The sequence below is a fragment of the Dyadobacter sp. CY356 genome, assembly GCF_021440195.1.
Taxonomy (GTDB): domain Bacteria; phylum Bacteroidota; class Bacteroidia; order Cytophagales; family Spirosomataceae; genus Dyadobacter.
Genome location: NZ_JAJTSZ010000010.1, coordinates 230,686 through 284,274 on the forward strand (window position 1 = coordinate 230,686; position 53,589 = coordinate 284,274).

Below are 53,589 nucleotides of genomic sequence, written 5' to 3' on the forward strand. Positions count from 1 at the left end.
TAATTACCTAAAAATTAGAATTTTAGATAGTTTATCTCAAATATAAAGCAGTCAAAATATAAATCTAAATTAAATAATGGCCAAGGTTGTCGCAACTATCGGAACCGAATTGTATAAAACAGAAATTAAAACAGCAACGCACAGTCTTATTGCTGATGAACCCGTTTCTGCCGGTGGATTGGATCTTGGATTTTCACCGGAAGAATTACTGGCTTCCGCGTTGGCAGCCTGCACTTGTGGAACGCTGCGTATGTATGCTAACCGGAAGGGCTGGTCTGAACTTACAGAAATCAATGTAGCGGTTGATTTTTCGAGAGATGTTCAGGCTAATGTTTCACAGATGAACCGGAAAATTGAATTGGTCGGAGATTTAAATGAAGAGCAGAAAACAAGATTATTGGCCATAGCCAATAAATGTCCGATCCATAACGCGCTGACGCATACGATCACAATCGATACAACACTAAGCTGATTATTTGTTGGAAATCATAAAACCTTCTATCTTACTATGTCAAAATAATTCCTTCAAATTATTACAAAATAAAAGTGCTGATAATGTTTAGTTTACTCGTTTAATCTTCATAAATTAATCGGTCTGATTTAGAGTTGATGCTGATATTACATCATTTTCTGTCAGGTTCTGTTTTAAATTTATCACCTTATCGTTTCAATTAAACTTCCTGTAATCATGAAGAAAATCTCCCTTGTTCTATTATTATCTGTTTTTTCGATGGCCGGTTTTGCTCAGACCGTTTGGAAATCTGACAAAGCGCACTCTCAGCTGAAATTTGACATTACCCATAATGGCGTTTCTACCGTTTCAGGTGCTTTCACCGATTTTGATGCAACCATTAAAGCTTCAAAGCCGGATTTTAGCGATGCGTCATTTGAATTATCGGCTAAAACTGCCTCCATAAATACGGGTGTCGACAGAAGAAATGAGCATTTGAAATCGCCTGATTTTTTTGATGCAACTGCCAATCCTGAACTGACTTTCAAAAGTACCGGCGTTAAGAAAACCGGAACGGATAAATACCAGCTTACAGGAGATTTGACGATGCACGGTGTTACAAAGCCGGTTACACTGGAACTATGGTATCGCGGGACAATCACAAATCCGATGAATAAAAAGGCTGTGGCAGGATTCCGGGCTACTGGTTCGATTAAACGTGCTGATTTTGGTATAGGGCCAAAATTTGCTCCGCCGATGTTAAGTGAAGAGGTAACTATTACCGCAGACGGTGAATTTGGTCAATAAGTATTAAAATCAGATATTCCTGACGACTCAGTTTTGCATAGCTTCAAAAAGATAGCGCATTGATTTCATGCTTTCGAAATCAATGCGCTATCTTTTTTGTGGCAGTTCGCTTATTAATCCGTCGCAAAATCTACTTTCTTTTTTTGAAAACTATAAATCAGATAAAACAAAGCTGGCAGGATAAATATACTTCCGATCAACAATGCCATGGCAAGTGCCTCAATTGTCTTTTCATGACCACTATGTTCGATCAATGAAAGATATCCGCCGTTTTTCAGAATAACAATGTTTGGATAATGACGATAGGTAGTTGTTAACAGAATCATGGTAACCTGAAATCCAGCCAGAATACGCAGGATATTTGCCTGTCCTTTATACATCAGATACCAAAGAAGAGCCAGCGATAAGGTGGCAGCGGAAATCGCAATGATTCCGACAACATTACCAAACACCCAGTCAATCAGCGGAATTCCTTCAATCAAGGATGATACAAATACAAGCGAACCACAGATCACCGCTGCAATGTTGAAGGCCTTTGCTTTTTTGATAAAACGAAGGCGGTCATGGTCATTATCTGTTTCTCCTATCAGAAAAACTGCGGCCAGAAATCCGCAAATGGCTACGGTAAATAATCCAACCGAAACTGAAAACCAGTGCAGCCAGCTGAAAATGTAGGCGTCTAAAAAATTATCCGCTTTCAGATCAATATGTCCTGAAACGGCGCTTCCGGCAATAATGCCAAGGAAAAACGGAGTTACAAAACTTGAATAAGCAAAAATCGGATTATAGATATTCTGCATATCGTCTTGCACGGCATCATAATGCCTGAATGTAAATGCAGTCCCGCGGGCGATAATTCCTAAAAGCATAATCGTTAAAGGAATATGCAAATAGACGGACATGGTACTGTAAATGACCGGAAAACCTACAAATAAAATTACGATCGCAATGATCAGCCACATATGATTAGCCTCCCAAATGGGCCCGATTGCTTCATAAAGCGTTTTACGGGTCTGCATTTTGTTGGCCTTCGAAGTAAATAACTCAATAATTCCTGCCCCAAAATCTGCCCCGCCCAGGAGCAGATAGAGCAGGATAGAAGTCCAGAGATAAATGATGACTACGTATAACATGGCGTTAATGATAGAATGATAGAATTTTGGTATGATAGAATGTTGGAGGATCTATCTATTTTTGTGCTTTTTCGGGTAGGTCGTAGAGCTTGGGTACCATTTTGATCTGCCGGTATAACATAAAAATAACAATGGCTGCCAGCGAAAAATACATGAGCGTGAACATATAAAAAGAGTAACCGATTCCTGGCATAGGCGTGACTGCATCAGCTGTCCGCATGACATTGTAAATAATCCAGGGCTGCCGGCCAACTTCTGTGACCGTCCAGCCAGCTTCCACAGCTATAAAGCCCAGCGGTGTGGCAGCCACAAAAAGTTTAAGTAGCCAGTCGCTCTGAAGCCAGTTTTTCTTTTTCCAGAGTGCAAGGAAATATAAAAAAGAAATTGCCATCATAGCCATTCCCAAACCGACCATAATCTGGAATGCATAATGCGTGATAGGAACCGGTGGCTGATCTTTTTCAGGAAACTTATCAAGCCCTGTCACTTCTGAACTAAAATCTCCATGCGCCATAAAACTCAGCAGGCCAGGGATTTTAATACCATAATCTACTTTTTTATTTTCGGGATCCGGTATTCCGCCAATGACCAGTCCGGCAGATTTCTCTGTGAAAAAATGAGCTTCCATGGCTGCGAGTTTAGCGGGTTGTCTTTTCGCGACATCCTTTGCAGAAATATCACCGCTTAATGGTTGAAGTACCGCAGCCACGCAGCCAAATATTGCGGCAATTGTGAATGATTTGGTATGAAAATAAACATTTTGTCTCCTGATAATCATCAGCGCATGAACACCGGCAACCGCAAAACCGGTGGCAGCAAAAGCGGCAAGTGACATATGCAGCGATTGTGAAAACCAGGCTTTATTAAACATGGCTTTAATCGGATCAACGTTGATATACTGCCCGTCCACAAAATCAAAACCGGCCGGACTATTCATCCAGGCATTGGCAGCGACAACCAGAATTCCGGAGGCCAGTCCACTCACGCCGACAATGACACCTGTAAACCAGTGAAACCATTTATTGAACCGGTCCCAGCCATATAAAAAGAAACCCAGTGCAATGGCTTCAATGAAAAAAGCAGTTCCTTCCAGGGAGAAAGGCATACCGAAAATGGGGCCTGCATGTTCCATGAATTTCGGCCAGAGCAATCCAAGTTCAAAAGATAAAACTGTACCCGAAACTGCACCTGTCGCAAAGAAAATAGCCACGCCCTTACTCCACGCTTTTGTTACATTTTTATAAACAATTTTATCGGTCCTAAGGTAGTAATAATGTGCCACAGCCATAAAAAACGGCATCACCATACCAATGCAGGAAAATATGATGTGAAAGCCCAGAGAAAGGGCCATTTGAGATCTTGCAGCCAGGAAATTATCCATAGGTGAGTTGCAATTAGGTATGTAAAACTGAGTTAAAGCCAGGGTGGAATTGAAAAATTAATCTTTGTAATTTTATATTTTCTTTTAAAATAAAATTACAAAATTCTCACTTCCCGGAATCGCCCCAAAGCTACTCAACTATGATCAGAAGAACCATCTTATTTGATAAAAAAACACACAAATTAATATAACTTTTGCAGTAAGAACACAGGTTAACTTCTTTTAAAATGTATCAGTTGTGCGGATTTGCTGATCTGGGAAAAGTAAAATAAATCCTGAATTGAAATTGTCTTGTTGATGCTGCGTTTTTATATTATTTTTCTTCTCTTTGCTACAACATGGTCTGCCTATGGACAGGTTGATAAACTGTTTGTTGCTACAAATGGGAAAGATAATAATCCCGGAACTTTCGAAAAACCTTTCAAAACCTTGAAGAAAGCAATGTCGGTCAGTGAAAGCTTTTCGGGCAAACAGGTTAGTATTCAAATGAGGAATGGCACATATTACTTACCTGAAACGATCATCATAAGCAACGCAGATAAGCGGCCGGAAAAGCTTGAAATTACAGCTTATGGTAAAGAAATGGTTGTAATTAGCGCTGGCAGGAAAATTAAGACAGACTGGCAATTATTCAAAAACGGAATATACAGAACTGCTGTTTCACCTGAAATTGCATTTGATATATTATATGTAAACGGCATTCTGCAAACCATGGCAAGATATCCGAATGCAGACACAACTGCCGGAATTTTTAATGGTTCTGCTGAGGATGCTGCTTATTATGTTCGGGTATTGAGCTGGGGAAACCCCTTTGGTGGCTATTTACATGCTTTGGATGAGCAGAAAAAAGGAAGTTTGCATTACAGAATTACCGGCGTGGACGATACCGATAATGTGGAACTGGACGGCGGATGGCAATACAATAAGCCACTACATCCTGATAAAGCCATACGTTTTGTTGAGAATATTTTTGCAGAACTTGATGCACCAGGGGAGTGGTATTTTGACAGGACATTCCATTTTCTATACTTCTATCCGAGAAAGAAAACGGATTTGTCAAAGGCAGTTGTGGAAGTTTCTAATTTGAAAAACAGTATAGAACTTCAAGGTTCAGCCGCAAACCCAGTGAGAAATATAATGCTCAAAAATCTGCATTTCAGGCACAATGAAAGATCTTTTATGGAGAGCAACGAAACTGTTTCCGGTAGCGACTGGAATGTTTACAAAGGTGGCGCTGTACTCTTCAACGGCACCGAAAATTGCAGGATTGAAAATTGCAGTTTTAGTGATCTCGGAGGAAATGCAATGACATTATCCGGTTATAACAAAAATGACACGATTAAGAATTGTTTTGTGGATCATGTGGGCGCCAGTGCCATTTCTTTACTTGGAAATGGTAATACGAAAAATGACGTTTCCAGTCAGGTTTCAATTAGCGACAACACAATTCATCACACAGGAGAAATTGAAAAACAAGGAAGCGCAATTCATATTTCAAACGCACAACAAGTATTGATTCAGGATAATAAAATCTATCATATTCCAGGAAAAGCTATAAAATTTGACAGCCTTTCTTTGAAGGAAATTACGAATTTAAAAAATACTGTTTACGACGAATTCAGGGAATTGAAGCATCAGTGAATTTATAGAAAGCAAATGATAATCTTTCTTCGGCATTTTAAAAATAACTTTGACAGACAACAATTGGCTAACCAAAATTTCATTTTCCGATGGGAAGTGGTTATTAAAGAAATCTAAAATATTTGTTATAAAATCCCGATAAGTTAAAATCTATTACCTATTGATTTATAAAAGATTAACAGAAATCACTGGTTTTGTTGCTGCTGTTGTTGCCTTAATTTTTGTTTAACAATATCTGCCGGATAACGCAACGCTATTTCCCGGATCTCATAAGCAAATTCAGAAAATGTCTTCTGCCACATAGCCGCTTCACCAGGTTCATAATCGTAAAATCCTTTAGAATTGGCAATACCTTTGCCGCCTTCCTCCACAATTTTTGAAATCAATTCCGGCACCTCCGAGCTATTGTGCAAGGTGGGTAACAGATTCTTCATCACGGTATGATAAGCAGGAACTCCTGTTAAATCCATCCATCGAAAAATACCAACGAAAGTCATGAAATAACCCGCATTGTTTCTACAAGACCTGTCTATGTCTTCAACAGTCGCATATCCATTTTCAACCAGATGAATTGCTTCACGATACATAGCATACATCAATCGGTTGGTGATAAATCCTGCAATATCTTTCCGCACCAATATGGGTTCTTTTCCCCACTGGTGTGAGAGTTCATACAGATATTCGCCATAGGAAATATTGGTGTCGTCGCCACAGATTATTTCCAAAAATCGGGTGGTATGCGCAGGTTCTGTCCAGTGAAGTCCCAGAAAACGTTCGGGATGTGAGGTTAATTTTTGAAGTTGACTGATAGGAATAGCGGAAGTGTTACTTACCAGAAGCGCATCAGAAGCAATAACGGCTTCTGCTTTTTTATAGACAGATTCCTTGACATCGATGTCCTCAATCGTGCATTCAATAACAAGTTTGCAGGCAAATAATTCTGAATAATCCTCAGTGATCAGGAGATTTTTCAGATAATAATCGGGGGTATGCGGGATAATCCTATTTTTAAACGCTTTTTCTAAATGGTCAGTAATCCGTTTTTCAGCAAACAAGAGATCGCTGCTTAACGGTGCCAACGCGACAACGGGATGCCCGGCAATAAGCAAACAAGTAACTATACTGGAACCCATCAGTCCAAGGCCAATAACGGCAACTGGAATTTCATTCGTTTTCATAGGTGGTTTAGGATTAGATTTGTTTTCAAAGAGTTCGGCAAGAGTCGTAATTAAAGTTATTCATTACAAATTTGATTTGCCAAAAAGTGGGATTTTTCTTTATGGACGTTGGGGTTTGAAGGCGTTATTTAATTTATTAATGGAATAAAGCTGGAAGTATTTTCTATAATATTTTACTGCTTGGTTCTTAACATCATTTCCCGCGGAATAAAGACCGGAGACATAACCTATAAGCAAACTACATCAAAATGAGATACCACCTAAAATGAAAGATGCCCGGAAGAAATTATCTCCCGGGCATCTTTCATGAACCTTAATAATTTAGTCTATTTTGACCAATCGCTTACTTCTGATTCTACTTCTTCACGGGTTTTACCCAATTTTTTTTGAAGTTTTCCCAAAAGCTCGTCTTCTTTTCCTTCTTCATATAACAAATCGTCGTCAGTAAGATCTGCGTATTGCTGTTTGAACTTACCTTTCAACTCTGTCCAATTTCCTTTTACTTGTTGTGTGAACGCGCTCATATCTTTAATATTTAAAGTTATAGATTTATGAAAACTGCCTCATGCAATTATCTGATATAATAAATAAATTGTGCCAAAAAAAGATCAGCTTTTTATCTTCACGTTTAATTATCTGGTAACTCAACTCTCGAATTTTGAAAATTATTGATAATCAAACGTATAACATTAAGAAAGCTGAAATGAAACCGGGAAAACCCATTCCATTTCAGCTTTTACCTCATAAATCTGATTGATTTATACCCAAATTCCTGAGAATACTTTTCCCAAATTTGAGTATCAGACGAGTCAGATGTCGCCCATTTTACCCATTATTCCGGCAAATCTTTGCTTAATAATTTGTCCAGTCTGACAATACTTTGCACCATTGCCCGTACCGAATGGTAATTTACTTTCCAGGAATGGCTCATATGTTTCCATATCGGTTCGCCCTGACGGGTAAGCAATGGCAGCCATTCTCCAACTTGGTGGTTAATCATTTTATCAAAAACAAAACGATGGGTGGCGTCATAAGCTTTCAGGTATTTTTCATCACCATAAATCCGGTAGGCGTCCAGCATTCCAATCAATACCTCCGCCTGCTGCCAGAATTCCTTTTCCCGGTCATAAACCTCTCCTGCGTGGGAGCCTTCGACATACACACCGCCAAACTCCCAATCTATACCATGTTCTATCGCATGATCAAAAGATTTTAACAATTGCGTTTGATAATCGTCATAAGGAATGCCGGCAATGTCGAGGGCATGCATGAGCAACCAGGCAAATTCAACATTATGACCATAACTGGTGTTATCCTCAGCTGAACTTTTCAGTCCATCCTCCGAAAATCTGTCCCAGCCCCATATAATTTCAAACTTGATTTGAGGTGCCACAGTCCAGTCTGCCCAGAACTGCGGAATACCCGTGCCATAAACCGGATGCATTATTTTATTGATCAGAAGCTGAATTATTTCAACCAGCTTTCTGCGGTGAACTTCCTTTCCACTGGCTTCATATAGCGTGGTGAAAGCCTCCATCAGGTGCATATGGGCATCCAAAGTTTTCCTGTCGCCACCGGCTGCACCAGCCCCTTTCAATTCCCACTGACGGTTAAACATTTCAAAATATCCGCCGTAAAATGTATCAGCTCCATGAATTTGAAGCAGGTCAAAAACCTTTTCAGCATATTCCAAACCTCTGCTGTCACCCGTGGCCAAAGTATATTCACTTAAACTGTAAATAGCGAAACTAAGCCCATAGACAATTTTTTCATCGATTTTGACATTGCCTTTTCTATCCATCAGCCAGTAAAAACCGCCGAACTCATTGTCCCACATTTTGTCGATTAAAAAATCGACACCGTGTTTTGCGATAGCCGCATATCTGCCATCACCGTAACCCGCCCGGTGTGCAGAGGAGAAGGTAAATACAGTTCTGGTCTGGGCAATTAATGATTTTTCGTCTTCGCCAGAGTCGTTTCCGGCATAATCAAAATGTGTGATGAACCCGCCATTTTCCTTATCAACGCATCGGGTTTCCCAAAATGGGAGTAATTCGGTAGTAAGATGTTGAGTAGCTTCGTCGCGGTATCGTTTAAGCTGTTCTATGTTCATGTGCGGTCAAATAAGTTTCAGGTGTTTATATTGAAATAAGGTTATGCGGATCATGTATAGTACGTCACCATGATGAAGAATGGCTATTGGATTGAGTTATATCACTATAAATATTTTTATCAGTATTATTATTCTTTATTTTCATTGTTTCAGCCATTTGTTATAAAGGAGTATTTTTATATTTAAGGGAATGTTTGTCAATAACTACTTGAATTCTGACAGTAGTTGAAAAGCTAAAACTTCTTTGTTTTATCAGAGCATACTTTTATTGTGGTGAAAGTTATTCGGATTGAAAATAAAAATCAGTCTTCATCTTATTTGCATTTACTCGCTGTTCCGTCGTAATTCGCAGATTAATATAATTTAAGCATAACCATGAGCAACGCCGAAATTGTCGATATACTTGAACTTACTGCCAAATTACTTGAACTGCACGGCGCTGACCCTTTTAAGGTGAAAAGTTATGGTGTAGCTGGTTTTTATCTGGATAAATACAAGGATGGCGAAATAGCAGCGCTCACCCTTGAAGAATTGACGAAACTTCAGGGAATTGGAAAAAGTACAGCGGCGAAAATCATCGAAATTGTTCAGCGCGGAACCTTCAAAGAGTTGGAGGAATTGCTTGAAAATACACCCCTTGGTGTGCTGGAAATGTTCAGTATCAAAGGAATTGGTGCTAAAAAAATTGCGGTTTTGTGGCGCGAACTTGGTATCGACAATCTGCACGAACTTGAACTGGCCTGCCTGAGTGGTAAGATTGCAAAAGTAAAAGGGTTCGGAGGAAGCACAGAACAGAAAATTCTTGAATCACTGGCTTTCCTGAAAGATCAGGCAGGGAAATTGCGCATGGATAAAGCAGAATCCATTGCGCAATATCTTTCGGAAGAATTGAAAAAAAGCTTCGATAAAGTTGAAATTGCGGGTGACGTCCGCCGAAAAGCGGAAATTGTAGAAAAGATCCGTTTGCTTGTGGGAACAGAATCTCCAATGCTTTTGCAACAAGCGTTAAACGCGATAGAATTTTTGGTTCAGGATGAAAAGATTTCTTCACCATTTATATGGCGGGGAAAAATGCAGGACATTGCCGTCGAAATTGAGGTATTGGCTGTGAAACCTGAAAATATGGTCAATGAATTATTTCTTGAAACTGCTTCTGCTGAACATTTAAACAAAGTAACGGTTTCAGGAACTTCGTTGTGGAGACAAACAAAATACGAACTTTTCGATAGTGAAGAGGCTATTTATGAAAAGGCTGGTCTGCCTTTCATAGTCCCTGAAATGCGGGAGGGAGCGGATGAGTTTATCTGGGCCGAAACCCATACATCTGATCAGCTAATAACCTGGGATGATTTAAATGGCATTTTACATAACCACAGTACCTATTCTGACGGGCAGCATACGCTCGAACAAATGGCTTTGTTTTGTCAGGAACTGGGTTTTGAATATCTGGGAATTGCTGATCATTCACAGACTGCATCTTATGCAAGCGGATTAAAGCCGGACGATGTTTTTCGTCAGCATGAAGAAATTGCTAAACTTAATGAACGGTTTGCTTTGTCCGGAAGCGAAAAACCTTTCAAAATTTTAAGGGGGATTGAATCAGATATTCTTGGAGACGGGTCTCTGGACTATTCGGATGAGATTTTATCAAGTTTTGATTACGTTGTGGCTTCTGTACATAGCAATCTGACGATGACTCTGGAAAAAGCGACTTCACGTTTATTGAAGGCAATTCAAAATCCATATACAACAATTCTAGGCCATCCAACCGGAAGGCTTTTGCTGTCGAGAGAAGGGTATCCGATTGATCACAAGGTAATTATAGATGCCTGTGCGGAGCACAAAGTGGTGATAGAAATTAATGCTTCACCCTGGCGGCTGGATCTCGACTGGCGATGGATTGCCTATTGCATGGAAAAAGGTGTGTTGTTGAGTATCAACCCCGACGCACATAAAAAGGAAGGATATTACGATATGCATTACGGAGTAGCCGTAGCCCGCAAAGGCGGATTGACGAAGGAAATGACTTTCAACGCGTTTACTTTAAACGAAATTGAAGAATATTTGAAAATGAGAAGAGGATAATATTACTCACCGTAACCTTAAATAAAATGAAAAAAAATTTACTCAGCGTAATTCTAAGTTTTGCCATCTTTTCCTGCAACCAGAATGAACCGGAAGGTTTAGTCAAAACGCCGGAAAAAATTACATTCTCAGGAATTTTAGTAAGAGACGAGAGAGGTCTTCCGTTAAGTGAGGTTGATCCGGACGATTGGAATATCAAAGATACATGGGTGGAGCAAGAGATGAGTCTTTTTGGCACTAACCTTAAAACAGATTGTCCTGCAACTGATTATGAAATAATAGCTTACCCAAATCCTGCAAGAGATAAAGCTGCAATTCATGTTTACAAACCCGATTCGGTTAGGTTGGCCATCAGAATTGTCGACAAAAATTTCAAGACACTTTTTGCAAAGGATTCTCTATATTCAAAAATTAATATGATCGATTTCTCCGCATTTGGGATAACAGATACCGTGCGGGTTTATTATAAATTCATAAATGGAGGCTGTGAATTCCGTGGTCACGGTGATGTGGTTATCCGGAAATAACAGTGGGTTTTTGACAGTTAATCGACTCAGCATTTCTGTCATCGTAGTTGAAAGAAAGATTAAGATCTGATCGCTAAAAGCCGGAACAAGACCCAAGACATCGAGCTTCGATTTGCAAAATATTTCAGCTCAATGTCTTTGCGGCGGATCTTTAACGGGTTTGGAGAATAAAACACAGCAATAATCTTTGTGCAGGTTCCTCAGTTGATTTCATAGAAATCTAATATCCGGACCTGAAAGCTGCTTGCCTGTTCAACGCTCCAAAATTTGCGGAGAAGGGTTACTTGTTAATCCTTAATGTTGGTGTATTTTTAATCATTCTCTTCTCGGGAACCACCAGGTTATCCCTAAGGTTTTCGCTGATAAAGGATTGCACACGAGTAGTTGCCGCCATTCTGGTTGTTGTTGGTGCAGGAATTCCAATTACGTCGAGCGCTTTTCTCAACAAAGTTTCGTTCTCGCTGCCAAAGGGTTGATATGGAACTGTTGTATCTTCAACAAGATAATTGGGTGTCATCCCGTTTACTGTTCCGTAATCAGACTGATCGTTTGCATTTGCCGTTTGTCCGAGCATTACATACAATCCCCATTTCCAGCGGTTCTGGTCGTCACTGAACAATGAACCGAAAAGATTTTTTCCATAGGTATGCTCTCCGATCGTAACCACACTCATGTATGGTTTCAGACCATTAATCACAAGCTCGCTGGCAGAAGCCGTACCGTTAGAAGTAAGAACAAAAACGCGGCTCAGGTTTGATCCAATATTATTTGCCTCATTCAGGAAGTTGTAATTCAACGCATTTGCACCGTATTTGCTTTGCCAATAGCTGATGTATTTGTCGTTCCATTGTTCCTTGTAAAAAATCTTGGAACTTGAAATACCTTTACCGATCAGAGAAGCCAGTGTTTCGGCAGAGCTTATATAGCCACCCGGATTAAACCGCAGATCAAGCACAAGTTCGTTAACGCCCTTGCTTTTGAAATCGGCGAAAACCTGGCGAAGTTCGTTGTCATAAATATTTGCATTAGCGGTTGTGCCCGGAACAAACTGTGTATAAACCAGATAACCAATCGTTTTGTTATAATCCGGTTTTGAAATTACGGTAGAAAAGAGAACCGGATCTTCACTGATTGTCGCCTTGGTCACTGATATTGTTTTGGTGTCATCAGCAATGATTGTCGTTCCAACCACTTTGCCAAGGGTGAAAATTTCAGTATCACTGCTTGCAAAAAGTGAAACGTAATTGGTTGCAGTTAGCTGGGTTCCGTTAATTTTCATGATTATATCACCACGTTTTAAACCAGCGGTCTCGGCAGGACTTCCTTTTACAACATAACTTAAAAATGCGCCAAGATTTGTTTTGGTATCATCTGTGTATGACAAAGTGTAACTGATCCCGAAAATTTTTCCAACACCGTTAAATTCATCGGTCAATGCGTCAATGTCATCTGTAATTGTTGAAAAACGATCGACCGTGGTACGGTTATAAATAAGCTTTTCGAAAAAATCCGTTGGGTTGATTGTCTCATCAAGACTGCTTTCCGCAGGCATATTTTTATACCAAAAATAGGCATCATTCATTATGCCGTAAACCCAGCTATTGACGGCGCTGTAACTTGTTGTGTCAGTAGTGGTTGTGGTAGGTGTTACATCCTTATCTTTGCAGCTTGCCAGAAATACGGCAATCGCGATAAACCCAATTTGGCTGATCTTTTTAAAATTTAGCATGTTTAGTCAGATTAAAATTGAGTAAATTCTTCGTACATAAATTGTGAGGTTAATTTTGGTATACAGATGTGCACAATTGATATTACGTAGGAAAGAAAATAAGTGTGGCGCGGGGATAAAACTTATTTTCGTTCCTGAAATATTCTTAAAAAGCAATCTGTTTCAATGAGCCGCACTGAAACCTGCTTTTGGAAAGAAAGGGTAAAGTAGATTAGAAGAAACACAAAAGTACTGACCAACAAAAAAGGCCGGCATTAGGAATATCCCTAACAACGGCCTTTTTTACTGGTAATTGTAATTTTAAATTGCAGTCAGTTTTTTGAAGAATTTACGTGCAATAATCGCATACTCCAACGGATTTGCAACCGCAGGATCCTGCTCAGCTTCCAAAACAATCCAGCCCTGATAATCGCTTTCTTTTATTACATCAAACAAAGCTGGGAAATCTATGCAACCTTCGGCATCACCCGGAACTGTGAAGACGCCCTGTTTCACTGCCGTCAAAAAACTTAGTTTTTCATCATGAACACGCTGCAAAACATTTGGCCTGATATCTTTTAAATGGATATGAGCTGTTCTTCCGATGTATTTTTTCAAAGCTTCGACCGGATCTTCGCCTGCAAAATAAAAGTGACCGCAGTCATAGTTCAGAAATACATTTTCTGGATCAGTTTCCGCCATTAAACGATCAGTCTCGGCGATCGTTTGAATACAAGTTCCCATATGGTGGTGAAATGCAAGTTTCATTCCTCTCGAACGGGCAATTTTGCCCAGTTCATTTAAACCATTAGTGAAAGATTTCCATTCCTCATCGGTATTCAGCATCCCTTTTCCTTCAAAAACAGGTACTGTCATTTCTCCCTGACAGCTGTTTCCAACTTCTCCGCCACCAATGACTTTCGCTCCCATGGTTTCCAGAAAATCCAGCAGTGCTGTGAAGTTTTTGATATTTTCTTCCAAAGATTTTGTGGTCAGTTCATAACTGTTCCATTGATTGCAGATTTGCAATCCGCGTAGATCGAGTGCTTTTTTTAATAATTCTGTATCCCGTGGGAATTTATTACCAACTTCGCAGCCGGTAAATCCTGCCAGAGCCATCTCGCTGATACACTGTTCAAATGTATTTTCGCCGCCAAGTTCAGGCATATCGTCGTTTGTCCAGTTGATAGGAGCAACACCTAATTTTATATTTTCAAAATTCATTTTAGTCAAATTATTGAAGTTGATCAAAGAAAAATCCGCTGCGTTTTTTTATTCTCAACATAAGTATCGTAAGCCTTCTGAACAGACGCCGATTCAGAAACCTCGGCAATCGGAACTTCCCACCAGGCATTGTAGCCCTTGACGGTGCGGTACAATGAAGTCTCAATATAAATCACCGTCGTTCTGGTATTGATTTTGGATTGTTCCAAAGCCTCTTCAAGCGAAGTTCTGTCGGTTGCTTTAATCACGATAGCACCCAGACTTTCCGCATTTTTCGCCAGATCAACAGGAAGAAAATCACCTGATAATAATCCCGAATTTTCATCACGATAATTATACATCGTACCAAAACGCTCGCTTCCGATACTTTCTGAAAGTCCGCCGATGCTGGCGTAACCGTTATTATTCAAAAGTAAAATCGTGAATTTCACACCTTCCTGAATGGAGGTCACGATTTCATGATTATTCATCAAATAACCACCATCTCCACAAATCACATAAACCTCACGCGTCGGGTCCGCCATTTTTGCGCCCAAACCGGCTGCGATTTCATAACCCATACAGGAGAAACCGTATTCCAGATGGAAGTTTTTAGGATCAGTTGCTCGCCATAATTTATGCAGATCTCCCGGCGCACTTCCTGACGCGTTGATCATCACATCGCGACGACCCATAAAGTTGTTTAACGTACCAATGACAATTGCCTGATCGATAGGAGGGACGGAGCTGTTTCCTTCCATATAAATCTGGGTAACTTCTTCGTCCCAGGCTTGGTTATAATCAGAGATTTTATTGCGGTAATCGGCATCCACTTCGAAGTCTCCAAGCAAATCTGAAAGTTCTTCCAGAATCACTTTTGCATCACCGATAACCGGTAAGGCAGCGTGTTTGAATGCGTCAAACTCGCTGATGTTGATATTGATAAATTTAACGTCCGGGTTTTTAAATATTGATTTTGACGCTGTTGTGAAATCACTGTACCGTGTCCCGATACCGATCACGACATCCGCTTCGTTGGAAATTTCAATGGCGTATTTTGTTCCGGTTGCACCAAGTCCTCCGATACTGTAAGGCTCATCAAATTTAACTGCACCTTTTCCGGCAAATGTTTCACCAACAGGAATACCAGTTTTGGTAGCAAAATCATGAAGGATTCCATCTGCGCCACTATAAATTGCGCCACCTCCGGCAACGATTACCGGTTTTTTAGAAGCACGGATCCATTCTGCTGCTTTTTGCAAAGTGGGCAGATCCGGTCTCGGACGACCGACATGCCAGACTCTTTTCTTAAACAAATCTTCCGGGAAATCATACGCGTGGGTCTGCACATCCTGCGGCATGGAAAGCGTTACGGCACCCATTTCAGCCTGTGAAGTCAGGACGCGCATAACTTCCGGCAGAGAATAAATCAGTTGCTCCGGACGGTTGATTCTGTCCCAATATTTGGATACCGGTTTGAAACAATCATTCACAGAAATATCCTGAGTGGATGCACTTTCCAATTGCTGCAAAACCGGATTTGGCTCGCGGGTTGAAAAAATATCACCCGGTAATAACAAAACAGGCAAACGGTTAATCGTTGCCAAAGCGGCACCGGTGATCATATTTGTAGCTCCGGGACCGATTGAAGTGGTACAAACAAAAGCACCAAGGCGGTTTTTGATCTTAGCATAAGCCACGGCGGTATGCACCATGGATTGTTCATTACGGCATTGATAATAACGAAAGTCAGGATTTTGTTGTAAAGCCTGTCCTAATCCTGCCACGTTTCCATGACCGAATATTCCGAAACATCCGCCGAAATAAGGTTCCTCAATACCATCGCGCTCGATGTATTGATTTTTTAGAAATGTTATAGTAGCCTGGGCTACGGTTAATCTTCTGGTCATGGTTTAAGGGAATATTTTTAATGATTTTAACGAAGTGTTGGGTTATGGGGAAATATTTTTGGTTGAAAACCGGAAATATTACGGTAGGCTGCACCTTTTGATGATTGAGACGGAGACGCTTTTCTACAAGTATTGTGGTGCTGTGCACCGTTAGTAATTAGGTGCACAGCACCACAATATTTGTAGAATGCAGATCTTTCGTTCGATCTATGAGGTGCAGCGCACCGTAATAAATTCTATCAATAATGCTCTATGTCAATCTTTAAATCAAACTAATATAAAAACTCATCCGCCTTTCCAGCACACCCGAACAACTCAAATTTCTGTAACATAAAACGCTTATACTCTTCCATGAAAATCTTCCCGGGTGTTGTTGGTGCAAACTCATCGGGGTGATCACGGAAAAATTCACGGTTCACCATTGTCCATAATAAACGGGTATCGGTGGCAATATTAATTTTACAAATTCCCAATGGAATTGCCTTCAAAATCTCATCTTCCTGGACACCTTTTGCGTCTGTTTTAAGATTTCCTCCTGCCGCATTAATCCGCGCAATAACCTCTGAACTCACATTGGAACCACCGTGTAAAACCAGTGGAAAACCTGGCAAACGTTTCTGAATTTCTTCCAGAATGTGAAACTGCAAACCTTGTCCGCCGGAAAATTTATAGGCGCCATGACTGGTTCCAACGGCAATCGCCAGACTGTCGCAACCGGTCGCATTGACAAAATCCACCACCTGCTGCGGATTGGTATACGACGAATGTTCAGCATCTATCGTCAAATCATCTTCTACACCAGCCAAAACGCCCAGTTCAGCTTCAACACTAATTCCGTTGGCGTGTGCTCTTTCAACAACATCCCGTGTTCTGGCTACATTTTTATCAAAATCGTCATGTGAAGCGTCGATCATTACCGAACTGTATCCACCACTTCCGATGGCATCCCAGATATGTTCTTCAACCCCATGATCAACGTGAACCGCAAAAACGGTTTGCGGATATAATCTGGCGGCGGATTGGATCATGGAAAGAAGCATATCCGCTTTGGCATAATCTCTTGCAAAGGGAGTCGTCTGCACGATGAACGGCGCATCTGCTTCCTGTGCTGCGGCAAATAATCCATGTATTTCCTCCATGAAAAATACGTTGACCGCAGGAATTGCGTAGCGGCCGTAGCATTGATCAAAAAGTTGTTTGGTCGTCAACAGCATAATAATCAATTAATCAATTGCACAGATTTATCTGGTTCTATATCTTACCAGAAAACAGTATACAAAGCACCAAGAATACCAAAAATCAGGATCGAAGTGATCATAAAGCCGGTGCTCACTTTGAACATCGAGCGGTCAATTTCAAGTCCTTTTGGATTGTTCTTGCTTTTTGGATCAAGCAGCGTAACCACGACAATAACTGCCACGAGAATTAAAAATATTATCCCCATACGGTTCAAAAAAGGAATTTCTTCATACCAGAATTTGAAAGCAGTCGAAAGTGGTATGGTTAAAAGTGCTGCAACCAAAGCCGCATTTCCAGTTGTTCTTTTCCAGAAAAAACCAAGGAAAAAAATCGCAAAAACACCGGGTGTGATAAAACTTGAATATTCCTGAATGAATTGATAGGCTTGTTCTAAAACACGGAGCTGGGGCGCAATCAATGCGGCAATACCCATAGAAGTCCAGATGGCATAACGACCCACGCGGATCAGGTGTTTTTCCGATGCGTCTGGTTTGATATATTCTCTGTAAATATCGAGCGTAAAAATCGTAGAAATACTATTCGCTTTTCCAGCCAGAGAAGCGACGATTGCAGCCGTTAATGCTGCAAAAGCCATTCCTTTCAAACCCGATGGAAGAAGGTCAAGCAACACAGGATACGCATGATCCGGTTTTACGACACCGTTTACATCCAACATTTCGGTCTGAAACATGCCGTTTTGGAAAAGTACATAAGCTGCAATTCCAGGAATTACAACAATAATTGGAATGATCAGTTTCAGACCCGCAGCAAATAAAAGTCCCTTTCGCGCTGTTGGGAGACTTGCACCCAAAGTTCGCTGGATGATGTATTGATTACACCCAAAATAATTCAGGTTATTGATCCACATCGCCCCGATGATCACTGACAAACCTGGCAGATCTTTGTAATAAGGGTTATCTTTTTTCAGGATCATATGAAAATGCGGTTCAGCCTGTGCTTTCAGCGTACCAAATGCACTGAAAACATTAGGGTTTCCAAACTGTTTCGCCACAAGATCCATAGCAAGGTAAGTAGTTACCAATCCTCCTGCAATGAGCACAACTACCTGAACTACATCCGTATAACCAATCACTTTCATTCCTCCGACAGTAATGATGATAGCAAAAACCGCCAGTGCTGCGATTGCCCAGGTAAAGTCAATACCTGCTGTAACTTCCAGTGCAAGTGCGCCGAGATACAGGATTGAAGTCAGATTGACAAACACATACAAAAGAAGCCAAAACACCGCCATGGTGGTTGCCACTACCGGATTATACCGCTGCCGTAAAAATTGCGGCATGGTATAGATCTTATTTTTCAAATAAATAGGCACAAAAAATACCGCGACAACAACAAGTGTTGCTGCTGCCATCCATTCGTAAGATGCTATGGCCAAACCAATTGCAAATCCGGAACCAGACATGCCGATAAAATGCTCGGCTGAAATATTAGACGCGATCAGAGATGCTCCAATTGCCCAGAACGTCAGCGAACCTTCGGCCAAAAAGTAATCGGTAGAACTGGTTTCCTTGCTTAATTTCTTTTTGTAGATCCAGAAGCCGTAAGAGGAAACAGCAATGAAATAAATGAAAAATACGACGTAATCAAGTAGTTGCAGGCCTTGTTTCATGAGGTTGGTTTAGGGTATATTCTTCTTATACCAATGTGTGACTGATAACTTCTTCCAACTTCACTGGTCTTCCTTCTTGCAAGGATTTCATCGCTGCGATACCAATCGCCGTGGCCATTAACCCATCATGCGCATCAACCGGGGAAGGCGTGTCATTGAGCACACAATTAACAAATGATTTCAGACAAACCCGGTATGCCGTTTCATATCTTTCAAGGAAAAAGTGTAGCGGGAGTGAGATATGGCCGCCGCTACTGTCGAAATGTACCAGATTATCAGCGGTATTATTCTCCGCTTTGGCCATTCCTTTTGATCCGAAAATTTCCAGTCGTTGGTCATATCCATATACCGCTTTTCTGCTGTTATCAATGACGCCAATCGCTCCGTTTGCGAAAGTCAGCACAATCACTGCCGTATCAATATCGCCAAATTCTTTGATTTCCGGGTTGATCAAAGCATCGCCTTTTACAAACACTTCGGTCACTTCGGAGCCGACAATGTAACGGGCCATATCAAAATCATGAATGGACATATCCAGGAAAATGCCGCCTGATATTTTTAAATATTCAATAGGCGGCGGTCCCGGGTCACGACTGGTGATACGAAGAATTTGCGGATCTCCGATTTTATCATCTGCTACGATATTTCGCACGTTGGTAAAATTAGCATCAAAACGACGGTTGAACCCTAACATCAATTTTACACCATTTTCACTGACCGCTTTTTGTGCAGCATAAATCGCGTCCAAAGTTACGTCCAGCGGTTTTTCACAGAATATGTGTTTTTTCTGATTCGCGGCTGCTACCGTGTACGGGACGTGAAAAGGAGTAGGGGAGCAGATAATAACGGCTTCCACATCCGGATGATTAATGACGTCATAGGCATCCGTAGTCACTTCTTCAACACCCAGATTTTTAGCAAAAGCATGCGACTCCGGAGAAAGATCCGACGCGATAATTACTTCCGCACCAGGAATGTGATGCAGCAGATTGCTGAGGTGTATCTGCCCGATACGCCCCAATCCAATCACTCCAATTTTTAATTTCTTTGACATGTCTATTTAGGTTTTAGCGGTTAGCTATTAGCAGTTAGCTTTTTGCCAATCCGAGCTTGGTATGTTTCTTAATTATTTCGTTACAGTTTGAATGTCCTAATGAGCCAAAAAGCTAATCGCTAAAAGCTAACAGCTAACAGCCAACTCAGAATTTCCTGTTCCACTCTTTCAACCACCGCTCAATAACCACTTTCGTCTGGGTGAAAAACTCAACAGCATGATTTCCTTGTCCATGCAAATCGCCGTAAAAACTGTCTTTCCAGCCTGAGAACGGGAATTGGGCGACAGGGGCAGCCACGCCGATGTTGATACCAATATTTCCTGCTTCCGCCTCGTGACGGAATTTTCTGGCGTTCAGACCGCTGCTTGTGAATATGCAGGCCATGTTTCCGTAGCGACCGGAATTGATAAATCGGATTGCTTCTTCAATGGTATTGATATGGACAAGGCTTAGTACCGGGCCGAAAATTTCAGTGGCTGCCAATTCGCCGTCCAATGGAATGTCTTCAATTATGGTTGGTTCGATAAAGTTACCGTTTTCAAAACCTGGTACTTTTGCATTACGGCCATCAACCAATAATCTGCCGCCCTCGCTTAATCCTTTGTCGATTAAGTGATTGACACGGTTTTTACTCTCAGCAGTAATCACCGGACCCATTTGAACGTCACTTTCAAGTCCAAAACCCGTCTTACGATTTTTCGCAGACTCAACAAGACTTTCTGTGATATCCTTATGTTCACCAACGGTAATAATCGTTGAAGCGGCAAGGCAGCGTTGACCGGCACACCCATAAACGCTGTCTATCACGATCTGCGTGGTCATGTCAATATCCGCATCCGGCAACACGATAACAGGGTTTTTCGCTCCACCTTGTGCCTGAACCCGTTTTCCATGTGCTGCGCCTTTGGAATAAACGTATTTGGCAACATTGGAAGAACCAACAAAACTGATTCCTTTGATAACCGGATGTTCAAGAATTGCATCCACGACTTCACGACCACCCTGAACAAGATTTAGAACTCCTTTCGGCAGATCCAGTCTTTCCATCAAAGCGACAATTTTAGTCATCGTCAACGGTACTTTTTCCGATGGTTTGATGATATAGCTGTTTCCGCAAGCCAGCGCATAAGGCAAAAACCAGAACGTAATCATCCCCGGAAAGTTGAACGGCGCGATACAGGCACAAGGGCCAAGCGGTTGACGGATCATATATTCATCAATTCCTTTGGCAATATCTTCGGAAAATTCGCCCTGCATCAAAGCCGGCATTCCGCAGGCATTTTCAACATTTTCAATCGCCCGAACCATTTCCGCTTTGGCTTCCAGAAAAGTTTTTCCGGATTCAAGCGTAATCGTTTTAGCGATATCGTCGAGGTTATCTTCCAGCAACGTTTTCAATTTGAAAAGATACTGCACACGTTTCGAAACCGGCGTGCTTCTCCATTCCTGAAATCCTTCATGGGCAGCCTGCGCCGCGTCCGCTACATCCTGCGCACTACCGATCGGAACCTGCATCAATATTTCCTGCGAAGCCGGATTTAAAACGTTGGTAAATTCGCTGGAATGACTATCCACCCAACGGCCATTAATATAATTCTGTAACTTCTCCATTATGATATTTTAATTAAAATCTAGTTATGTCTAATAGGTTACACAGAGGTTCACAGAGTTAAAAAGAGGGACACGGAGTTTTTTCTTTTAACTCTGTGCTTAACAAAATAAAACCTCTATGGCTCTCTTTTTACCTCTGTGGTTCTCTGTGTAACCTAAAAACCACCTCGGCTTTCTACGAACTCAGTTACCTCCGCATACGTTGGCATGAAGTTCGCGCAGCCTTCTCTTGTTACGATGATCGCGCCGCAGGCGTTTCCCATTCTTACACTTTTATATAAATCCCATCCATTCAGAATTCCGTAAGAAAAACCGGCGCAGAATGCGTCTCCGGCACCTAATACGTTTAAAACTTCCACCGGAAAACCAGGCACTTTTACTTCTTCTTTTCCGGGTTGGAAAATCGATGCGCCGTCTTTTCCGCGTTTTACAACCAGGGTTTCAACGCCGGATTTTAGGATTTCTTCGATAGCGGTATTGATGTTGCCACGGATTTCAGGCGCTGAAATCTGCTGGTGTTTGATCAAAAGCTGTTCTTTGTCTGTCAGATAGGTGGCCAGAATTTCTTCCTCTGTGCCAACTACCATGGTAAAACTGCTCAAAGCTGCCCGAAGTGTCACCCCAAAAGCGCGGGGATCGTCCCATTGATCGGCACGGAAATCGATATCTAAAAGTGTTTTCAGCTTATGCTTTTTTGCTACTTCCAAGGCGTAAAACATGGAAGTGCGGCTCGGGTCTTTGCTGAATGCAGTTCCGGAAAATGCGACTGCTTTGAATTCTTCAAAAGGAATTGCATTAACGTGGTCGATGGTCAGATTGATATCGGCGCAGTTTTCCCGGTAATAAACCAAGGGGAATTTGTCCGGTGGTTCAATGCCTAAGATTACTGCTGAACTTCTTGTTCCTTCAATCGTTGGTATGTATTCAGTTGCAATTCCCTCTTCATCCAAAAAATGTTTGATGAAATTTCCCACCTGGTCATTCCCGATTCCGGTCAGGATTGCAGTTTTCAGGCCCAGTCGTTGTGCGCCGGTTGCGATGTTCAGCGGACAGCCGCCTACAAACGCGTTGAAGGCACTTATTTTTTCAAACGGACTTCCAATGTTTGCAGAATACAGGTCAATGGAAGAGCGCCCGATGGTTAAAAGATCGTGTTTAGGCATGGAAGAAAATGTTAGCCAGGTTACTTGATACCAGATTTAATTCGTGTTTCCGACGAAAATTATTTTGAATTGTTCATTTCCAAAGTGACGATCGGAAGTCTTGGATCCTGACCTTTCCAGGAATTGTAAATCCAGTCATGATCCGGGTCAGAAGTGTTGGCGAGCGATTGATCGCTCCCAGCCAGAAAGTTTAGATAATAAACATTATAGCCATGCGCCGCCGCTACCGGATGATATCCTTTTGGCACTAAAACAGCTTCATTGTGATGCACACGTACAATCTCATCAAGCGAACGGTCATCCGTATAAACCTGCTGAATGGCGTATCCCTGCGGTTTGTCTATTTTGTAGAAATAAATTTCTTCCAGATTTGCTTCAATCAACGTTCCATCCGCGTCCACTTTGCGTTCGTCATGTTTGTGTGCAGGAAAAGAAGACCAGTTTCCTGACGGCGTATATACCTCTACGCAAACAATTTTATGACAGTCAAAACCTGGTTGTAATAAGCTGTTGATCTGCCGGTTGGCATTGTCTCCGCCGCGAAATTCGATCGCTGCTTCCTCCGGGCGCTTCATGTATAGCGGGTGATCTTCGTCGGTGGCAACCCAGCAAATGGCGATATCTGTTTTATCGGTTTGAGCGGTTAACGTGAATTCAGTATTTCTTGATAAATACATGGCATGACCAATTCCGCTGAAAACATCCTTCCTTCCGTTTCTTGTTTCCCATGTTCCCTCCGCCGTTTCAACTTTAAAATTTCCACCCAATAACGCGATGCAATATTCGTAATCTCCCGTGTTCAGTGTATATTGTTCGTTCAGGTCAAAAACTTTGGCTTCGAAGTTTAAATAAGTCCAGCCGGCTTGTTCGCTTGTTAGCGAATGATACGTTTTTTGATCCGTTTTTGGTTTTACCAGTAGGTCGCTCATCGTTGATTTTCTATTACATTTGCACAATGATAGCGTGGTATAAATTAAATACAAAGTGTAAATATGTTAATAATGTATGCAAACGTTTGAAAAAATTTAAATAATTAATTGTAATTGTCCTACTCATGAATTCCTCTCGCCCGGTTACTATCAAAGACATTGCCCGCCGCTTCCGTTGTTCTCCATCGACAGTTTCCAGAGCGCTCAATGATCATCCGGCAATCAATGAAGACACCCGGAAAAACATTCAGGAATACGCAAAAGAGGTAGGTTATCAGCGTAACGAGGTGTCTTTGAGTTTGTTAAATAAGAAAACAGCGACACTGGGCGTGGTGGTACCAACGATCGGAAATTACTATGAAACTGCTGTCATTGAGGGACTTCACACGATTTTACAGCCATTGGGTTATACGCTCAATATTTGTGTAACAAACGAAAATTATCTGCTTGAAAAGGAATATTTATCAAAATTACTTTCCAACCGTACCGAAGGGATTTTCCTGTCCGTTTCCCAGGAAACCTACGATGCGGGTTATTATGAACATTTGGAAAGTGTGATCCAGAGAAAAACCCCGCTGATTTTTATCGACCGGGAATATGAAGATTTTGAAACAAGCCGGGCGACAGTCGACGATTACCACGGCGCATTTGCGGCCGTTGAGCATTTACTTACCATCGGATACAAAAACATCGCCCATCTGAAAGGTCCAAACGGACTGACGGTTTCCGAACAGCGATTCAAAGGCTATCGGGATTGTTTAAAAAAATATGAGATTCCGATACGTGAGGAATTGATCATCAATACCAACTTCAAGGTTGAAAGCGCCATTGTGCCCACAAAAAGATTGCTGGATCTGGATTTCCCGCCCGATGCGATTTTTGGTGTCAATGACCAGGTGGCGATAGGGGCGATGCGGGTGATCCTTGACCGCGGTCTGAAAATCCCGGGTGACGTTGGTATCGTTGGTTTTGACAATTCTCCAATCTCCGCTTACACCTATCCATCACTCACCACAGTTCATCGCCCCGGCAGAAAGATCGGAATGGAGGCCTCCCGTTTGTTTTTAAACCAGTTGAATGGTTCAGGAGATTTTGTGCATGAGAATATTGTCTTGCCTACGGAGTTGATTATTAGGGAGTCTTCTTTGCGGATTTCGTAATGATGTGATTTATCAATGGTATTCAAGCAAATAGCTCGTTAGAATTCCTTGGGATGTAGGCAACTCAGCTAGACGTCATTCTCAACTAATAGTTATTTTAGTATTATCGAATACAATCTTTTTTAACTCTTGTTTTGTAACAAAACAATCGATAAATTTATAAAAACGCACACTATAAGATATGAATCTATTTACTATTAGAATGCGTCGTGCTGCACTAAGACAGTTATTAAGAGATAGATCAGAATGGATGTCTCAAAAAGAAATAGATAAGATAATTGATCAGATAAATCTATTAACGACGCTTATCGAAATAATGGAAAAGTAAGAAAATAAGTAAACATATCGCTTTGATATTAAAATTTGACTATGGAAACACGAGAAGAATTTAAAGCACATTTACAAGCACTCATTGCTGATACAGATCTTATGATCCAGGATGCGAAATCCTATCTAATCAGCCAAGGTGAGGTTGTTGATCTTACTGATTGGGTTACGATCAAGGAATATTGCAAACGTTTTGATATTAGGAACACTGAAACTGTTACGAATTGGATTAGTCGAGGAATTATTCCTACTGAAAATGTACGTACGATTGAAGAGTTCAATAACACGCGGTTGGTAAAAGCTGTCCAATATCTTGTAAAAGAGCCAAAGTAAGCTCGAAATGACTATATCAAAGTAGTAAATCCAAATTCTATTAAAATTGACCCCACAAACAACCCAAACCTACAAAATCGGCCACGACACCTTTATCCACAGCTTCTCACCAACCCAAAATTTCGGTGTGGCTTTTGAGGATGATATGACGACCGGCGTTTTTTATGCAATCAATAAATCAGAACAGCCGGAAGTTTTGGATGGGCTGCATATTTATAATGTTGCCGATATTACTGAAAAAACATTGCCTACGGAGCTGCAAATCGGTTGGAGCGATGATGGTTGGATTGCTTTTCTGATCATCAATAAACACTATCATGCCATTTTTGATTTCGGCCTCAGAGCCGGATATTGCAGAAATGGTATTCCGGAAAACACCGGAGACTGGGCTTTGGTCAATGAAAGGCAATTGACGGAAGAAGTCATGGCAAAATATCTGGTGCCGGACGAGAAACGCTCCTGAAAATTGCCTGCATTTGCCAGTTTCTTCTTTTAGTCCTGGATTTTACTTTTGAATATGGTGAATCAATATCTCAATATTTCAGATATTAAAAGTTTGGTCGATAAATTTGTGTCAAAAACGCTTCCGGAAGAAGAATGGTCTCATTTTGCGCATCTTACAGTCGGACTTTGGTTTGTCTCAAATCATGGTTTGGAGGAAACATCAGTATTGATGCCAACTTATATTGCGGAGTATAATGAGTCGTTAGGAAAGGAAAATACAGATTTCAGCGGTTACCACGAAACGATTACGCAATTCTGGATATGGCTTTTGGATTGTTATTGGAATGAGGTTCAAAAGGAAAAATCATTGTTAAATGCGGCGAACGGTTTAGCAAATAGTCCTTACGGAGATCCATCCAATTTTCTGAAATTTTACAGTCGTGAGTTGATATTTTCGATTGAAGCAAGAAAGGGATTTGTAAAGCCAGATTTACGGGATCTGGATTTACAGTTGATTGGATAACGTGCCGATTGTAAGTGCTTTTAAGCACGTATTTTTCGAATACTTTGAAAAATTTTGGATAACTCAGGTCTGTGAAGACACAGACCACGGAAGAGCATTTTATTATGCACGTCTGATCAAAGCAATTCCATATCTTGTTAAGGAAGGAAGAGTGGCATGACCTAAAACGCCATTTTAACTCCAAACGATAAATTCACAATATCGGAAAGTTTTAAATAATCAAGATTCTGTACATAGCTGATCATCAGCAAGTCATAACTTCCAAGTTCGTAATAAAACTCAAACTGCTTCCTCCGATTATTAATGATTAAATCCCGCCCTACTTTCCCACCGACGTATGCGCCCGGCCGGAAGGATGTGGCCCACCAATAATATCCTGCGGGATAGTATGACGGCCATTTGGTATCAAACTGTGGTCCAAACGTGTAACTCAAATAGGCGCCAATAGAAAATGGGCGGATATAATAATCGTTTTTAAGATGAATTTTCCAGGGAGAATAAGTCGTTTTTGCGGAAATTGTAATCAAGGCATCACCGCCGAATTTCTTTGGCAGAAAACCAAACAACAGGTCTGTTTCAAGTGTTTTGTTTCGGGATACATAACCTGGTCCGCCGGACAGAAATCCTATATTCCCCGCAAAATGCAATTTTAAATGATCTGGTATAAACCATTTCCGGTTACGCAGACCTGGTTTGTCATTCTGTGCCAAGGCTGCAAGATTAACCAGTAATAATAACGGTAATAATACTTTTTTCATAACGGTTAAAATTCAATACGTTCCACTTTATATCCACCTTTCCAGCTTGTTATGACAAGATATCCACGAGCTCCCATACTCGTTGTGAGATAATATTGGACACCATCATCATAAAATTCACCTTCCTTGAAAGCATGCTGGTGGCCATAAAGTGTAAATTTCAGGTTGGTGTCAGATGCAAGCGCGCCGGTGTAATCTTTTTCCAGATTACGGTCAAAATCGGCGTCAAAAGGCGGAACATGCCCTATGACAATGGTTTCTTTTTTATCCGGGTTGTCGGTCAGCTGCGCTTTGAGCCAGGGAACATTTGGTGTACTGCCATCCAGTCCGTATTCAAGGGAATTTGTATTAATGAATATGAATTTATAGTGGCCGTAGACAAAGGAATAATCTAAAGGGCCAAACATACGGACATATGCGTCAGAACCGTTAGCCACGATATCGTGGTTCCCGATCACGGTCAGATATGGATACCGGAGATTTTGCATGATCTCATTGATCCATTTCAGCTCTTTTGTAATTCCAAAATCCGAGATATCTCCGGCGTGCAGAACAAAGTCAATGTCGCGCTGTTTGTTTGCGCTTTCAACAAATTTTACGGTCTCATCATACCAACGTTGTGTGTCACCCATAAGAATGAACCGAAGTGTATCTTTGACAGGAAGACTTTTGATTTTTTCAATATTTTTTGCATTCAAGTCCCTTTCATCATCTTTCAAAAGAATCTGATTGGGGTTATATTGAAATAATCCGTCGCAGGATGTGAGCAATATCCCGAAAAGAATCATTGTCAGTCGCGGAAAATTTTTCAAAGTTTTAAATTTTAGTTGAGTTTGTATTAAGACTATTAATAGTTAACGGTAATACGGTTTCTATAATTCACAAAAGTTTAACTAATCAAATATGATTGAATTTTCGAACGCCGTCTGATTTTTGTATTAAATTAATATACAGTACTGTTAAGAGAAGTAGAATTTTTACAGCTTCTTGATTTTAAAACACGGCATATTTTGATTTTGGATATTAAATTGTTGGATGTTGTTGTATAAAACAAACATGCCAATCCGGCAGGGATTGTTGCAGAAGTTGAATAATTTGAAGTAAGGAGGATTTGTTTGTACAGAGGAATGGTACAACAAAAGCAATAATTGATACTATAGATGTCGGGTATCAATTTACAAGTTCAAGTCAAAATTCTCTTTATAATTTTTATACTTTGAACAATAAATTTTTAACGATTCTACTGGTATCAGATGAAGTAATTAAAGACTTTGCTGATAAAAAATCAGGAAACCCAGGTATCAAAAACCTTGAAAACTTTCCATCCATTTGAGGTTTTTCGAACAATGATTACATATCCAACGCCGCATTGTGGCCGGCAATCGTAGGTTCCGGTTAATATGCCAAAATCTTTCTTTTCATCAAACTGGATTCTTGAAAATGAAACGCTTATGCGCCAATCGTTTATTCCATCTGTATAAACTTCACTTTCCTCTTCGTGAGATTTTGAGAAATACTTGAAAATATATTTTTTATTATTGTAGACGGGGAAAACAAGTTTGTGTGCAATCTTACTCTTCGGAATTTGAATTTTCAAGTTGTTTGATTTGATGATTAGCTGCAATGATTCTATGTCATTCTGATCAGGAGGATATAAAATCTCTGAAACGGCAACAACGATTTTCTTACGGCGATCTGCCCGGGAAGGTGCCTTATCGATTTGTGTTGAATCAATTTTTTCACGCCTTAAAGCTTCCTGAAAATTCAGATAAATTTCAGGATCTTTATAAATAGCATCAACCATTTCCGGTAACAAAGAAGCAAATATCTGATGTTCAACAACGGAATCGTTATTTTTCTTTTCGCAGCATAGCAGTATTGGCACAAGGCATATAAAAATGCAGAACATTATTTGCTTCAACATAATCAAAGAAATGTGTGAATGAGAAGATATCTCTTGTTAAAGATAGAAGATATGGTATTATTGAACGAGGCCTCTACGGGGGATCGATAATAATTCTACAATCTCAAACCAAAGAAGTGTGGGCTCTTGTTTGAGTTCTGCCAATTCCGGTTTTCTGATATATTTGTTAATTCAAGTAAAAAACTATTTATCAATCCTTTTCTCTTTTCTTCCTTTTAACCACAACAAATTTTCAGATTATTCGATATTAATTTGTTAACTGTTGGTTACTTACATTTCTGACTTGCCATTCATTGTAAAACCATATAATGTCAGTCAGTCATTTACATTCAAAAAATTATAAAGACATGATTGAAAAATTATTTCCCTGGCTTGACAAACTTTTTCGAGATACAGATAGAGAGCATATCAGAAGGACTAAAAATATCAGGCTGATTCCTGATTTTAAAAATAGAAGAGGTGGTAAATTATCCTATGCCGAGTGGGCACATGTGATTGGTATTTTTCAAACGATAATTTATCAAAATCTGAATGAAAAAACTGGCAATAATATTCTGGATATAGGTTGCGGAACTGGCCTATTAGGAATTTCTTCTGAACCTTTTGTATCCGAAGGTGGCGAATATACCGGTATTGATATCATGACAGAGGATGTTGATTTTTGTAAAAGTCATTATAAATCAAGTAATTATAATTTTATTCATCTGGATGTTGCCAATCCAACTTATGCCAGTGATCAGTCGGTCATACTGAAATCCTGGCCAATTCCGGATGCATCACAGGATATGGTGACGGCGCTTTCCGTCTGGACACATATGAGTGAAAAAGATGCGATATTTTATTTTACTGAAATTTACAGAGTTCTGAAAAAAGGCGGGAAAGCGATAATTACCTTTTTTTTGCTGGATGAGGAATATGAAAATTCACTGCCCAAACGGAGCGACCAGCCTGGAAGATATCATTTCACAACACAGAACGGCTGGATTTTTGATTTGTCGGCCTACAATTCAGAAAACTGGTTTACCTTGAAAACGGCCAAACATCCTGAGGATGCTATTGCTATAACAAAAGAAGGTTTGCGTATTCTTCAGGAAAAATCCGGTCTGAAACTGGTTAATTATTATCCGGGAAACTGGAAAGAAATACCGGGTGTTTTCTTTCAGGATATTTTGATTTTTGAGAAATAGAATATTGGAGAAAGTACTTTTCAGATTTACCTTGACTTGGTGCAAGGGAAAATGATTATCGGTTTGGTTTTGAAAATCAGAATCTACGCCAAATTGTTGAAAGTAAGGTAAGCATTCTCCCTTGGAATTCCGGTCATTATGTAGCAGAGCACCTAAAATACTTAGCTATTTCAATTGTTTTCTATATATTCCTTGTTTCCTTATTGAGAAACTTATTCATTTGTTTAAGAATATAAGTACACACCTATGGAAGAGAAGTTTAAAGTTGAATTATTGCCGGATGCTGTTTCTTTTCTTAATAAACTTGACGAGAGGGCAAGGGAAAAAGTGTACTATAACATTAAAAAATCCCAGTTTATGACAAACAGTAATCTTCTCAAAAAGCTTACCGGAAATATTTGGGAATTCAGGACATTATATAATCAGCAAATTTAAAGGCTCTTTGCCTTCTGGGACAAGACAGGTGATCATCAGACGCTTATAATTGTTACTCATGGCATCATTAAGAAAATGCAAAAGACACCATTGAAAGAAATAGAAAAAGCCGAAAATTTAAGGAAACAGTATTTTAATCAAAAATAAATGAAAAAGGAATTAAAAACAGTTTCATTGGACGTCATGATTGACAGACATATAGGTGAACGAGGAACTTCAAATCGTGAAATTTTTGAATCTGAGCTGAAAATAGGACTTTTAGGAGAGGCAATAAAGCAAGCCAGAAAGGAAAGGAATTTAACCCAGGAAGAACTGGGAAAATTGGTTGGTGTTCAAAAAGCTCAGATTTCAAAACTAGAAAATAGTATTACAAATGCGCGTTTTGAAACCATACTTAAAGTGTTCGATGCATTAGGTGCCAGAATAAACTTTAATGTTGAGCTTCTGAATAAGCCTTTTAAATTTTCTTGATAACTCTTTTAAGATAACATTTTCAAAGGCATTTATTGATTGAACAAGCAACTTGACAAATGTCTGAAATAGAAATTCGCCCGGCCAAGCTGTCGGATCTCCCAGCATTACTTCTTTTTGAACAAGGTGTCATCCAGGCCGAGCGGCCATATGACAGTTTGATCAAACCGGATCCGGTATATTATTATGATATTGAAGAAATGATAAAGGCTTCAAATATCGAACTTTTGGTTGCGGAAATTGATGGAGATGTTGTAGGTTCCGGGTATGCACGAATAGAAAATGCCAGGCATTTTTTGAAATATCCGATGCATGCTTATCTGGGATTTATGTATGTGGATCCGTCGCATAGAGGAAAGGGGATTAACCGTAAAATAATTGAAGGACTTAAAGCCTGGGCTATTTCACAGCATATTTCAGAATTAAGACTGGACGTTTACAGCGGGAATTTGCCTGCGATCAATGCCTATGAAAAAGCTGGATTTAAAAAGCAGTTGATCAATATGCATATGGAAATTGGTGAAAAATAAAGTTGTTTATAGAAATCTTCGCTGGCAGAAGTTGTCAGCGAAGATTTTGTAAAGGCCTGTACGTTAGAAAATCCCTTTTTCATGTTTTGTAAGGGACGAAGCCTGATCCGGCGTCAAGCCAAAATGATCCGCCAGCAGTTGGCCGGGATTTGAATTAAGCCAGTCATTTAACGATAATTCTTCGTAAACCGGACTGTTAAAAAGTATGATCAGTTTTAACGTTTCGGTGCCAGTATTTTCGATATAATGTCCATAACCCTGTTTGATAAAGGAAACCATTCCTTTATTGTAAGGCATCGTTTTTACTCTACCATGTGATCCGAAAATACTTACATTTCCTTTTCCACTCATCACATATTGCCATTCATCAGCGTTTGGGTGCCAGTGTAACTCACGAATTGCGCCTGGTTCAATATTCATTCGTAATGCAGTCAGTGTAGTTTGAATTGGAAATTCTTTGGAAGAAACCAGTTTCGTATATCCGCCTTTAAAATCCTGTCTGATTGCATCGCTTTCCATTCTGAATTTGTGAGAAGATCTGCTGACCGGAATATTGGTATTGATATTGGCAGGTTTATTTTCCACGGCAATTTTACCTGTTCCGATATACAATTCTTTCTTTGGCATTTTTGCAAAAGCACTTATCGGCAGGCCTGTATTTTTAGCTAAAATTTCAGGTGAAAGATTATGCAGCCAGTCCGTCACGCTAAATGTCCCGAATTCTGAAAAATGACCACTATCAAAACCAAGCAGGAAATGACAAGGTTTATTGCCAATGCATTGCAAACTATGTCCGTGACCTTTTGGGAAATACCACACATCGCCAACTTCAAAGTCGTCGGTAGATGTGCTTCCGTCCGGAGAAATAACGGTGGTCCTCACTTTCCCTTCCAAAACATAAGCCCATTCCGCTGCGATTGAATGCCAGTGCAATTCCCGGAAACTTCCCGGATTTAATCGCATTGTCACGCCTGCAATACTTTGCGAAACCGGGAATTCTTCCACGGTGGCTTCTTTGGCTGTTCCTCCCGCACTTACATAACCTTCGCTTCCATTTTCGATATCGTAAACAAAATCTTCCAATTCTTCCTTAGGTTTTTCAGTTTTTGATTTCGGTATTGCAGCAACTGCTGTTTCTGCCATTAAAGAACTGATACTAGTAGCAGCGGCAACAAGGCCGGCCGTTGATAATGATGCTGCGGAAAGAAATCCGCGTCTTGTAGTGTCCATAGCTTTTCGTTTTATTACACTACAAACGTATCAAACAAAAGTTTCAGATTCAATCAAACATCATATGTTTTAATAAAACATATGATGTTTTGATGTTTTTCTAATCTGCACTTTTCGATCCCAATTGGGGATTTAATAATAAAACGATGATATAATTACGATCGGACAAGAATTTCTGTTGTAAAACATCGTATGTTTGTTTTCAAATATTCCAAATACGTTATGAAGCTTTACGACAGGATTGTTACACAGATAAAGGAAGACATTGACAATGGAAAATATCAACCGGGAGAAAAGATACCGGCTGAACCGGAGCTAATGAAAATGTATCATGTGGGCCGGTCTACGATAAGGGAAGCTATCAAAACGTTAGCGATTTCCGGAATTCTAAAAGTGCAGCAGGGTTTTGGGACTACCGTTAATAATAGTTTTCAGGCGGTAAGTATGGAGCAGCGACTGCGCCGTGCCGATTTTGATGATATCAATGCAGTGAGGGCATTGATTGAAAAAGAAATTGTTAAACTGGCAACGCAAAATCATACAGAAGAGCAGCTTTTGGTCATCGAAAAAAATCTTGAAAAACGTAAGGCGGCGATACATTCAGAAAAACCTCAGGAATGTGCCGATGCTGATATTGATTTTCATATGGCGATTGCAGAGGCATCGGGCAATATGGTTCTATCTGATCTGTACCATAGTTTTACTTTGATTATGCGCGGTTTCTTTTCAAACAGAGAAGTTCAGGGAATAAGTCATTTTGCAATGAATCATCATTTGCACGAACAACTCTTCAAAGCAATAAAAAGTAAAAAAATAAATCTGTCGCAGCAGGTTCTTCAAAAGATTCTGGATAACAATTATTGATCCAATGAATAGAAATATCTTGCTTGGGCCATAGAAATAACTGTCTTCTAAGCTGTTGCCAATTACTCAGGTCAATTTTCAATCTCTACATTAAATGAATCCTGGTGAATGGAATCCCGGATTAATGCAGATTTAATTGCACTTCTATTCTTATTCGTGGTATAAAATATATTTTCTTTTCAAAATGTGTCTTTCTGGCATAATCTTAGTCTTATGACTACAACCGCGACAGCAAAACGCTTGTTAACAGGTTCTTTATCAACAAAATTAACGTTCATCGTAAAAATATTAAAAATCATGATACACGAAAAAATATTTATCCTGGCCGTAGACAGAGAGGCTAAAATTATTGTCAAAGGAAATGTGGCTAATAATAGCAAACAGATCAATATTGACTTTGAATTTTTAATTAAAGAAAAACACGATAAATATTTCCGATCACCTATCGGCGTGAATCATCCAAAATACTGGAAACTTCAAAGTTTGACACCTGAAAAGGCTCAGTTAATGCAATTGGTATACAGTGGAGTTTCAAAAAAACAGCTTGATACGGCGATCAAAGAATTTAAACAGTTTTTCGGACCAGGATATGTTTTTAGTAACGGTATCAAAATTGAAGAAAGATTAAAAACCCTGAAAGGCATAAGACTAACTGACATAAACAGAAGACTTTTGATGTCAGTTTAAAATAAGCAAACAAATTCATTTCATCAACTGAACAGAAATAAGTCCTTCACGAGCCAAACCTCCTGAGGGACTTATTCATTTCCGGATAAGCCATTTAAATTCATTATTCGAAAAGTTTCGATCTGGCTTTTTGGCATACTGAAATTGTTGTAATGGACACATTGGCACAAAAAAACTACTGGATAAATTTTTGATGTTCAGGTTTGTACTAAAATTTACAGACATGGATACCTTTTCGAGTATGATCATTGGGGCTGTGGATAAAACGAAAAACGCAGTCGTTAAAATAGATGTTTTTAAAACTGATAAAGGAAAACTGCGTCCGGCCGGCTCAGGCTCGGGATTTATTTTCTCTTCGGATGGTTTGATCTTTACCAATTGTCACGTCGTGGATGTTGCGGAAAAGATAATGGTTAGCTTACTGAACAATAATGAAATAGAGGCTGAGCTGATCGGAAAAGATCCGGATACTGATATTGCCATTCTTAAAATATACACGCAGGGATATTCGGTTGCAAAACTTGGAGATGCCAGTCAGTTGCAAATCGGGCAATTTGTGATTGCAATTGGAAATCCATATGGCTATCAGCATACCGTAACCACCGGTGTCGTGAGTGCTTTAGGGCGTTCTCTGCAAACGCAATCGGGAAGATATGTAGACAATGTAATTCAGTCGGATGCGGCGTTGAACCCCGGAAATTCGGGTGGGCCGATGATCAATACCGATGGAGAAGTGGTAGGTGTCAATACCGCAGTAATCCAGGGGGCGCAGGGTTTGAGCTTTTCGGTAGATATTAATACCGCAAAGGAAATTGCCAGACAACTGATCAAGGACGGAAAAGTTTTTAAGGCATATCTGGGTTTGCAGTTGCAGGACGTGCAGATCAATGAAAAAATCCGCCAGCACTATAAACTTTCAAATCATAAAGGAATTTTCGTTACACATATCGAAGCAAACTCTCCTGCATCCCGCTCTCAATTGTTGGAAGGCGATATCATTGTGTCTTTTAATAATAAACCAGTAAGCAGCAGCAACGAACTTTTTAAAGAGCTGACACACCGTGAAGTGCTTTCAGTAGTTGACATTTCAGTAATCCGCCACACCGAATTACTCAACTTCATCATCGTTCCATCAGAAAAAAAGTAGTTGTTTAAACGCAGAGGTATTGGAGTTTTACGCAGAGTTAAAGGAGTAAATTTTTCTCAGCCCAACTCATTTTGAACTCTATATTTTACCCATCACCAGCCCAGCAGAAAAAAAGTAGTTGTTTAAACGCAGAGGTATTGGAGTTATGCGCGGAGTTAAAGGAGTAAATTTTTCTCAGCCCAACTCAGTTTAAACTCTGCATTTTACCCATCACCAGCCCAGCAGAAAAAAAGTAGTTGTTTAAACGCAGAGGTATTGGAGTTATGCGCGGAGTCAGGAGGAGAAAAAATAAACTCTTTCTACTCAGCGTCCAACTCCTAAAACTCTGCGTTTAATTTATTGCTGTCCTAAAAGAAAATATGGTTGTTCAAACGCAGAGGTATTGGAGTTATCCGCAGAGTTAAAGGAGTAAATTTTTCTCTGCCCAACTCATTTTAAACTCTGCATTTTACCCATCACCAGCCCAACAGAAAAAAAGTAGTTGTTCAAACGCAGAGGTATTGGAGTTATGCGCGGAGTTAGTGAGATAAAAAATAAACTCTTTAAACTCAGCGTCCAACTCCTAAACTCTGCGTTTAATTTATTGCTGTCCTAAAAGAAAATATGGTTGTTTAAACGCAGAGGTATTGGAGTTATGCGCGGAGTCAGGAGGACAAAAAAAAACTCTTTCAACTCAGCGTCTCACTCATAAAAACTCTGCGTTTAATAAAATACCGTCACAATAGAAAAAAAACTCTTTTAACTCTGCGCCCAACTCCTAAAACTATGCGTTTAAACAAACACCGTTTGATAACAATTTCGGGTCCTAATTGCTTGATAAGTAATTTGTTGATAATTTTCTTTTATTAAGTAAGCAATTATAAAAGCTCCGTTATGAAAAGGAAATCATTTATTAAATTATCTGTTGGCGTACTTCCGGGTGTTTTGTTTGGAATGAAAGCAGTTGCTGCGGGAAGATTAAAAAAAGGTATTAAAGTTGATATCGGGAAAGACAGGTTTGAAAAAAGTATCAGCTTACTGGAAGGTGATACTTTTTTCACGAAAGTGTCTTCGGAAGATACCAATGGTGATCTGTACATATTCGAGTCAACCCGCGTTAAAAAGGGAGGACCTGCACTTCACCGTCATGACGATCAGGATGAATGGTGGTATGTATTATCCGGGGAATTTTTAATCAGGGTAGGAGATGAGACCTTTACAGCAAAGGTAGGTGATAGTGTTTTTGGTCCGAGAGGTATACCTCACGCTTTCAGTAAAACCAGTGAAGGCGAGGCGAAGTTATTGATGTCGTTTCAACCTGCAGGCAAAATGGAAACTTTTTTTAAGGCGGTGAGTGAAGGTAAGATGGCAAAAATGTCGGAGCAGGAACAAGACAATTTTCGCAAAGCGCACGGTTTTGAAAGAGTTGGCCCACCTATTGACTATATGAAAAAACCTTAATTTGAACGGGTTAAACGCAGAGGAGTGGGAGTTGCACGCTGAGTTACGCAGAGAAAATAAACTTTTTCAACTCCGTAAAACTCACTTACCTCTGGGTTTAAATCCTTTAAACGCAGAGGTAAGAGGAGTTATGCGCTGAGTTACGCAAAGAAAATAAACTTTTTTGACTCAGCGCAAAACATCCAAAACCCAGCGTTACACTTCTAAACAACCAGAAAAATAAACTTATCTAACTCCTTGTGGAACTCCCAAAGCACTGCGTTTAAGTCCTTTATTTTTTCACTATTGGTAATATCATTTTGGATGGATATTGGGAATTATGAAGAATTTTATTATGGGCGATGACGCCTTTAGTTTCGTCAAAATTATTTCTGCCCGTATTCATATTTCTGTCAAAACGAGGAAAATTACTGCTTGAAATTTCCACCCTTACACTATGTCCCGGTTCAAAGAAATTACTAGTTGACATTGGGCTCAACGTTAGCTTGTAAACCTTCCCGTTTTCCATCATAACTTCTTTGTCAAAACCTTCGCGGTAGCGGGCGCGCAGAATTGTTTCGTCCAGATTGAATGCGCGTCCATCAGGATAGACGTCAATCAACTTAACGGTGAAATCTGTGTCTTTTGCATCAGAAGAAACAAAGAGTGTCGTTTCAATTGAGCCGGTCAATTCGACACCATCTTTGAATGGCTCTGTGGTATAAACAAGAATATCCTGGCGTGTTTCCATCTGGTGCTGATCCCAGGAACCACCCTGGATCGCGGTACCGGTACAGCATACATTTCCGCCATAAGAAGGAACAGGGAAAGCCGGATCGTAAGCAAATGCGTCTGGTTTTTCATCTTTTCCTGGTGTTGTTGGAGTTAATTTTCCATCTCCATACAAACTGTTGGCACTTCCTTTACTGGAAAAGTAATAGGTTGTTGGTTCAACATTTGCCGGTGGCCAGGTTTCCGATTGCTGCCATTTGTTCGAACCCATCGTAAAATACTGAACCCGTGGTGTTTTTTTAAGTATACCATTGTCTTCACCTTTCAGCCAGTAGTCAAACCAGCCGTAGATCAGTCCATCGTAATCCAGTCGGGCGTCACCCATACTGCGTTCGCCCACTACCGTATTTTCGGTAGCACGCTTATAGGCACAATGTAGCGTAGGAGAGATCACAAGAAATTGCCCGTCACGCACTTGCTGGTCAACTCCGTTTTTTCTGACATGATTGAAAAGTGCAAGATTTGGTCCGCTTGAAACGTCATACCATGAAACAAACCAATAACTCGGTACGCCGAATGGCATATTGTCATGATATAATCCACCTTTGTACCACTCCGGATCATTCGGTTTTCTGACGATCATTTTTTCATATGTACCCTTTGGTCCGTTCACATTTTGAATAATATCCTGAACCGGTAAATGTTTCAAACCCTGTGCCCAATCTACTTTTGGCATTTCAGGAGCCAGGTCATAAAAGCGCGAAACTCTCTTTAAATCTTCACTGGTAGCCGTTTTAGGGAATATCGGGCGTGCCATATTATCAGTTTCCGTTCCGTAAAGCCAGGTGGTGAAAAGCATTTGCTGGGCACCACCACGGTACCAGTTTCCCTGCTCAACAAACGGGCCAACTTTCCCAACACCTGCTCCAAAACCCATCGGGACCATAGCTGCATGGGAGGGATGATCCAGCGCTGCAACGGCCATCTGCCATTCTGCTGTGGAGGAACAGCCAAGTGTACCAATTTTTCCATTTGACCACGGCTGGGCTGTCATCCAGGAAAAGGCATCATAGCCGTCCGTTGTTGGCGGACCTAATATTTCCCAGTTTCCTTCAGAGAAGAATTTTCCTCTTTCATTTTGAACAACATAGGCATATCCGCGTTTGACTGCGTCCAGTGCATCCTGATAGGTGCGGGGTTTCAGTTCGCCATCTCCCCAGGAATTGAAATTATATGGTGTTTTTGAAAAAATGATAGGTACTTTTTTATCTGTTTTAGGACGGTAAACATCGGTTGCCAGTCTGACGCCATCGCGCATCGGCATCATGATCTTCTGCTCAATGATTGCAATCTCCTGTAATTTTTTCAGGACATCTTCCTGAGCAAAAAGTGAAGCTGAAGAAATGAGAAACGATAAAACAAAACTTAATAATGAAGTAATCTTATTTTTCATAGAAGGATAGTTAAGTAATTGGAAGTGAGTTTGAAGCTAGCAATATTTTGTGAAAAACTGAATTTGAATGGACAGTTTTTTAAATCAACCTAAAAACAAAAAAGCAGATTCCCGGGAATCTGCTTTTTTGACAAGTAAAAAATTGAAACTGATTATTTCTTCTGCTGGGAAAGGAAAGTGATCAGCGAGGCAAATTCTTCATAAGACAATGCACTGGCAAGTCCGGTCGGCATCATGGAATCTTCGAGCTCCTTACGGGAAACAATGTCTGATGTTTTGATGGTATAAAGTTGTCCGGTAATATCCCTCATAACAACTTTTGCCGCAGATTCCTGCGTGATGAAACCCATGTAAGTTTTATCACCTTTCGCCGTAATCACCACAGAGGCAAATCCTTGTGAGATGGATGCATTTGGTTTAAGAATAGATTCTGCAATCTGCTCACGGTTCATTATCGATCCGATCTGGCCCATAAACGGCCCTTTCATCGTTTCACCTTTTGTTAAACTATGGCAGGCAACGCAGCCTTGTCTGGTGAATAAAGTCTTTCCTAATGCAGGATCTCCGTTTATTTTTGCCATTGCCAACATCACATCTTCAATCGAAGATTCACCAACCTGGCCTTTTTTATTTCTGATTTTATCAAGATCAACTTTTACTTCTTCTTTGGCAGCCGCAATTTCTTCTCCGCCGAATTCAGTAATTTCCATACGGTTCCTGGCATTCAAATCGGCAAAAAATTGTTTTCCTGCCGCATCTGATTTATTCCATTCTCCTGTCAAAAAAGTTTTGATTTCAGGAGAAGATTCCCAGGTAACAGCTTTGTAATAAGGTCCGTGTGAATCCGGTCGCGTGCTCCACCACCATGAACCGTCATAGTCTGCTTCCTTTTTGTATAACCTACCCAAAGTAACGAGGATCTGTTTTTTCAATTCAGGATCACTTGATTTTTTGTAAGCAGCAATCAGTCCGTCGACCGCTTTTGGATCATGCATATAACGCAATGCCCAAAGTGCAATAGTCGAATTTTCTGTTCCGATCGCTTTTACCGATGCGTCGACAGCATTCAATTTAATCAGCGAGCGAACAGCAATATGCGGCAAAATAATTGGCGAGTTGGGCGTCGCATGCGGTCCTTCCACATCTTTTGCCGGTGCAACAAATGAGGCAGGAACCTTAACCTGAAGCAAAGCTTCAGCCGCTTCAATCCGTCCCAAACGGCCAAGTCCGATGGTAGCAGCAAGCTGTACGCGCGGATTAGTATCCTTCATTCCGGCAAGAAATAATTCTGTCGGAACGTTTTTAAGATTTCCTTTGCGATCCGTTAAAGCGCGTAAAACGTATTCTTTCACATCATTTTCAGAAGCGAGCTTAACAAGATTAGCCACTCCGCTTTCGCCTGCAATTTGTTCGTAGGCATATATTCCGGCTACACGCGTGTATAGCGGTAAAGATTTATCAGAAGCGAGTTTCCATGCAGTCTCCGTTGCTTGTTTGGCCGGACGAGTGATCAATTCCTGCTGTGCGTCAAGACGAGCCGTTGCACTTCCGGATTTCAAAATTGTTACCAGTTCTTTAATGGATAGTTTTTTAACCTCTGGGAAAGCTTTGTATTTCCAGTTTTTTGGAACTGCGCGAACAACAAATCCTTTTGAAGGGCTGCCTGAATATCCCGCCCCATCCCAGGCAGCAAGGTATAGTCGCCCGGAAGCATCCACGTCTAAATCGGTAATCTGCGACAACTTTATAAAATCTTCTTCTTTTTGCGTGTAAGTAGCTCCGTCAGGTGTAACCCGGTGGATATATGCCTGGCTTCTTCCCCAGTCGGCCATCATCGGTACGTGGTTGTATTTTGCAGGCCAGGTATCTTCGTCCATGTATAATGAACCTGTTCCTGAACCGCCGCCAAGATCAATCAGTGCCGGAATGATTTCATCCGTATGATGCTGAAAAAGAACAGGATATCCATATTCTCCGGACTGGATCTGGTTGCTGAAACGGATATTCCAGCCGCCACCGTCATTGGTATTGTCGCGTGTGAAGATATTCATGTACGGATCAATAGCGACGTCATAAATATTACGCATACCATGTGTGTAAATTTCCATTTCAGTGCCGTCAGGGCGTACGCGAACAATACCGCCACCCAGCATAGTCAACTTTTTGCCTGAACGGTCAATCGCATTATGAAAACCAAAATCACCAACTGCGATGTAAATCCAGCCGTCAATGCCCATCCGGATTCCATTCGTGGCGTGGTCTGTACCGCGGCTTTGGAGGAATTTCGGGTTACTGATATGTTCAATCAAAGGTTTTGACGGGCCGTCAGCCACGCCATCTTTATTTTTATCTTCAAAAACAACAAGATCCATTCCTGTTGCCAGGCCATTTTCCTTTGAAAAAACAGTGTGAAGTACATACACTTTATCGCCCATCGCGATAATTCCGCGTGGATCATCTGCCATAGCGAAGATGGTATGTTTGTCTACTTTACCATCGTTATCACTGTCAACTAGTTTGACGATACTGCCTTTTCCCGGATCTTTTCCAAGCGATCCGATCATATCAACACCGACATAAACTTCTCCTGTGGAAGCCACCGCAAGACAGGCAGGACTGGGTGTAAGATCTGGTCCGGTAAAGTTGGTAAGAACCAGCTCACTCGGCCAGCTTGATGCGTTGGGTAAGGAATCAATACGCGTTTGCGAAGTTTTCCGGGGTTCGGTATTCTCATGCAGCGGATTGTACCAGGCAAACATAAGAAAGGCGGAAAACAGACTTAAAGTAATTTTCAACATAATGAAACAGGGTATTCGGGAATAGTTTGAAAAGAAAAAAGAATGTTAATATTAAAAGCATTAGTCACCGATAATTACTGTCGAAGTTGTGTCTTTACAACACATTTAGCGATAATCAGTAAATGTGACCGAATTTAGAAAAGAAATCGTTCCTGTTCAACGGATTTTGGTTTTAAGTACAAATGCAGTTGTAAGTATATGCTGATTTTCCCTGGCGGCAGAGTTTCCAATTTTTGGAAACATTATCATTTTAATTCAGGAAAAACATAGTGCAAGAGCTGATTGTTTATTCTAATCAATAACTTAGCTTTTTGGTTTGAAACCGAAATATTGTTAGAAGTGATTGATCAGAAAATAAATTGATATGTCTGCCAGAATACTTGTTATTGGGAGTTCGAATACCGACATGGTGATTAAAACCAAAGACTTTCCCCAGCCCGGGCAAACGGTTTTGGGGCAGACTTTTTTGATGAATCCGGGCGGGAAAGGAGCAAATCAGGCGGTGGCTGCGGCTCGTCTGGGTGCTGAGGTGCGCTTTGTTGCAAAGGTTGGAAAGGATATTTTTGGTAAAGAAGCGTTGGAAGGCTTTAAAAAAGAAGGTTTAATAACTGAAAATATCCTTCAGACTGCCGATTTTCCATCCGGCGTGGCATCCATTATAGTGAATGAAAAAGGTGAAAATCAGATTGTGGTCGCTTCGGGTGCCAATATGAATTTAAAACCTTCGGATTTGCGGGATGATATTTTTGATGAAGTTGATCTTGTTTTACTGCAACTTGAAATTCCGCTGGATACCATTCAATATATCATCACAAAATGTAATAATCTGAATATCAAAGTAATACTCAATCCGGCTCCGGCTGTAAAACTTGATGACGAATTGTTAAACGGCCTTTATCTGATTACGCCAAACGAAACGGAAACCCGGCTTTTAACCGGAATCCTGCCAGACTCTCCGGAATCCACGAAGGAAGCGGCACTTTTTTTCCGGAATAAAGGAATAGAAAATGTCATTATCACTTTGGGCAAAAACGGTGTTTACCTTTTTAATAAAGAATATTCGGAAATAATACCTGCTGTCGAGGTAGTACCGGTGGACACAACGGCGGCCGGGGATATTTTCAACGGAGCCTTAGTAACCGCCCTGGCAGAAGGGAAAAACTGGATTGATGCCTGCCAATTTGCATGCAAAGCCTCAGCCATTTCGGTTACCCGGATGGGTGCACAAAGTTCTGCTCCTTATCAACATGAATTAAATTAAAATGAAAAAAATACCAGTAATAATAGATTGCGATCCAGGCCTTGACGATGCCCTGATGCTTATGCTGGCTTTCGGAAGCGGCAGATTTGATGTAAAAGCCATAACGACTTCGGCCGGGAACCAGACCCAGGATAAGACGCTTTTCAATGCCTTGCGACTTATATCTTTGATGAAAGTGAACGTTCCGGTTTACCGGGGATGTGAAAAACCCTTGCTTCGTGAATTACTGGTTTCAGATCATGTGCATGGCGAAAGTGGTCTGGATGGAGCCGTGTTTCCTGATCCTGTTTCGGAAGCTGAAAGTATCCTGGCTGTTGAAGGCATCGCCAATATTCTGAGGGAAAGTCAGGAGAAAATCACCATCGTTCCCACGGGTCCGCTGACTAATATCGCAGCTTTTCTATTGGCCTTTCCTAATCTGAAAGACAAAATTGAACGAATTTCTTTGATGGGCGGTGGGATTTTTCGTGGGAATATGACGCCGTTAGCTGAATTTAACATTTACGCTGATCCGGAAGCAGCAGCAATCGTTTTTGACTCAGGAGTACCAATTACGATGTGCGGCCTGGATGTTACGCATAATGCTGTGGTCTTTCAGCAGGATATCGAAACTTTCAGAGCTATTGGTAATAAATCAGGTATAGCGGCAGCGGGTTTGCTGGAATTCTTCTCCATTTTTTACAGAGAGAACCGGCTTGAACTGGAAGGCGGAGCGGCACTGCATGATCCGTGTGCGATAGCCTGGCTGATGAACCCGGAAATATTTAAATCAAAACCATGTTACGTAGCTGTTGAAACTATGGGAAAACTCACAAGCGGAGCAACCGTGGTGGATTATTACAATGTGCTGCAAAAAGAGCCAAACGCCGAAGTTGTTTATGATATTGATCGTGAGAAATATATAGAAATGCTTGCCGATGCAATTAAAAATCTGCCGTGATTGGTAGATCGGTTTAAGTATTTGATGGATTATTGGTAAAACAATGAACCGGCAACAGGTATTCATTGTAAAGTGTGATACTTTTGCGCAATCAAAAGAATCAATGATTCTGAGAAGTGAATTGAAATTTATTTTATGAAGGAGCAATTAAGAAAAGAACAGGCACTGGATTATCATGCCAAAGGAAGACCCGGGAAAATTGAAGTTATTCCAACAAAAGATGCGAAAACCCAGCGTGATTTGTCTCTGGCGTACTCTCCCGGGGTGGCTGAACCCTGTAAAGAAATTTTCAGAGATGTAGAGGAAGTATATAAATACACTGCCAAAGGAAATCTCGTTGGCGTGATCACAAACGGAACCGCGGTACTTGGTCTGGGAAATATCGGAGCGGAAGCCAGCAAACCGGTAATGGAAGGTAAAGGGGTTTTATTCAAGATTTTTTCTGATATCGATGTTTTTGATATTGAAATAAACGAAACGGATCCTGACAAATTTATTCAGATCGTGTTGGCTCTGGAACCTACGTTTGGCGGAATCAATCTCGAAGATATCAAAGCGCCTGAGTGTTTTTATATTGAAAAACAATTAAGGCAGAAAATGAAAATTCCGGTCATGCATGATGACCAGCATGGCACCGCCATCATCAGCAGCGCGGCATTGCTTAATGCATTGGAGTTACAGAAAAAAACGATTGAAACGGCAAAATTTGTCATTAGTGGGGCAGGAGCGGCAGCCATGTCCTGTGTACTTTTGTATACATCATTGGGAGCAAAACCTGAGAATTTTATCTTATTTGACAAAGATGGCGTGCTTCATGCTTCCCGGACGGATCTTGGTGAGGACAGAATACCGTATACCATTTCAGCAAATGCTGACATGACACTCGCGTCTGCTATGAAAAATGCAGATGTATTTTTAGGTCTGAGTGTGGGAAATGTGGTGACGCCGGATATGATCAAAAGCATGGCTAATAATCCGATTGTTTTTGCAATGGCAAATCCGGATCCGGAAATTTCTTATGAAGCCGCAACCGGTGCAAGAAACGACGTGATTATGGCAACGGGCAGAAGCGACTACCCAAATCAGGTTAATAATGTACTTGGTTTTCCGTTTATTTTTCGTGGAGCGCTTGATGTAAGGGCAACGCAGATCAATGAAGCTATGAAACTGGCAGCCGTAAAAGCGCTGGCAGATCTGGCGAAAAGTGCTGTGCCGGATATTGTGAATCTGGCATACAATGAGAAGACGATTTCTTTTGGTAAAGATTATATCATTCCAAAACCGCTTGACCCGCGGTTACTTGCAACGGTTGCACCGGCGGTAGCACTTGCAGCGATGGAAAGTGGCGTGGCAAAAAAGCATATTCTGGATTGGGAGGCGTATAAGGAGGAATTGAATCACCGCCTTGGTCTGGATAATCAGTTACTTCGTGTGATAGGAAATAAAGCCCGTCTGGATCCGCGCAGAGTTGTTTTTGCAGATGCTGACAATTGGAAAGTATTGAAAGCGGCCCAAATTCTTTTTGATGAAAAAGCAGCTTTCCCGATTCTTTTAGGCGAGGAAGATAAGATAAAGTCACTGGCAGTAGTCAATGGAATTGATTTGGACGGTATGATTATCGTTGATCCAAGAAGTGATGCGCAGGCGGAAAACAGAAAGAGATATTCAAAACTTTATTTTGACAAACGTCAGCGTAAAGGAATTAATGAATATGAAGCGGAAAAAGCGATGACAGACCGGAATTATTTTGGCTGTATGATGGTAGAAACCGGTGACGCGGATGCCATGATTTCGGGTCTAACCAAAAACTATCCGGATACGATCCGTCCTGCCCTTCAAATAATCGGGACGGAAGATGGTGTGAAAAAGATTGCGGGTATGTACCTTTTGATAACAAAAAAAGGTCCGTTATTTCTTGCCGATACTACGGTCAACTTCAACCCGACAGCGGAAGAGGTGGCCGATATTACAGCACTGGCAGCAAGAGAAGTTCAAAATTTTAACCTGACTCCCCGTATTGCGCTGTTAAGTTATTCCAACTTCGGGAGCAGCGATTCTCCGGAGGCTAAAATTATGTCGGATGCCAGAAAGCTGATTAAAAAGCGAATGCCATCACTTATTGTGGATGGTGAAATGCAGGCAAGTGTTGCACTAAATCCGAAAAACCTGCAGGATAGTTATCCTTTTAGTGAACTTGTAAACCAGGATGTGAATACACTTATATTCCCGAACTTGGCCGCTGGTAATATTGCATATAACTTAATGAAGGAAGTAGGAAATGCCGATGCGATTGGCCCGATTTTGTTAGGCCTGAAAAAACCGGTACATGTGCTTCAATTAGGTAGTTCTGTTCGTAGTATTTATAACATGGCTCTTGTAGCTGTGATTGATGCACAAATGAAAAGTAAGGCAAAGGATATATAAGCAACGGAATTTTGAAAATCGTGATTAAATCCTGTCTCAACTTGTCTGGGGCAGGATTTATTTTGTTAAGGATAATTCCTTCCTGCGCAACAATTTATGGGTGCTCATCGTAATTAATTAAAACACAGTAACTCTCCTCGCCCGATTAATAGTTTTTTGTTGCTCGACCCAACGTTTTTTACAAACTTTGTGTCGTATTAGTTACACCATGATCCTAATGAATTTGCACACTTCATGAAATATATGTTAGATTTTTTTCCTGAGAGAAGAGGTTTTTCAGCCACTTGCCAGGTGTGTATTTTTCTTATTCTGTTCCCTTTTTGTCTGAAAGCGCAGATCATTGTCACCGCACCACTCGAACGTGCGATTCATCAGAGGGACTTAGACAAATCAGCAAATGTTACCATAAGCGGAAGTTATACCATAGCTGTCGACAAAATTGAAGTACATGTTATACCGGTAAAAGCCGGGCAAGGTGAAGAAATTCCGTGGAAAACTTTACAGGATAATCCTATCGGTGGTGTTTTTAGCGGTACCATACGAATCGCTGGCGGTTGGTACAGCATAGAAGTCCGGGGCTCAAAAGGCGGGGTAATCATTGGCAACCCTTATTCAATTTCCAGGGTAGGTGTGGGAGAAATCTTTATTATTTCCGGCCAGTCCAATGCTCAGGGCATAAATTACACAAGTCCGGTAGCCAACGATGAGCGTGTCAATTACATCGATCACAATAATGAGATAAGCAATTCTCTGGATAATCTTCCACCTCCACTATTTACCCAACTGAATAAAAGCAACATAACCATGGGCCTTAGAGGTCATGGAACCTGGTGCTGGGGAATTCTTGGAGATCTTTTAACTGCGAAATTAAATGTTCCTGTACTTTTTGTAAATACTGCCTGGGAGGGCACAGCTCTGTTGAATTGGAATAAAAGCAGCCGGAATGAACCTACATCTGACGTAGCCAGTGGTTTAATTCAGTTTGCGCCACAAATGCCCTATGCCAATGTCCGGCTTTCCATGCAGCATTATGTCAAACAGTATGGAGCAAGGGCAATACTCTGGATGCAGGGAGAATCGGATAACTTTCCTCTCAATACAACTTTTAACGATTACAAAAACGGACTTCAGGATCTGATTTCAAAGCTTAGCAGTGATGTTAATACCAGAATACCCTGGGTTATTGCGAGGACTTCCAGAATTGCCAATCAAAATAACGTTTCAGTAACAAGTCCATCGGTAATTGCGGCACAAAATGCTGTAATCCAGGATCTTCCGGGGATTGCGTATGCAGGTCCCGAAACTGATAATCTATATGTAAGCCGGGGAGGAGACGGAACTCATTTCCAGGGAGTTGAGGGAACAACGATTCTTGCCAATGCATGGAATGATGTTTTAAACGATACTTTTTTCAATACTGTCAATCCGGTTTCAGTGTCTGACGAGCCAAGAATTGCAAGTACGTGCGATGCCAATAATAATTCCGTAAATCTGACTTTGCCGGATGGTTATTTAAATTATTTCTGGTATACAGATGTCAATGGAACACTAAGAGATCTGGGTGGCGGAAGGACGATTAATATTTCTACTCCTGGTACGTATATAGCGCGTGTCAAGGACGCATATGGCAACACACTCCGAAGCCAGAAAATGGTCATAACTACCTCTGTCAAACCAGCTACGCCAACCATTATTCAATCCGGTTCGCAGCAGGTTTGTGCGGATTCTTCCTTTACTTTTTCCATCAATCCCGGAAATGATGAATATACCTGGTACAAACAGGGAGCAGCAGAAACAATACAAAATGGTACCACAATTACGGTTTCAGAAACGGGTAATTATTTTGTAAGAAGCCAAAGCGTATTTGGCTGCGTTTCCGATAATTCAGGTATAGCCGCATTGATTGTCCGCCCTGAAATACCTACGCCTATTGTTGAAAAAACCGGGCCTTTCACTGCCACCGCTAGCATTAATCAAACAGGTTTTAATGAGTCGTATGACTGGAAAAGAGATGAGACGATTTTGGAAACTCCTGCTACAAACAGCATCAGACTGACAGTGACCGGAGCATACTCAGCCCGCGCCAGAGAAACATTTGCGATCGGTACAAATTTACTAACGTGTTATTCGGCATTTTCCAATCAGCTTGAAGTTATTACTGAAGGCGAATATGATATCGTAGTGTTTCCTAATCCCGGTGCCCGGGATGATATCTATGTTGAGTCCCGCGACGATATTATCAGTGCAGAAATTACGGTTTATGACCTTTTAGGCAGGGTCATGACTTATCAGAAACAAGACATGAAAAGCCGGGTGAAAATTCCAGTGAGAAACCTCTCGTCCGGAAAGTACATCGTTCGGATAAAAGGTTCAGGTATTGATGTGACCAGACAGATCGTAGTGTTGTAAGTGCGTTTTGAGTGAAACAAATTAATTTTTACATATTTGGCCCTCCTCCAATAAATCTTTGATTTTTACGCACAGCTTCTTCGATTATTTTTCAACGGGTAAAATCGGATAAAAACTTATTAAATACATACGAGAAAATTCTGCGGTTAAAGTATAAATTTGACAAATTGAACATGATTAGTTGTTGTTCATCATTTATGTCGAATCAAAATTTAACCTTCTGCGAAAGCCGTATGAAATCATACCTGCAAGCAATCGGGCGAAGAATCAAAATTGCCAGGTTTATATTGTCCATATCTATTTTATCATCGTTCTTATTTACAGGTTGCAAAACTCCGTCTTCGAAAGAAAACGATGGTACGTCAAATAAAGCTTTCGAAGATTATTCGGCATCTTTTATTGAAGCATTATGGAAACAGAATCCGGACTGGGCCACTACGGCAGGATATCATAAATATGACAGTATATTGGTGATTCCGGATCGGAATTCGATTAATGCGTCTTTAAAATTTGCCAAAAACCAACTGGATTCACTCGCTGCAATGGATCCCAAACTGTTATCCGCTGCTAATCAAACCGACTTTTATCTAATTCAAAATTTGCTTAAAGAAAGTCAATGGAATTATGATACGTTAAAATCATATCAATGGGATCCTTCATCGTATAACGTTAGCGGAACCTTTGCATTCATTTTGACAGAAAATTATGCCCCGCTGGATAAAAGGTTAAAAAGTATCAATGGAAGACTGGTAAATGTTCCGGAATATTATAAAGCTGCAAAAAACATCATTTCAAACCCGGTTCCAGAGCTTTTAAATCTTGCAGTTGATCAGAATTTGGGCGGATTGTCGGTATTTGAAAATGATCTTCTGGATTCCTTAAAAGTATCTACACTTAGTGCATCTGAAAAAAAACAGATTACCGAGAGATCAGCAAAAGCTGTTGCGGCTATAAAAGATTATACAAAATGGCTTAAAGAATTGAAAAGTGAAAAGCCGAGAAGTTTCAGGTTAGGAAAAGAGCTTTATGGTCGAAAATTCGCACACAACATTCAATCCGCTTATACAGCAGATCAGATTTATGATTCAGCAGTTGCCAGAAAGGAAGAAGTACAATTAAAAATGGCCTTAATTAGCAGACAGTTATGGCCAAAATATTTTGGGACAAAGCCGATGCCCAAAGATTCACTTGAATTAATTGGAAAGATGATTGACACACTTTCTGTGAATCACGTTAAACAGCAGGATTTTCAAACTGCCATTTCTGACATTATTCCCGGCCTAAATAAATTTATCAATGATAAGAAACTGATTACGCTTGATCCGACAAAACCACTGATTGTTAGAAAAGAACCGGCTTATATGGCAGGTGTTGCAGGGGCTTCCATCAGCGCGCCTGGTCCTTATGACAAGGGTGGAAATACTTATTATAATGTGGGAAGTATAACAAACTGGCCAAAGGAGAAGGCTGAGAGTTATCTGCGTGAATACAATCATTACATTATGCAGATCCTTGATATTCATGAAGCAATTCCGGGTCATTATACTCAGCTTGTTTATGCCAATCAATCACCAAGTCTTATTAAGTCACTTTTAGGAAATGGTGCAATGATCGAAGGCTGGGCAGTTTATACCGAGCAGATGATGCTGGAAAATGGGTTTGGTAATAATCAACCAGAAATGTGGCTGATGTGGTATAAATGGCATTTGAGAACCGTTTGTAATACAATTCTGGATTATAGCGTTCATGCCGGGAATATGAGTAAAGATGAAGCGATGCATTTATTGATTAAAGAAGCGTTTCAGCAGAAAGCAGAAGCGGAAGGGAAATGGAAAAGAGTCAGTGTGAGTAATGTACAGCTGACAAGTTATTATACCGGTTATAAGGAGATTATTGATTTACGCCGGGATTATAAAGCAAAGCTTGGTGATAAGTTCAATCTGAAATCTTTCCATGAAAAATTCCTGAGCTACGGAAGTACTCCGGTGAAATACATAAAAACGTTGATGTTGGAAAAGTGAAATGGGTTGGAACAGAATTAAATGATTGTTATTTAAAATACAAAAAGAAGATGTTTAGTACTGATGTATATAAGGATAGAAGAAATAAGCTGAAAAAAGCAGTTGGCAGTGGGCTGATTCTCTTTTTAGGGAATGAAGAGGTAGGAATGAATTATAAGGATAACACCTATCATTTCCGCCAGGATAGCAGTTTTCTGTATTTCTTCGGATTGGATAAGCCTGGTTTAGCGGCAATCATTAATGTGGATGAAGATATTGAAATCATCATTGGTAACGAACCAACGATAGATGATATCGTGTGGATGGGAACGCAGCCATCCTTGACGGAAATTGCCGCGCAAACGGGAATTTATAAAGTAGCTGAATCAAATTCACTTAAAGTTTTTATTCAAAAGGCTTTGTCGTCCGGCCAAACCATTCATTACCTGCCACCATACCGATCAGACGCGGTTATCAAACTGAGTGATATTTTACAAATTACAATTGCGAAAGTAAGTGAAGAAGCGTCTGTTAAATTGATTAAAGCGGTAATCGCCCAACGTGCCTACAAATCTGCTCTGGAAGTTTCAGAAATTGATAAGGCTGTAAATATGAGTAACGAAATGCATCTTGCCGCAATCCGTTATTCCAGGGAGAGTGTTACTGAAAAATATGTGGCTGGTATTGTTGAAGGAATTGCGCTGAGTGCTGGTGGGAATATTGCTTATCCTGTTATTTATACCGTAAACGGGCAAACGCTGCATAATCATCCGACAAGTGATATTTTGAAAAAGGGCCAGCTAGTTTTATGCGATTGCGGTGCTGAAACTGCAATGCATTATGCAGGTGACCTTACCCGAACTTTTCCTGTTGATCAGAAATTTAGCTCCTTACAAAAGGAAGTTTATGAAATTGTGCTGAAAGCCGAACAGGCAGCAGCCAATGCATTAAAACCAGGAATCAGGTTTCTGGATGTTCACAAACTTGCGTGCGAATATTTGGTTGATGGATTGAAACAACTGGGATTGATGAAAGGTGATGTTAAAGATGCCGTGATGGAAGGAGCCCATACCTTATTTTTCCAATGCGGACTCGGACATATGATGGGTCTGGACGTGCACGATATGGAAGATCTGGGTGAGCAGTATGTTGGTTATTCAGAAGGAATGGTCAAAAGCAAAGAATTTGGTTTGAAATCATTAAGGCTTGGGAGAGAACTGGAAGCTGGTTTTGTACTTACCGTAGAGCCTGGATTGTATTTTATTCCTGAATTAATGGATATGTGGAAGGCGCAAGGGAAATTGAGGGATTTTATAAATTATGACAAACTGGACGCGTTCCGCAATTTTGGAGGTGCCAGGGTAGAGGAGAATTTTTTGATTACTGAAAATGGCTATCAATTATTAGGTGAACCGCTTATCAAATCAGTAGCTGATATTGAAGGATTGGTTAGATTGTAGTAGCAAGTATATAATATATGGTAAACCGGTAATGAATTATTTATACAATCCATTCCCGGTTTTTCCTTTTATGGAAAGTGGTTCCTATACAGTCATTGACAATTCAAAGACCTTGAAATTTTCTCAGTTCCCTTGGGGCTCCCTGTTTCTATCAAAAATCAAATCCCGTAATGTGCCAGGCTCCCTCGGAGCCACCTGTTTATAGCAAATAAATTCAACCAAGTTTCTTAGGGCTCCCTCGGAGCCTCCTGTTTATAGCAATCAAATACGACCAAGCTTCTTAGGGCTCCTTCGGAGCCACCTGTTTATAGCAATCAAGTACGACCAAGCTTCCCACGGCTCCTTCGGAGCCTCCTATGAACCATCCGCAAACTGCCTTGCTGAACAAAACATCCCCCTTCCTTATATATAGGAACAAAAACCACAAACAAACCCACCATCAAACCCAACCTCCCCACAACCAGAAAAAGAACCCACAACCGCATTCCCATCCATTCCAGCCCCATTTCCTGATCCGCACCCAACCCCGTAAAAAAACTTCAAAATATTTTCGGGGCACATTTTCCTCATTTTGAGCTTTTTACAAATTATTTCAAAAAAACTTTCAAAATACTTTTGCCTTGTACTTGCGTATGAAAAAAAAGAGGTGCACCTTTGCACTCCCAATCGGGTAGTACGGCGCTGAGAACGATCAGCGCATCAAGTTTCGGAAGACGCGGAGCACAGTTCTTTGACATGATGAAGAGAGTAACAAGATAGTACGTTTAAGAAGATAACGTGGAATCTTTCGGGATTACCACAAAACAAAATTTACAATGGAGAGTTTGATCCTGGCTCAGGATGAACGCTAGCGGCAGGCTTAATACATGCAAGGCGAGGGGGCAGCAATGTCACCGTCGTACGGGTGCG

General features: G+C 40.7%; 44 protein-coding genes, 1 rRNA gene and 1 pseudogene. 25 read left to right on the forward strand and 21 right to left on the reverse strand.

What is annotated here, in order from left to right:
• Positions 1 to 76: 76 nt before the first annotated feature.
• Both LXL81_RS25960 and LXL81_RS25965 read left to right on the forward strand, forming a co-directional pair.
• Positions 77 to 472: an OsmC family protein gene (locus tag LXL81_RS25960; RefSeq protein ID WP_234650432.1), complete on the forward strand. Its 396-nt coding sequence runs from the start codon at positions 77 to 79 to the stop codon at positions 470 to 472.
• A 216-nt stretch (positions 473 to 688) separates the two neighbouring features.
• Positions 689 to 1,258 (forward strand): YceI family protein, encoded by a 570-nt coding sequence (locus tag LXL81_RS25965; protein ID WP_234650434.1) that lies wholly within the window; start codon positions 689 to 691, stop codon positions 1,256 to 1,258.
• Between the two features lie 113 nt (positions 1,259 to 1,371).
• Here LXL81_RS25965 and LXL81_RS25970 read toward each other — a convergent pair whose 3' ends face one another.
• Both LXL81_RS25970 and LXL81_RS25975 read right to left on the reverse strand, forming a co-directional pair.
• On the reverse strand, positions 1,372 to 2,391 hold the full coding sequence (locus LXL81_RS25970; protein ID WP_234650436.1) for a cytochrome d ubiquinol oxidase subunit II: 1,020 nt from the start codon (positions 2,389 to 2,391) through the stop codon (positions 1,372 to 1,374).
• A 55-nt stretch (positions 2,392 to 2,446) separates the two neighbouring features.
• The gene (locus LXL81_RS25975; RefSeq protein WP_234650438.1) at positions 2,447 to 3,772 is read right to left on the reverse strand and encodes a cytochrome ubiquinol oxidase subunit I; all 1,326 of its coding nucleotides are present in this window, start codon (positions 3,770 to 3,772) and stop codon (positions 2,447 to 2,449) included.
• 297 nt (positions 3,773 to 4,069) lie between these two features.
• Here LXL81_RS25975 and LXL81_RS25980 point away from each other — a divergent pair, with 297 nt between their 5' ends.
• Entirely contained in the window at positions 4,070 to 5,413 is a 1,344-nt protein-coding gene (locus LXL81_RS25980) for a right-handed parallel beta-helix repeat-containing protein (RefSeq protein WP_234650439.1), read from the forward strand.
• A 185-nt stretch (positions 5,414 to 5,598) separates the two neighbouring features.
• Here LXL81_RS25980 and LXL81_RS25985 read toward each other — a convergent pair whose 3' ends face one another.
• The 3 genes from LXL81_RS25985 to LXL81_RS25995 all read right to left on the reverse strand — a co-directional run bounded on the left by LXL81_RS25985 (position 5,599) and on the right by LXL81_RS25995 (position 8,704).
• Positions 5,599 to 6,591: a 3-hydroxyacyl-CoA dehydrogenase family protein gene (locus LXL81_RS25985; RefSeq protein WP_234650441.1), complete on the reverse strand. Its 993-nt coding sequence runs from the start codon at positions 6,589 to 6,591 to the stop codon at positions 5,599 to 5,601.
• 326 nt (positions 6,592 to 6,917) lie between these two features.
• The gene (locus LXL81_RS25990) at positions 6,918 to 7,115 is read right to left on the reverse strand and encodes a CsbD family protein (protein ID WP_234650443.1); all 198 of its coding nucleotides are present in this window, start codon (positions 7,113 to 7,115) and stop codon (positions 6,918 to 6,920) included.
• 308 nt (positions 7,116 to 7,423) lie between these two features.
• The gene (locus LXL81_RS25995) at positions 7,424 to 8,704 is read right to left on the reverse strand and encodes an AGE family epimerase/isomerase (protein ID WP_234650445.1); all 1,281 of its coding nucleotides are present in this window, start codon (positions 8,702 to 8,704) and stop codon (positions 7,424 to 7,426) included.
• Between the two features lie 375 nt (positions 8,705 to 9,079).
• On the opposite strand from LXL81_RS25995, the gene LXL81_RS26000 reads away from it, so the two are divergent.
• Together LXL81_RS26000 and LXL81_RS26005 are read left to right on the forward strand one after the other, a co-directional pair.
• Positions 9,080 to 10,789, forward strand: a complete 1,710-nt coding sequence (locus LXL81_RS26000) for a helix-hairpin-helix domain-containing protein (RefSeq protein ID WP_234650447.1) — start codon at positions 9,080 to 9,082, stop codon at positions 10,787 to 10,789.
• A gap of 26 nt (positions 10,790 to 10,815) precedes the next feature.
• Complete coding sequence (locus tag LXL81_RS26005) at positions 10,816 to 11,316, forward strand: hypothetical protein (protein ID WP_234650449.1); 501 nt, start codon at positions 10,816 to 10,818, stop codon at positions 11,314 to 11,316.
• A gap of 280 nt (positions 11,317 to 11,596) precedes the next feature.
• Here the strand turns inward: LXL81_RS26005 and LXL81_RS26010 are convergent, their stop codons facing one another.
• From LXL81_RS26010 to iolB, 9 genes are all read right to left on the reverse strand, one after another.
• On the reverse strand, positions 11,597 to 13,045 hold the full coding sequence (locus LXL81_RS26010) for a S41 family peptidase (RefSeq protein WP_234650451.1): 1,449 nt from the start codon (positions 13,043 to 13,045) through the stop codon (positions 11,597 to 11,599).
• 300 nt (positions 13,046 to 13,345) lie between these two features.
• Positions 13,346 to 14,248: a myo-inosose-2 dehydratase gene (gene iolE / locus LXL81_RS26015; RefSeq protein WP_234650454.1), complete on the reverse strand. Its 903-nt coding sequence runs from the start codon at positions 14,246 to 14,248 to the stop codon at positions 13,346 to 13,348.
• Between the two features lie 23 nt (positions 14,249 to 14,271).
• Positions 14,272 to 16,137, reverse strand: a complete 1,866-nt coding sequence (iolD, locus tag LXL81_RS26020) for a 3D-(3,5/4)-trihydroxycyclohexane-1,2-dione acylhydrolase (decyclizing) (RefSeq protein ID WP_234650457.1) — start codon at positions 16,135 to 16,137, stop codon at positions 14,272 to 14,274.
• Positions 16,138 to 16,409: 272 nt separating this feature from the next.
• On the reverse strand, positions 16,410 to 17,351 hold the full coding sequence (locus LXL81_RS26025) for a class II fructose-bisphosphate aldolase (protein WP_234650458.1): 942 nt from the start codon (positions 17,349 to 17,351) through the stop codon (positions 16,410 to 16,412).
• Positions 17,352 to 17,395: 44 nt separating this feature from the next.
• The gene (locus LXL81_RS26030; protein ID WP_234650460.1) at positions 17,396 to 19,006 is read right to left on the reverse strand and encodes a sodium/sugar symporter; all 1,611 of its coding nucleotides are present in this window, start codon (positions 19,004 to 19,006) and stop codon (positions 17,396 to 17,398) included.
• 25 nt (positions 19,007 to 19,031) lie between these two features.
• Entirely contained in the window at positions 19,032 to 20,060 is a 1,029-nt protein-coding gene (gene iolG, locus LXL81_RS26035) for an inositol 2-dehydrogenase (protein ID WP_234650462.1), read from the reverse strand.
• A 145-nt stretch (positions 20,061 to 20,205) separates the two neighbouring features.
• Positions 20,206 to 21,672: a CoA-acylating methylmalonate-semialdehyde dehydrogenase gene (locus LXL81_RS26040; RefSeq protein ID WP_234650464.1), complete on the reverse strand. Its 1,467-nt coding sequence runs from the start codon at positions 21,670 to 21,672 to the stop codon at positions 20,206 to 20,208.
• Between the two features lie 155 nt (positions 21,673 to 21,827).
• Positions 21,828 to 22,835: a 5-dehydro-2-deoxygluconokinase gene (iolC, locus tag LXL81_RS26045; RefSeq protein WP_234650468.1), complete on the reverse strand. Its 1,008-nt coding sequence runs from the start codon at positions 22,833 to 22,835 to the stop codon at positions 21,828 to 21,830.
• Positions 22,836 to 22,894: 59 nt separating this feature from the next.
• Positions 22,895 to 23,764 carry a 5-deoxy-glucuronate isomerase gene (iolB, locus tag LXL81_RS26050; protein WP_234650471.1) on the reverse strand — a complete coding sequence of 290 codons (870 nt, stop codon included), beginning with the start codon at positions 23,762 to 23,764 and terminating at the stop codon, positions 22,895 to 22,897.
• Between the two features lie 125 nt (positions 23,765 to 23,889).
• On the opposite strand from iolB, the gene LXL81_RS26055 reads away from it, so the two are divergent.
• The 4 genes from LXL81_RS26055 (at position 23,890) to LXL81_RS26070 (ending at position 26,551) form a co-directional block, all read left to right on the forward strand.
• Positions 23,890 to 24,924, forward strand: a complete 1,035-nt coding sequence (locus LXL81_RS26055) for a LacI family DNA-binding transcriptional regulator (protein ID WP_234650473.1) — start codon at positions 23,890 to 23,892, stop codon at positions 24,922 to 24,924.
• Positions 24,925 to 25,293: 369 nt separating this feature from the next.
• Positions 25,294 to 25,584 carry a hypothetical protein gene (locus LXL81_RS26060; protein ID WP_234650475.1) on the forward strand — a complete coding sequence of 97 codons (291 nt, stop codon included), beginning with the start codon at positions 25,294 to 25,296 and terminating at the stop codon, positions 25,582 to 25,584.
• Positions 25,585 to 25,630: 46 nt separating this feature from the next.
• Positions 25,631 to 26,047, forward strand: coding sequence for a DUF2251 domain-containing protein (locus LXL81_RS26065; RefSeq protein WP_234650476.1), 417 nt, complete (start codon positions 25,631 to 25,633; stop codon positions 26,045 to 26,047).
• A 54-nt stretch (positions 26,048 to 26,101) separates the two neighbouring features.
• Entirely contained in the window at positions 26,102 to 26,551 is a 450-nt protein-coding gene (locus LXL81_RS26070; protein WP_234650479.1) for a hypothetical protein, read from the forward strand.
• A 161-nt stretch (positions 26,552 to 26,712) separates the two neighbouring features.
• Here the strand turns inward: LXL81_RS26070 and LXL81_RS26075 are convergent, their stop codons facing one another.
• The 3 genes from LXL81_RS26075 to LXL81_RS26085 form a co-directional block, all read right to left on the reverse strand.
• Positions 26,713 to 27,309, reverse strand: a complete 597-nt coding sequence (locus tag LXL81_RS26075) for a hypothetical protein (protein WP_234650481.1) — start codon at positions 27,307 to 27,309, stop codon at positions 26,713 to 26,715.
• 5 nt (positions 27,310 to 27,314) lie between these two features.
• Positions 27,315 to 28,121, reverse strand: coding sequence for a metallophosphoesterase (locus tag LXL81_RS26080; RefSeq protein ID WP_234650484.1), 807 nt, complete (start codon positions 28,119 to 28,121; stop codon positions 27,315 to 27,317).
• Between the two features lie 473 nt (positions 28,122 to 28,594).
• A complete protein-coding gene (locus LXL81_RS26085) occupies positions 28,595 to 29,194 on the reverse strand; it encodes a hypothetical protein (protein ID WP_234650487.1) in 600 nt (199 codons plus the stop codon).
• Between the two features lie 386 nt (positions 29,195 to 29,580).
• Between LXL81_RS26085 and LXL81_RS26090 the strand changes: the two genes are divergently transcribed.
• The 5 genes and pseudogenes from LXL81_RS26090 to LXL81_RS26110 all read left to right on the forward strand — a co-directional run bounded on the left by LXL81_RS26090 (position 29,581) and on the right by LXL81_RS26110 (position 31,856).
• Positions 29,581 to 30,420, forward strand: coding sequence for a class I SAM-dependent methyltransferase (locus LXL81_RS26090; RefSeq protein WP_234650488.1), 840 nt, complete (start codon positions 29,581 to 29,583; stop codon positions 30,418 to 30,420).
• 246 nt (positions 30,421 to 30,666) lie between these two features.
• Positions 30,667 to 30,855 carry a hypothetical protein gene (locus LXL81_RS26095; RefSeq protein ID WP_234650490.1) on the forward strand — a complete coding sequence of 63 codons (189 nt, stop codon included), beginning with the start codon at positions 30,667 to 30,669 and terminating at the stop codon, positions 30,853 to 30,855.
• A gap of 42 nt (positions 30,856 to 30,897) precedes the next feature.
• Positions 30,898 to 31,002, forward strand: a pseudogene (locus tag LXL81_RS26100) (type II toxin-antitoxin system RelE/ParE family toxin); the annotation flags it as partial.
• Complete coding sequence (locus LXL81_RS26105; protein WP_234650492.1) at positions 31,003 to 31,326, forward strand: helix-turn-helix domain-containing protein; 324 nt, start codon at positions 31,003 to 31,005, stop codon at positions 31,324 to 31,326.
• 59 nt (positions 31,327 to 31,385) lie between these two features.
• Positions 31,386 to 31,856, forward strand: a complete 471-nt coding sequence (locus tag LXL81_RS26110; protein WP_234650494.1) for a GNAT family N-acetyltransferase — start codon at positions 31,386 to 31,388, stop codon at positions 31,854 to 31,856.
• 63 nt (positions 31,857 to 31,919) lie between these two features.
• On the opposite strand, the gene LXL81_RS26115 is transcribed toward LXL81_RS26110, so the two are convergent.
• Entirely contained in the window at positions 31,920 to 33,086 is a 1,167-nt protein-coding gene (locus LXL81_RS26115) for a cupin domain-containing protein (RefSeq protein ID WP_234650496.1), read from the reverse strand.
• A gap of 222 nt (positions 33,087 to 33,308) precedes the next feature.
• Between LXL81_RS26115 and LXL81_RS26120 the strand changes: the two genes are divergently transcribed.
• From LXL81_RS26120 to LXL81_RS26135, 4 genes are all read left to right on the forward strand, one after another.
• Entirely contained in the window at positions 33,309 to 33,950 is a 642-nt protein-coding gene (locus tag LXL81_RS26120; protein WP_234650498.1) for a FadR/GntR family transcriptional regulator, read from the forward strand.
• Positions 33,951 to 34,247: 297 nt separating this feature from the next.
• Positions 34,248 to 34,637, forward strand: coding sequence for a hypothetical protein (locus tag LXL81_RS26125; protein WP_234650500.1), 390 nt, complete (start codon positions 34,248 to 34,250; stop codon positions 34,635 to 34,637).
• A 223-nt stretch (positions 34,638 to 34,860) separates the two neighbouring features.
• Positions 34,861 to 35,784, forward strand: coding sequence for a S1C family serine protease (locus LXL81_RS26130; protein ID WP_234650502.1), 924 nt, complete (start codon positions 34,861 to 34,863; stop codon positions 35,782 to 35,784).
• Positions 35,785 to 36,657: 873 nt separating this feature from the next.
• Entirely contained in the window at positions 36,658 to 37,224 is a 567-nt protein-coding gene (locus LXL81_RS26135; RefSeq protein WP_234650504.1) for a cupin domain-containing protein, read from the forward strand.
• A 271-nt stretch (positions 37,225 to 37,495) separates the two neighbouring features.
• Here the strand turns inward: LXL81_RS26135 and LXL81_RS26140 are convergent, their stop codons facing one another.
• Complete coding sequence (locus tag LXL81_RS26140; protein WP_234650505.1) at positions 37,496 to 39,388, reverse strand: CocE/NonD family hydrolase; 1,893 nt, start codon at positions 39,386 to 39,388, stop codon at positions 37,496 to 37,498.
• Between the two features lie 152 nt (positions 39,389 to 39,540).
• Complete coding sequence (locus LXL81_RS26145) at positions 39,541 to 42,186, reverse strand: c-type cytochrome (protein WP_234650507.1); 2,646 nt, start codon at positions 42,184 to 42,186, stop codon at positions 39,541 to 39,543.
• A gap of 364 nt (positions 42,187 to 42,550) precedes the next feature.
• Between LXL81_RS26145 and rbsK the strand changes: the two genes are divergently transcribed.
• The 6 genes from rbsK to LXL81_RS26175 all read left to right on the forward strand — a co-directional run bounded on the left by rbsK (position 42,551) and on the right by LXL81_RS26175 (position 52,680).
• Positions 42,551 to 43,447 carry a ribokinase gene (gene rbsK / locus LXL81_RS26150; RefSeq protein WP_234650509.1) on the forward strand — a complete coding sequence of 299 codons (897 nt, stop codon included), beginning with the start codon at positions 42,551 to 42,553 and terminating at the stop codon, positions 43,445 to 43,447.
• A gap of 1 nt (position 43,448) precedes the next feature.
• A complete protein-coding gene (locus LXL81_RS26155) occupies positions 43,449 to 44,387 on the forward strand; it encodes a nucleoside hydrolase (protein WP_234650511.1) in 939 nt (312 codons plus the stop codon).
• Between the two features lie 135 nt (positions 44,388 to 44,522).
• Positions 44,523 to 46,811 (forward strand): NADP-dependent malic enzyme, encoded by a 2,289-nt coding sequence (locus LXL81_RS26160; protein WP_234650513.1) that lies wholly within the window; start codon positions 44,523 to 44,525, stop codon positions 46,809 to 46,811.
• A gap of 243 nt (positions 46,812 to 47,054) precedes the next feature.
• On the forward strand, positions 47,055 to 49,220 hold the full coding sequence (locus LXL81_RS26165) for a sialate O-acetylesterase (RefSeq protein ID WP_234650515.1): 2,166 nt from the start codon (positions 47,055 to 47,057) through the stop codon (positions 49,218 to 49,220).
• A 233-nt stretch (positions 49,221 to 49,453) separates the two neighbouring features.
• Entirely contained in the window at positions 49,454 to 51,241 is a 1,788-nt protein-coding gene (locus LXL81_RS26170) for a DUF885 domain-containing protein (RefSeq protein ID WP_234650517.1), read from the forward strand.
• Positions 51,242 to 51,291: 50 nt separating this feature from the next.
• A complete protein-coding gene (locus LXL81_RS26175) occupies positions 51,292 to 52,680 on the forward strand; it encodes an aminopeptidase P family protein (RefSeq protein ID WP_234650519.1) in 1,389 nt (462 codons plus the stop codon).
• Between the two features lie 587 nt (positions 52,681 to 53,267).
• Here the strand turns inward: LXL81_RS26175 and LXL81_RS26180 are convergent.
• On the reverse strand, positions 53,268 to 53,417 hold the full coding sequence (locus LXL81_RS26180; protein WP_234647929.1) for a hypothetical protein: 150 nt from the start codon (positions 53,415 to 53,417) through the stop codon (positions 53,268 to 53,270).
• Between the two features lie 75 nt (positions 53,418 to 53,492).
• On the opposite strand from LXL81_RS26180, the gene LXL81_RS26185 reads away from it, so the two are divergent.
• Positions 53,493 to 53,589: ribosomal RNA gene (locus LXL81_RS26185) — 16S ribosomal RNA — on the forward strand; the annotation flags it as partial.

Bases quoted from the DNA above. Each gene is read 5' to 3' on its own strand.
- LXL81_RS26110 (WP_234650494.1), top strand. From the start codon at position 31,386: ATGTCTGAAATAGAAATTCGCCCGGCCAAGCTGTCGGATCTCCCAGCA.
- iolE (WP_234650454.1), bottom strand. From the start codon at position 14,248: ATGAATTTTGAAAATATAAAATTAGGTGTTGCTCCTATCAACTGGACA.
- LXL81_RS26075 (WP_234650481.1), bottom strand. From the start codon at position 27,309: ATGAAAAAAGTATTATTACCGTTATTATTACTGGTTAATCTTGCAGCC.
- rbsK (WP_234650509.1), top strand. From the start codon at position 42,551: ATGTCTGCCAGAATACTTGTTATTGGGAGTTCGAATACCGACATGGTG.
- LXL81_RS26000 (WP_234650447.1), top strand. From the start codon at position 9,080: ATGAGCAACGCCGAAATTGTCGATATACTTGAACTTACTGCCAAATTA.
- LXL81_RS26130 (WP_234650502.1), top strand. From the start codon at position 34,861: ATGGATACCTTTTCGAGTATGATCATTGGGGCTGTGGATAAAACGAAA.
- iolD (WP_234650457.1), bottom strand. From the start codon at position 16,137: ATGACCAGAAGATTAACCGTAGCCCAGGCTACTATAACATTTCTAAAA.
- LXL81_RS26040 (WP_234650464.1), bottom strand. From the start codon at position 21,672: ATGGAGAAGTTACAGAATTATATTAATGGCCGTTGGGTGGATAGTCAT.
- LXL81_RS26175 (WP_234650519.1), top strand. From the start codon at position 51,292: ATGTTTAGTACTGATGTATATAAGGATAGAAGAAATAAGCTGAAAAAA.
- LXL81_RS26145 (WP_234650507.1), bottom strand. From the start codon at position 42,186: ATGTTGAAAATTACTTTAAGTCTGTTTTCCGCCTTTCTTATGTTTGCC.
- LXL81_RS25975 (WP_234650438.1), bottom strand. From the start codon at position 3,772: ATGGATAATTTCCTGGCTGCAAGATCTCAAATGGCCCTTTCTCTGGGC.
- iolG (WP_234650462.1), bottom strand. From the start codon at position 20,060: ATGTCAAAGAAATTAAAAATTGGAGTGATTGGATTGGGGCGTATCGGG.
- LXL81_RS26060 (WP_234650475.1), top strand. From the start codon at position 25,294: ATGGAAACACGAGAAGAATTTAAAGCACATTTACAAGCACTCATTGCT.
- LXL81_RS25990 (WP_234650443.1), bottom strand. From the start codon at position 7,115: ATGAGCGCGTTCACACAACAAGTAAAAGGAAATTGGACAGAGTTGAAA.
- LXL81_RS25985 (WP_234650441.1), bottom strand. From the start codon at position 6,591: ATGAAAACGAATGAAATTCCAGTTGCCGTTATTGGCCTTGGACTGATG.
- LXL81_RS25980 (WP_234650439.1), top strand. From the start codon at position 4,070: ATGCTGCGTTTTTATATTATTTTTCTTCTCTTTGCTACAACATGGTCT.
- LXL81_RS26160 (WP_234650513.1), top strand. From the start codon at position 44,523: ATGAAGGAGCAATTAAGAAAAGAACAGGCACTGGATTATCATGCCAAA.
- LXL81_RS26115 (WP_234650496.1), bottom strand. From the start codon at position 33,086: ATGGACACTACAAGACGCGGATTTCTTTCCGCAGCATCATTATCAACG.
- LXL81_RS26005 (WP_234650449.1), top strand. From the start codon at position 10,816: ATGAAAAAAAATTTACTCAGCGTAATTCTAAGTTTTGCCATCTTTTCC.
- LXL81_RS26025 (WP_234650458.1), bottom strand. From the start codon at position 17,351: ATGCTGTTGACGACCAAACAACTTTTTGATCAATGCTACGGCCGCTAC.
- LXL81_RS26180 (WP_234647929.1), bottom strand. From the start codon at position 53,417: ATGTCAAAGAACTGTGCTCCGCGTCTTCCGAAACTTGATGCGCTGATC.
- LXL81_RS25970 (WP_234650436.1), bottom strand. From the start codon at position 2,391: ATGTTATACGTAGTCATCATTTATCTCTGGACTTCTATCCTGCTCTAT.
- iolB (WP_234650471.1), bottom strand. From the start codon at position 23,764: ATGAGCGACCTACTGGTAAAACCAAAAACGGATCAAAAAACGTATCAT.
- LXL81_RS26165 (WP_234650515.1), top strand. From the start codon at position 47,055: ATGTTAGATTTTTTTCCTGAGAGAAGAGGTTTTTCAGCCACTTGCCAG.
- LXL81_RS26010 (WP_234650451.1), bottom strand. From the start codon at position 13,045: ATGCTAAATTTTAAAAAGATCAGCCAAATTGGGTTTATCGCGATTGCC.
- LXL81_RS26140 (WP_234650505.1), bottom strand. From the start codon at position 39,388: ATGAAAAATAAGATTACTTCATTATTAAGTTTTGTTTTATCGTTTCTC.
- LXL81_RS26120 (WP_234650498.1), top strand. From the start codon at position 33,309: ATGAAGCTTTACGACAGGATTGTTACACAGATAAAGGAAGACATTGAC.
- iolC (WP_234650468.1), bottom strand. From the start codon at position 22,835: ATGCCTAAACACGATCTTTTAACCATCGGGCGCTCTTCCATTGACCTG.
- LXL81_RS26055 (WP_234650473.1), top strand. From the start codon at position 23,890: ATGAATTCCTCTCGCCCGGTTACTATCAAAGACATTGCCCGCCGCTTC.
- LXL81_RS26090 (WP_234650488.1), top strand. From the start codon at position 29,581: ATGATTGAAAAATTATTTCCCTGGCTTGACAAACTTTTTCGAGATACA.
- LXL81_RS26030 (WP_234650460.1), bottom strand. From the start codon at position 19,006: ATGAAACAAGGCCTGCAACTACTTGATTACGTCGTATTTTTCATTTAT.
- LXL81_RS26095 (WP_234650490.1), top strand. From the start codon at position 30,667: ATGGAAGAGAAGTTTAAAGTTGAATTATTGCCGGATGCTGTTTCTTTT.
- LXL81_RS26155 (WP_234650511.1), top strand. From the start codon at position 43,449: ATGAAAAAAATACCAGTAATAATAGATTGCGATCCAGGCCTTGACGAT.
- LXL81_RS25995 (WP_234650445.1), bottom strand. From the start codon at position 8,704: ATGAACATAGAACAGCTTAAACGATACCGCGACGAAGCTACTCAACAT.
- LXL81_RS26125 (WP_234650500.1), top strand. From the start codon at position 34,248: ATGATACACGAAAAAATATTTATCCTGGCCGTAGACAGAGAGGCTAAA.
- LXL81_RS26070 (WP_234650479.1), top strand. From the start codon at position 26,102: ATGGTGAATCAATATCTCAATATTTCAGATATTAAAAGTTTGGTCGAT.
- LXL81_RS26135 (WP_234650504.1), top strand. From the start codon at position 36,658: ATGAAAAGGAAATCATTTATTAAATTATCTGTTGGCGTACTTCCGGGT.
- LXL81_RS25960 (WP_234650432.1), top strand. From the start codon at position 77: ATGGCCAAGGTTGTCGCAACTATCGGAACCGAATTGTATAAAACAGAA.
- LXL81_RS26170 (WP_234650517.1), top strand. From the start codon at position 49,454: ATGAAATCATACCTGCAAGCAATCGGGCGAAGAATCAAAATTGCCAGG.
- LXL81_RS25965 (WP_234650434.1), top strand. From the start codon at position 689: ATGAAGAAAATCTCCCTTGTTCTATTATTATCTGTTTTTTCGATGGCC.
- LXL81_RS26105 (WP_234650492.1), top strand. From the start codon at position 31,003: ATGAAAAAGGAATTAAAAACAGTTTCATTGGACGTCATGATTGACAGA.